Here is a 57,305-nt window from a genome sequence, read left to right on the forward strand (position 1 = left end):
CCGATCGTCGCCTTGGTAGGCCCTTACCCCACCAACTAGCTAATCGGACGCAGGCTAATCTTGAAGCGCCAGGCCTTACGGTCCCCAGCTTTCCTCCTAAGAGCTTATGCGGTATTAGCTTGAGTTTCCCCAAGTTATCCCCCACTTCAAGGCATATTCCTACGCGTTACTCACCCGTGCGCCACTCGCCACCCATCTAGCAAGCTAGACCGTGCTGCCGTTCGACTTGCATGTGTTAGGCATGCCGCCAGCGTTCAATCTGAGCCAGGATCAAACTCTTCAGTTCAATTCCTGTGCTAGCTCAAATACTAGCTTCTTTACTTCTTTGTCTCTATTTAGCACTCCAATTCCTCGAAGCGCCCACACAGTTTGTCTTCCACTTCTTAATGAACCCGCCCCGAAGGCGTGATGCGTATTCTACTCATCCGCTCTTCCTTGTCAAACACTTTTTTCATTTTTACTTAAATTTATTTCTAACATTTAGGATTTCTCCTCAGTCATCCCCTTTAGTTAGTCAGCCAGTAGGGAGCATTGCTTGCCAGGCAGTATCGTATAAGCTAATCTATTGAGTAAATTATTAACACGATAGCTTGGAATTGAATAATGCGTATAATTTATTCTCTCTTCTTGGCATTCTGCCTATCACCCTTAGCTTCTGCCAATGACAACCATTACCATCATTATCCGACTCACTCATTGGCAAACGCTTTAAGAACTGGAACCGATACCAATGGTAAACCTTTGTATCTATGTCTGGCTCGCTTATTTAATAGCACTCAGCCGGGTAAAACCTGGGAGGGTTATGGCCGTTGTAATGTCCCCTATGGTGGAAAAGAATACATCATCGACCAATTTGATATACCTCCCAGACAATTGTTTAACCACACCCAGTGGCAAGGAGATAATAGAGAGTCCCCTCTAAGAATTGGCCGTGATAGCAATGGTGCCCCACTATTCTTATGCCAGGCTTTTTTTAAGGGAAGCAGGCAACCGGGCAAAACCTGGCCCGGTTATCATCATTGTAATATTTCCTATGCTGGCCATGAAATTATTACTGATAATTACCTTATACTGATCGATGAACAGCAACGCACACATCAGCATGGCTCTTATAACAATCCATACCAAACCCAATATCCCAGCCGCTACCATGGCCACTCTCAGACTACTCAACAATGTATAAAAGGCCCGTTCGGCGAACAAGTCTGTGGATTCAATTGTTTGCGCTCAATTAATCGGGTTGCTTGTGCAAGAATGCCTGATCAACAATGTGTTGCTGATAGCTTTGGACATATTAGCTGCGGCTATGGTTGCGTGAAATCACACTTAAAAGTAGCCTGTGCTCAAAGACGTGATGAAAATTGTGTCATTAATAGCTTTAATGAGATTGCTTGTGGCCAACATTGTCGAATCGACAATTTTAACCACATTCAATGTGACAATAGTTAGGGCTCGCTTCCAACCCTAGATTCGCTCGTAGCGATAAAAAGTCATATCATACTTATTTTTTTCATCGTGCTGCTGAAAAACAGCTTCCTTACACTGCCAATCTGCTTTGGATATCGCAGGAAAGAAAACGTCAGCATCAAATTGATGGTGAATCACTGTAAGATAAACCTGTGAAGCCAGGCCGAGGGCTTGTTCATAAACAGTGGCCCCTCCAATAATCATCACCTCAGGCGCATTTTTTACCAAGGCTAAAGCCTTCGTAAGCGAGTCGACTATTTCTACGCCTTCGAGGGAAAGGTTTCGTCTACTTAAAATAATATTCAACCTTCCTGCTAAGGGTTTTCCGATGGAGTCATAAGTATTCCGTCCCATGATGATCGGCTTCCCCATAGTGAGGGTTTTAAAATGTTTAAGATCTGCTGGCAAATGACAAAGCAAATGATTATCTTTTCCCAAACCTCGATTTTCATCGACTGCAGCAACTAAACTAATGATAGTCATTTCTGCTTTCTCTTATTCTTGCCATTGATTCTGCCATACGGACTGCGGCCAGCAAACTACCAGTCTCAGCCAAACCGGTACCTGCCAAATCCAGCGCTGTCCCATGATCAACAGAGGTACGAATAATAGGTAACCCAAGGGTCACATTTACTGCCGAACCAAAGCCAGCGTATTTTAATACAGATAACCCCTGGTCATGATACATAGCAACAAAGGTATCGCAGTGCTGCAGATTACGCGGTGTAAACATGGTATCTGCAGGGAAAGGCCCCTGGACATTAATCCCTTTTGCCTTTAACTCGGTTAGGGCAGGAGTAATAACCTCAATTTCCTCTCGCCCTAAATACCCCCCCTCGCCGGCATGAGGATTTAAACCCGCTACATAAATACATGGATTGCTCAGGCCAAAATCAAATTTTAGCGCTGTATGTAAACACTCAACTACTGAAGTAATTAAGGGTTTAGTGACGGCATCAGCCACATCTCGCAAGGGAAGATGAGTAGTGACTAAAGCAACTTTCATGGATTCACAAGCCAATAGCATAACGACTGTCTCTGCATTACAGTGCTTTGCCAGAAATTCGGTATGGCCAGTAAAAGCAATACCGGCCTGGTTAATGATAGCCTTATGTACAGGGGCAGTAACCAGAGCAGCAAATTCACCTTGCAGGCATTTCTCCGTTGCCAAACTCAGCATATTAATTACGTAGCTTGCATTTAAAGGATTCAATTGCCCAGGAACAACCCTGGCAACGCAAGGGATAGATAAAACCGTCAAGTGATTTGGCTTAGTGATAACAGGAGCATCGGGTTGATAATTAGAAAAAGTAATTGGTAATTTCAATTCTGCTGCCCGCTGAGCAAGCAAATCCTTATCAGCTAAAATAACTAGAGGTAAATCATAAGCAGCAAGAGCAAGACATAAATCAGGCCCTACCCCTGCTGGCTCACCACTACTAACCAGTAGGGGTTTCATGCTAATTGCTTATCCAAAATATTAATGTAGGCTTCTGCACGCAAATGTTGCTGCCAATTTTGTACTGCTTCCGTAAATTTCCGCTGTTGCAAAAATTGCCTGACTTGTTGACGCTTGAAAGAGGCTGAATCGTCAATCTTTTTGCGCTCCAAAACCTCAATTAAATGCCAACCAAAAGGTGTTTTTACGGGCTTACTAACCTTATGCAGCGGCAATGCATCCATAACTTTCTCAAACTCTGGTACCAATTCGCCAGCAGTCACCCATCCTAAATCACCACCTTTAACAGCACTGGCAGCATCAAGTGAATATTGCTTGGCCATCAGCGCAAAATCTTTACCTGCCTTTAGCTGTTGATACAAATTATTGGCCTGTTTACTTGCTTCAGTTGAGGTCATACTGGCATCCTGCTTTAACAAAATATGACGCACATGCGTTTTAGTAACCTCATGGTGTTCATCATTGCCACCGATAGCTGTTAATTGGATCAACTGATAACCGTTTCCTGTACGTATTGGTCCAGCAATTTCACCCACCTTCATGTTCACTACCTGCTTGGCAAAAATCTCGGGAAGTTCGGCAAGGTGACGTTCACCCAAATCGCCACCTTCCAAAGCAAATTCCCCACTCGATTCGGCAATCGCCATCCGATTGAAATCATCACCATGTTTTAGTTTAACAAGCAAATCTTTCGCTTTTTGGTGGGCTTTGTTTAATTGCTCTGTTGTGGGCTCTTCCGGTACAGGAATCACAATATTTTGCAGATGATAAGTCTGTTTCGTTTTATCATCCTGTTGCGCCGTTTTCATGTACTCTTCTACCTGTTGAGCTGTCACAGCGACTACGTCTTTACCCACTGCTTTTTGTTGCAACCGGCTAATCAGCATTTCTTTACGGATATTTTCCCGATAGTTTTGCCAACTTAACCCTTGCTTGCTTACTTCTTCTCGCAGCTGAGTCAGGGTTAAATGGTTATTCGTTGCAATTTTATTGAGCGCTTCATTTAAATCGGCGGTATCCACTGTAATGTCATTTTGCTTCGCTACTTGCAGCTCCAAATCAACATCGATTAGATGTTGTAATACTTGTTTACGTAAGACAGTATCTGAAGGCAATTGCATTTGTTTAGCCTCCAATTGCTGTCGTAAAATTTCGACCTGAGAATTCAGTTCACTCTCTGTAATAACACCATCATTAACAACAGCGACCACTTTATCCAAAGGCTGCCCTGCAATAACCATGGCTGGTAAGAGTAACAACAAAAATGCAATCCGCTTTAGCATGCGATTATCCTCTATCTTTTTTCCGGCAATTTAGGCCATTCTTAATCAAAATACAAGCAACTTTAATTAATTTAAAACAAAATCAACCTCTAACTATGAAAACTATCCGTATAACCTGGAACATAAGTGTGTATTGTACTAGCTGGGTCGCTATTTCCAACAGAGCCTAGCCCCTTCAATAAAATCTGTAAATAGACATTATTATTATATCTTGGCTGCAATTGGGTATTTAAATTCTGGAAGGTGCGTCCTCCCAGCAACCTTACTGCCCAACAACAACTATCATATTGTAGCCCCAAAAAAGTCATCATTGCATACCGTTTACTTAAATTATAATTATAAGCACCTAAGGTGCTCCATCTTTCATTTAAAGGCCAGGCATAGGCGAAGGTTGCCTGGTGCAAAGAATTATCCTGCACTTGGCTATTAGCTACTTGCGTAATATCCCCATTAACCAAGTAGGTATATCCGACACTAACAATTTGATTTTTTGCTGGTTGGTAATGAAAATTGAGATGGCCATTATTGGTTGCACTTGTATAGGGATCCCAAACATAATCACCAGTTAACACCCAAGCTGGATGAAAACGATAGACTGCACGACTTGCTATAGGGGATGATTTCGCAAGAGGCGACAGATAACCCAACGTTAAAGGGTTATCGACACAAGTTCCCATGTTATTCTGACAGAGCTGTACCCGCCGATTAGCAAAATAACGAATTTGACCAATGGAAACTGTCGCTTTTTCTCCGCCTGTTTGATCTGAGAGCCAGCGTGAGCTAACGGCATAACTCAATTGGTTAGCATCGCCGATACGATCAAACCCTGAAAAACGGTTAGTACGAAAAAGTTGATCCGTATTAAATATCATATAACCAGAATCGTACACAGGAATAGGCGTTTGATCATGAAAAGGGACATGAAGATAGTAAAGACGGGGTTCTAAAGTCTGGGTAAACATTTTACCCATAACATTGACAGGGCGTTCAAAATACAACCCACCATCAACACTATAGCGAGGTATTGTACGATTAAATTGTCTGCTTAAAGGCGTACCATTGCTATTCAATGCATAAGAGCTGTAATAATTCAATCCATAAGGATAATAATTACTACCATAAGCATTTGTATTTAAGAAATAAGGGCTATTGTTTAATGGAAAGGCATCCCTGTCAAAAAAAGTACGGTTTTGTTTCACATCATAGTAATTTTCTACCAGTTCCACGGAAGGCGTAATAAATCCCCAGGGCTTCATTTGAGGAAAAGATAAAACCGGATTTAAGTGATAACGCGGTCCTTCTGGTTTTAATAAACGACTATCTGGCCATTGGAAGTAGTCAAATTGTCCCAACAAAGAGAAATTACCTCTAAGAGGTAAATCATCATAAACGCCCCGTGCCATTAATTGTGGTAACCGCTGGTAAACATCCTCAATAGGTGTTTGATTGACTGGGCGCAAGGTTTGATAACTTTGGAGCATGCCACGAAATAGCCAATTCTCTGTGGTGTAGGTCAAATCCCCTTGACGTAATAATTGTCGCTCAGTGAGTATGGCAAGATTCGAACTAAAATCCTGCAGATAATAGGGATCTGAAACCTGTTGGAAATTAATCCCCATATGCAAATGAGGATTGAATTGCGTGCTATCTTTCAACTGTACAGACCATCTGTCTGTTGAAGTACCCCGCAATTGTGGGTATTGCACTTCATTATCCAGTATAAAATTGCGAAAAGCGCGATCATTAGGTAAAAAACGACCGTTGAATACCCCATAAGAATGAGTGGTCAAATACCTAAACTGGCCTCCCATCATCAGGCCACGGCGTGAATAAACGTGTGGGATAAGAGTAGCATCATAATTGGGCGCTATATTCCAATAATAGGGTTGGGCGTAATCAAAACCACCAACATTCGACGTTCCAATAATTGGCATTAAGAAGCCTGATTTACGCTCTTTAGAGGTAGGAAAACTAAAATAGGGTGTATAAAACACTGGCCAACCACCTACACGTAATTTAGCATTTCGTGCTACCCCTGTTGCCTTGGCTTTATCGAGAGTAATCGTTTCTGCTTCAATTTGCCAAGCTTTGTCCTCCGGTGCACAATTACTATAAGTAGCCTGCTCTAATCGATAATCTTGATTAGCGAATCGTTGAATCAGGCTAGCACGTCCCCAAGCTGGCAAAATGGCGCCTTGACGTTGTGAATTAAACCGATAGAGAACATCTTCAACTTGCCCGGACTTATCTTGTGGATTAATAGTGGCCTTTCTTGCAATCATTAAACGCTCTGGCTCTAAATATTTTACCTCTCCAAATAATTCAATTTTGGTTACTTTATTCGATTTGGCATCGCGGTAAACATAAGCAGTTTGCGCATTGACAATCCGTTCAGTTTGTTGGACTTCAACATCGCCAGACAATTGGGAGCGGCCTTGATTATAAAAAGACACATTATTGGCCATGATTCGTATTTCATCATCCGCAAGCGGTATAACCGTAAGCGGTTTATAAGAGCCTCGGCAAACAGAAAAAGGGGCATTTTCCTGCCAACCCAGGCATTGAGCAATTCTAGAACGACCAACTGCATTTAACTCAACATCACGCGCGATTACGCAAGCTTGCACCGGCTCCATCATAATATCAGAAGCATAAGTCGCCACATGATACGTGCCTATAGCCAGCGTGCTGGTTGCAATAAAACCTGCAAACACGTAGCGATGACAAATCATTTTATGAATTACTTGCGGTATAGCATCAAGCCTAATGTTCAGCGTCACCAAAATACCTTATGATCCACATGCACAAGGTGCATGATAATTTAGGATCTATTGACATTTCTACTATCTTGGCCGAAAAGCATTGTTTTTCGGATCAAGCTAGCGAAATGCCAACAGATCCTGTCAATTGCAAAAAAACATGACACCTGCAAGCAAGAGTCTACGTGAAATTCTCTCAGTAAATTCTGTAGAATTTCATGGCCGGCTCTAAAAAACAAGGCTGAGGAGTATAACATGCATAATCGACAAAACGCACTTAACAACTGGCTTGAAAAAGTGCTTGCCCCGTCTAAATTTACCCTACATCCTCTAGCAGGTGATGCCAGTTTCAGGCGTTATTTCCGTCTTCACCATAATTCGATGACCCAAGTAGTTATGGATGCCCCCCCTGATAAAGAAGCGTTACAACCTTTTCTCACTGTAACTGGCTTGTTAACCACTGCTGGTGTACGTACCCCACAGATCCATGCCGTCGATAAAGAACAAGGCTTTGCTCTGCTGGATGATTTTGGTGACGCGTTGCTACTCAATCATCTCAACGTAGAAACGGCCAACAAATTATACCCTATGGCTATGAATACACTCATCAAAATGCAGCAATGTTCAACTCAAGCAACGGCACAACTGCCTATCTTTGATAGGCCCTTCATCATGTATGAGTTAAATGTCTTTCGGGAATGGTTTTTAGATGCTTATTTAAAAATAAAACTAACTGCAGCAGAAGAAAAACTATTAGATGAAACATTTGCTCAACTGTGCGACACAATCCTGGAACAGCCACAGTGCTTTATTCACCGCGATTACCATTCACGCAATATTATGTTGCTTGCTGAACATGAAGATCATGCTTTAGGAATTATCGATTTTCAGGATGCAATGCGTGGCCCCTTTACTTATGACCTGGTCTCTCTCCTGAAAGATTGCTACATCCAATGGCCTCGCGAACAGGTCATGAAATGGCTGACTACTTTCCATAGTCAAGCACCCAGTGCAACAGGTTGGTCTTTATCAGCATTTACACGTGCCTTCGACTGGTGTGGTCTACAACGCCATTTAAAAGTGCTCGGTGTTTTCTCCCGCTTGTATTTGCGTGATAATAAAGCCAATTATTTGCAGGACTTACCGCTAACCCATCATTATGTAATGGCGTGTCTCGAAACCTACGAAGAATTACATCCTTTTTATCAATTCATGCAAAATAGGATTCGTTTACCATGAAAACTGCCATGATTTTAGCTGCCGGCAGGGGAGTACGCCTTAAACCCCTTACTGACACAATACCCAAAGCCATGTGCCAGGTACACAACAAACCATTAATTGAATATCACGTGGAAAGACTTGCCCAATTGGGGTTTGAACGTATCGTTATTAATCATGCTTACCTGGGCGGGCAAATACGCCAACATTTTGGTAATGGTGCCCAGTGGGGAGTTGAAATCTGCTATTCTCCTGAGCCGCCGGGCGGACTTGAAACAGGCGGCGGCATTCACGCCGCTTTGCCTTTGTTAGGCAAAAAACCTTTTATAACTGTTAACGCCGATGTTTTTACTGATTATGACTTCACGCAATTACACCTGACGGAAGAAACTATGGTTCATCTGGTTCTGGTTCCTAATCCACAGCATAATCAGGGTGATTTTGGTTTGGGTAATCAACAACAGCTAACTAACGAAAGATTATATACTTTTGCGGGAATAACTTGTTATCGTCCAGAAGTTTTTGAACAATGCAAAACAGGCAGATACTCCGTTGTTCCTATACTTCGCGATTTGGCTGGCAAGAACCTGGCCAGCGGAGAGCTCTACCAGGGTTTATGGATTGATATTGGCTCCTCTGAACGACTCAAATTCGCCAATACCATTTCTCGTACTTAACTCTTTGGAGTTCGAACCCCCTCATAATCGGGAACCTCTTCGATGTCCACTTCTTGTACAGAGGTGGGCTGAGTGGCTTGCTGTTGCTTTTTGCTCACCGCAGCGGCAGGCTCTTCTCCCGGGAAGGACTGTTGCCGTGTAGTCACGTCAATCCCTTGATCCTGCATATAGCTTTCAAATCCGTTATCCCCTTTCATAAGATCGCTAAGCTCATCACCACTAGCTCTAACCTTATTGCCTTTCTTGTCTACAATAAAATCACCACTCTCATTGCTTTTATAGATGACACTATCATCACTACGATAGTGATTGCTCGCAAGCCAGGTATTAAATAAATTATCAACGACTTCAATTTTTTCACGATCTTCATCGTTCTCAGCATCCATTTCAACCCCATCTATGGTAATGCCTCGTCTATAGTCGCCTTTTTGGCTGAACGCATAATCCATTACAACACCCTTATCCTGAATTTTGTCATTCATAAGGTCTGCTTCTTGTTTCGCCAGATTCTGCTGCATATTTTCATAAGGATTGCTAGCACTAATCTCACCGTTCCAAGGCTGACCATTCGGTCCGCGCAGATAATGGACATTCTGGCGAGCATTATCCATCTTTTTCAACATTGTCTGAGCGGGTCCTTTGTTAATTACCCCAGTTTGCGTAAATTTAGCTTTTGCCTGTTCACAAGCATAATCAATTGCCTCAGTAGTAGTAGCCACTTCGATGATTTGCCCAAAAGCCTTAGCAGGTGGCAATAACTCGTGTTTACCTTTACGCGTTACTTTCGATCTAGCCATAATTCACTCTCATATAATTCATTACCAATAAAAATCTAATCCTTAATGGATGCGAAATCGTCATCCCAGGCCATCTTGCAATTTATCCTCATGAATTCGAAGACTTACCTCTTGGAATTCTAATGATTATAGCAAATTCACAGCCTTTAAAGAGCAGTAACCAACGTTTGCAACCGTTAAGAGACCGTAAAACCGTCTATTAATCCAACGGATTCGGAAAACCATCAATAACAGAAGAAAATTGTTTATTCTTCATCGACTCAAAAGAAAACTCATCGACTTGAATAGCATCCCAGCGCGCCCGCTCTACAGCAACAATTGCATCCATGTCTTCCTGAGATAGTTCACCTTTATTGACTTTGTCGATCAGTTTTTCTTTCAAAGCGTCAAATTTAAACCGTTTGAGACCACTAATTTTTTTGAACAGCTCCTCGTGTTTGATGATAAGCTGTAAAGCATTCTCCATCCTATCGACGGGCTGTTTCGAATCCCCACTGAGGTAGAGTGATTTAGTCATCTGCTCACGATAATGGTTATTTTGCATCATTAATTTTGCCAATTGATGATCCAGCTTATCACTTGGATAACGCATTGTTTGTCCAAAAGGAAAGGCCAACAAACGCACTAACAATCCCAGTGGCCGGGAAGGGAAGTTTTGGCAAAAGCCAATCATGGCTTTTTGCGCATGATAGAAACAATAGGAAACAGCCCATTCAGCATGCACTTTTTCATCAGCATGCGCTTCATTTTTTTGAAAATAAAGCAATGCTGCCATAGCAAGATAAAGATAAGACATGCCATCTGCTAATCTTGCCGATAAACGTTCCTTTCGCTTTAACTCACCACCCAAATAAATTAACGATAAATCGGCCAACCAGGCATAAGCGTGACTTAAGCGAGCAAGTCGCTGGTATTCTCGCTTTAAACTATTTGCCGGGGCAGAAATAAAAAGTCCTCCTGTCCATGCTGAACAGATTGTTTTGGCAAGATTACCCATAAAATACTGAATATGCTGCCAAATTAAAGAACGGAAAGTGGCTTTGTCTTCTTTCGAAATAGCATAAAATTCATCGCGTACAAAGGGATGGCAGGCCATTGACCCTTGTCCGAAAATCAACAAATTACGCGACATAATATTCGCACCCTCTACAGTAATAGAAACCGGCACCCCTAGATAATAACCAGTCAAATAATTACGCGGGCCAACTACAACAGCACGGCCTGCATGAACATCCATGGCATTATTTACCGTTATGCGAGCAAGTTCTGTATTAAAATATTTCGTGATGGCCGAAGCAACAGAAGGTTTTTTATGTTCATTAACAGCGGCAACTGTCATTAAGCGATTGGCATTGATTAAGTAATTTAAACCAGCAATTTCAGCGAGCTTTTCCTCTATCCCTTCAAATTGACCAATTTCGACATTAAACTGACGGCGGATTCTGGCAAAAGCACCCGTGGTTAAATAAGCGATTGACGAAGATGCCGCCCCTAATGCAGGCAGAGAAATTGAACGACCAATGGATAGACACTCAACGAGCATTTGCCACCCATGACCAGCATTTTTTTGGCCGCCAATAATCGTTGTTATCGGTACAAAAATATTTTCTCCACGGATAGTACCATTCATAAAGGGTTGATCGGCAGGCAAATGGCGATTTCCTATTTCAAGATTTTCGGTATTCCTGGGGATCAGTAAGCAGGTAATCCCTTCTGCCCCCTCACCTTTCAACAAACCATCCGGATCCTTTAAATTCACTGCCAAACCTATTAACGTCGCAATAGGTGCAAGCGTAATCCAGCGTTTATTCAAATTAATCTTCAGGCCCAAAATCATTTTGCCATCAATTTTCTTTTTAACCACCACCGCTTCGGACTGAATGGAGGTCGCATCACTACCTGCTCCAGGCTCGGTAAGTGCAAAACAGGGTATATCCACTCCTTTGGCAAGATTAGGCAAATATTGCTCTTTTTGCTCTGTAGTACCGTAATAATTAAGTAATTCGCCTGGTCCCAAAGAGTTAGGTACCATGACCGTCACTGCAGCAACCCCTGAGCGACTGGCAATTTTCATAACGATATCAGAATGAGCCCGTGCAGAAAAACCCTTGCCTCCATACTCCTTGGGAATTACTAACCCTAAAAAACCTTTTTCTTTAATATACTTCCAAACATTCTCCGGTAAATCACCGGCCTGACTTACCTTCCATTCATCAATCATGCCGCATAGAGTTTGTGTTTCATTATCAAGAAAAGATTGTTCTTCTTCACTCAGTGTTGAAGAAATATTGGCTAACCTGTCCCAATTAGGTGAACCCGTAAAAATATCTTGCTCCAACCAGGTATCACCAGCATTTAAAGCTTCTTCTTCTGTTTTAGTAAGCTTGGGAATTGATTTGCCTACTCGATCAAAAAGAAAATCACTGATAGCAAAACGGACATGTTCGACATGGATGATTGTGACAGCAACGATTATTGCCAACCAGACTAACAAACCAGCGAACCAAGGCATAGAAAATACAAAGGTGGTAAGTATCAAATAAACTGCAGTACCTATTTCCCAGGTTAAAGCCTTCATGCCGTGATAGAGCACCACCAAGGTGAATATCAAGTAAATAACAAACAGAAGTGTAGCCATATCAATCCCTTCCTTTACCTTAATGGTGAGTAATCACACGGACTAATTGAGTAAATCCTAGTATATACCTGTCTTGAATCATTTTGCGAGTCATCCCACACAAGAGAAAAAGCCGGGATAAAAGCAATTTATTTTTTAATTTTCAACTGGTTTGACGAAGCTCTGCCTGGTTTAATTGCCCTCTTCTATTGCACACACATAACTTGCTTATCTTGTTTTGCTGCCGTATCGTCTTGCGCTAGATCATTATTTTTTATTGAGAGCTATGAGCAAACGTTTGGTTTGGAATTTTGAAATTAGTAACAATAACTTACTCGCTTTAGACAAGCTTCCTCTGGCGGGAAGAGATGAACTTCGTTGGGAAGCACGTTTTTTCTGGCCAGATGATACGATTATTACTTTAAATGGCTTGGATGAGCGCTTTCTTCTTTTATCCAATTATCAGGTCAAGCATCGAGAAGATTGTTATTTACTCTTACCCAATTGCAATTACAACATTAAGAGACGGCGCTCTGAACCACTTTATAAACCCCTCTTAGAGAAAACAACCTTCTGCGGATATAGCAAGAAAATTAATCTCAACGAATACCCTACTGATGCACTTATACCAGGCAGCGATAATCTTCTTGCTGCTGACTTACTAAACAAACTGCAAACTCAGAGTCAGGAAATTGAGGTAATAAAAGAAGCTTTAGTGTACAAATTTAGCACTGTTCCGACCATCAAGCTCGAATTAGCGCGTCTGGAATTAAATGAAAGAATTTTTTTCAGTGCCTGTATTGAAGGGCATTCGCAATTATTGGTCACAACGATAGCAAACCACTTGCTGAAAGGTCAGATTTCTTGCGACTATGTCAATTTCCTACAACAAATTTTAGCGTCATGATAAAAGATCTGCTGGCTATCATTTACAGTTTTGGCAAGATTGGCTTTATTTCCCTGGGTGGCGGCAACTCCATGCTGAAATTACTGGAGTACGAAGCGGTCAATTACCGTCAATGGATTAGCCCGGAAGAATTTGTTGCCATGGTTGGCTCAAGTTTTCTTTTTCCTGGTTTAACTGCAGTTAAATTATCGGCTTTAATCGGTTATAAAGCAGCCGGAATGACCGGCTTAATCCTGGCTGTTGCCTGTTTAAATTTACCTGGCCTAATTATGGCTATCGTTGGCTACCAAGTCCTAAGTAGTCATAATAGCCCCATAACGCGTAAAATTATGATTGCGGTGCAATATGGTGCATTGGCCTTACTCGCTGCCGCTTCTTTTTCCGTTGCCCAAGGGGTTGTCGGCATCTATTTCTCCTGGCCTATAGTAGTTATCTCCATGTTGTTTTTTGCAGCACTAGTCTATTTCCCTTTATCACCCTTTTGGGGATTCCTTGCTTTTATTGGCATTTGTTTCTTTATCGTCCGTTAAAATTAACGCTATAAAGCTGCCCTAGAAACGCAACAAGCTGCCTATAAGAACGCTTGCCTTCGACAAGGCTGATCAACTACCCTAGCGTTATTACCATGTATGTTTTTGGGGAGCCTGGTTTGAGTATTGATTTAGAGAACCCGGAATACTATATCAACCGAGAATTTACCGCGCTTGCATTTAATGAGCGTGTACTGCAACTTGCAAAAGATGAACGCGTGCCATTACTTGAGCGCATGCGTTTTCTTTGCATTTGTAGCGGTAATCTTGACGAATTTTTTGAAATCCGCGTCGCCGGTTTAAAAGAAAAAATTGCCTTGTCATCAAGGAAACTCAACATAGATGGTTTACGTCCCGATGAAATTTTTACTCAATTGAGTAAAAAAGTTCATTTACTCACGGATGAACTTTATGACATCTTCAATAAAGAGTTACTTCCAGGGATGAAAAAGGAAAATATTCATTTTCTTAATACTGACGATTGGACGGAAGATATCCATCTCTGGGCAAAACATTATTTCAAAAATGAAATTTTACCTATCGTCAGTCCTATAGCGCTCGATTTAGCACATCCATTTCCGCGTTTGTTCAATAAAAGTTTGAACTTTATTATCTCATTACGAGGGAAAGACGCCTTTGACCGTAACATTGATTACGCTGTAGTGCATGCTCCACGCTCTTTACCTAGAATGATTCCGCTGCCCTCAGAACTTTGTACAACGGGCGGCAATTATTTTGTCTATTTAGCATCAATTATACAAACCCATATTCACAGCTTGTTCCCTGGAATGGAAATAAACGGTTGTTATCCCTTCCGTCTGACCCGTAATAGCGATCTGTTTTTGCGGGAAGAAGAAATAGAAGATTTGGCTGTTGCGGTACAACGCGAACTTTTTTCCCGGCACTATGGACATGTGGTTAGACTGGAAGTTGATAAGCAATGTCCAGCAAACATTGTTGATTTTCTATTACAGAAGCACCATTTACATCATGAAGACACTTATCACTGTGATGGACCTGTAAACCTGCAACGTTATTACAGCGCCATTAACAGAGTGGATCGACCCGATTTAAACTACCCGCCACTGACAGTGCAATATCCCGAATTTATTCACGAAAAACGCAATTTATTCAATGTATTAGATGAACAGGATATTTTACTTCATCATCCTTATCAGAGCTATGGTGTCGTGATTGATTTTATTCACCAGGCAGCTGCTGATCCCAATGTTTTGGCGATCAAGCAGACTCTTTACCGAACCCACTCTGAATCAGTAATGGTTAAAGCGTTGATAGAAGCCGCTCGCTCCGGTAAAGAAGTCACGGCAGTCGTTGAACTTCGCGCACGCTTTGATGAGGAATCAAACTTAAAACTTGCTAATCATTTGCATGAAGCAGGTGTACTGGTTCTTTATGGTGTCATGGGTTATAAAACTCACGCAAAAATGACCCTTGTCGTGCGTAGAACGCATGGAAAATTAAAGCGCTATGTCCATTTGGGTACTGGTAACTATCATGAGCAAACGGCGAAACGTTATACTGATCTTGGCTTATTAACCAGCGAACCAACCATTACAGCTGACACGCAAATTATCTTTCAGCAACTGACTGGCCTAGGAAAAACAGTAAAACTTAAAGCCTTATGTCATTCTCCTTTTACCTTACAAAAAAATCTTTTACAGTTAATAGAGGAATGTAGTCAAAGTGCTCGCGAAGGCCAGGAGACCGAGATCAACATTAAGGTCAATGGGTTAACTGACAAAACCATGATCCAGGCACTTTATCGCGCCTCTCAGGCAGGGGTGAAAATTAATCTTTTAGTACGGAGTGTTTGTTGCCTTAAACCCGGTATTCCGGGGGTCTCTGATAATATCCGCGTCATTTCAATTGTAGGTCGGTTCCTGGAACATCACCGCGTTTATCATTTCCGTACCCACCATGCAGAACATTACTATTGCTCCAGTGCTGATTTGATGGAACGGAATTTGTATAATCGCATTGAAATTATGTTCCCTATCCTTGATGAAAACTGCCAGAAACGCATCAAGCAAGAAATTTTTAAAAATTATTTGCGCGATAATTGTAATGCCTGGGAGATGCAGGCAGATGGTACTTATAAACCAATGACTAATGGTAATTACTGTGCTCAGGATAAGTTACTACAGCTCTATGCGAGCTCAACGCAATAGCCTCGGTTCGAATTAGATTAAAAGTGTTTTACTGGCTTTTCCTGGTTCTTCTCGCGCTAGACGGGGAACCAGATAGCCCGGTAATTGTTTTTGTAATTGTCTATAAATTGCTAAGGCAGCTGTTTGCGGTAGATCAAAATGCGCAGCTCCCGCTACTGTATCTAACAAATGTAAATAATAAGGTAGCACTCCGCAGGCAAAAAGACGCTCACTTAATTCGGCCAAAATAGTTGCTTCATCATTAATGCCTTTTAGAAGAACAGATTGATTAAGCAAGTGACATCCAACCTGGCGCAAAGCCGAGCATACCTCTGCAACCTGTTCATCAAGCTCTTGCGCATGATTGCTATGTAAAACAACAACCTTTTGTAATCTGGTTGTCCCGAGTAATTTTAATAAATCCTTATTAATCCGTTCCGGCAAAACAATCGGAATGCGCGTATGAAAACGCAGCGTTTGTAGATGGCGGATAGCCTCTAATTGCTGTATCAATTCAGCCAATACTGCATCAGCTGCCAATAGCGGATCGCCACCACTCAAAATAACTTCGCGGATGCTAGTATCAGCACGGACATAATCAAGCACCTGCTGCCAACCATCACGCCCCGGATTATTATTCTGATAAGGAAAATGCCGTCGGAAACAGTAGCGGCAATTCACAGCACAGGCTCCCGTTAAGGTCAGCAATACTCGCCCCTGATACTTGTGTAATAAGCCAGGAAGTGGATTACCTTTGCTTTCACGGAGTGGATCCGCAACGTAACCATCAGCAACAGATAATTCCTCTTCAACAGCAAGCACTTGCAAAAGAAGCGGATCACGGGGATTGCCGCGTTGCATACGTGCAGCAAAACTACGTGGAACCCTGGTTTTAAACTGTTTATCAGCAGCAGTACTACCTAAACCAGAAGGTAGTGCTAAAAATTCCAGCAATTCATTGACGGTGGCAAAGCCTTGCGCCAGAATCTTCTGCCAACTTATAGAGTAATCTCGCATTAATTGTACAAAATTGATAAACTGCGAACTCTAACGAAATTGCAACAAAATCTCAACAGTGGAGCACTGATGGCAATCTACAGTACCAATGAATTTAAGAATGGTTTAAAAGTTATGGTTGATAATGCACCTTGCAGCATTGTCGATTGTGAGTTTGTTAAACCGGGTAAAGGACAGGCATTTACACGTGTGAAAATCCGGAATCTGAAAACAGGGCGTGTCGTTGAACGTACTTACAAAACCGGTGAAACCCTACCTTCAGCAGATGTTGCTGATGTCGAAATGCAATATTTATATACGGATGGTGAACTATGGCACTTTATGGTTCCTGACAGCTTTGAACAATATGCGGTAACGTCTGAAGCCTTAGCTGATGCGGTACAGTGGTTAAAAGAACAGGACCTTTGTGTGGTTACCTTATGGAACAATGAACCTATCCAGGTCACTCCCCCTAATTTTGTTATTCTTGCAATCACAGAAACCGATCCTGGCCTTAAAGGCGATACTTCTGGCGGTGGCGGCAAACCGGCAAAACTGGAAACAGGCGCTGTGGTGAGGGTTCCTTTGTTCGTACAAACGGGCGAGTTGATTAAAGTTGATACCCGAAAAGGTGAATACGTATCTCGCGCAAAAGAATAGTGAATTTCTGGCTGCAGGAGATGAATACAATCCAAATCTTGCAGCTTACTTCCATGACAAAGGCAGGGGTCTTGTTTGATAGAGTGCTGTCAACTTTTTGCAGCCATCTTTGTTTCTTTAACAACATACTTTAATATTTGCTGAGCAATATCTTCGCCTGTTGCCAGCTCCATTCCTTTAAATCCTGGCGAAGAATTGGCTTCACAAATTTTAAAACCCTGGGTATCAAACAACAAATCGATTCCAGCGATTTGTAAATTAAACAAACCAGCACAGTCTATCGCCAATTTCTCTATTTCGGGGGTAATGGCAAAGGGAGCCACTTCACCACCTAGCGAATAATTCGCTTTAAAGCTATTCTTAGCCGTACGTTTCATACAACCAATTACCTTAGTACCCAATACAAAAACACGTAAATCACGTCCATAACTGCTGGCAACAAACTCTTGTAAAATCATCTGATGATCGCCACTATGAGTACCAATCAGTTCCATCAAATCCCTAAAACTCTCTGCCGTTTCGCATAAATGTATCCCAATACCGCGCGCACCGGAAATATTCTTAATCACTAAAGGAAAACCAATTTCATGTTCAACAAGAGCGATAGGAACTGGAAATTTAACCAGCATCGTTTTCGGAAAGGGTAAGTCACTTTGCGCAAATAGTTGGCTAAGGAGCATTTTATCTTTAACTATTTCAATAGCAGCAGAATTATTACAGGTATATACCCCCGATTTTTCCAATTGACGAATAATTGCTAAAGCAAAATAAGACGTTTCGGCACCTAAACGAGGCAAGAGAAAATCAGGCAATGCCACCCGTGCACCATCTAGCAAAATACTTTTCTTATCATGCTGAGTAATAACCAATTCAAATTGTTCAGGTCTATAAACATCAAGCTCTATCTGTAAACTAGTAGCAGCTGCTAATAGCCGATTAACACCATGATCGGTTGGCAGCAACTCTTGCTTATTACGTTTGTATAAGATCCAGCCTTTCATGTCACCTCGCGCCCTTGGTATATCAAATTATATACAACAAAATCTATCTTCCCAATGGGAAAAAAAACACAGGATAGACTTCGTCCATTTTTTTGTGAGCAGATCATGACATTCTATTTTCAACATCAATACCACTCGGCAACAAACTCATAAGTCTTTTGCTAGAACTGCAGCAATCGTGCCAGCATATAAATAATAAAGAGAAACTGGTACGAAAAAAATTAAGCAGGTTTATACCGTACTTGCCCAACCTTGTGAACCTATACGTGATGATCTAGTCGATGCTTGTGAGAACGAGTAGGAATTTATAGAAAAAGGAAGTTAGTGAGCAACTTAGAAGCGCGAAGCTGCTCACAATAGGGGCTTACCAACCACGATTATACCAGCCTCGATAACCATAAACGCCGCGGTAGCCAGGCCAACCAATGTTACGCCAACCATAAGAAGAGCCCCAGTAATAGGGTCTTCCCCAATAGAGAGGCCTATTCCAATAAGAAGGCCTGTAGCCATAATAACCAACGGAGTAAACATAATCGTTATTATAACCAGGAGAATAAACCGTTGTTGGCGCGCACCCCGTTAAAAACAGGGTTGGAAAAAATAGACCTAAGGCAATAATTAATTTTTTCATCGTGTGCTTCCTTGCCGATAAGTGCACTTTAATTATACCACAAGAATTATTTTTGAACAAAATAACAACCACTGCCTTCTTGCGTTTAAACGGCAATAACATTGCGATAAGTGCATCAAGGTGATTAGTTAAAACGACTATTCGCCAATGAAGCTCCCGTACCTACGCCACTTGTCTAGTCAGTATCTGGTTGATGGGGCTAAAACCATCGTTCAGCATTTGAGGTTGCGGAAAGAAGAAAGAATCTTGCAATATGACTAATCGATATTTAATACAGGCAACGACTTCCTGAGTATCTGAGCCTTCAATGACGCTCATGGTGGCGATCTATGAAGTACTTTAGGTTTCCTGCACCACAAGCAGGTATACACACCGCACCCCAAACCAATCTCCCTATACTGAAATTACATTTTGGTTCAGCCAGGGATAGTCATTACCCATATGGTTTATAATAGACCATTCAGCGCTTTTTTTGAAGCGCTCCAGTCCAATTCCAGTCCCGGTTTTAAAACTAACTCCTCGTTAAAATCGGAGGTTCTGCCTGTTCTAAAGGCGAAGGATTTCTAATTTATTGAAATAAAATTGCTTTTTTTAGGCATTTTTTCGCCGAAAAATTTATTTGCAATCATTGTTACGCTTGTAAATAAATATTCCTTCGCAGTCATCATTAAAAACAAAACTGTCCAGCTAATCGCGAAAATTTTCAAACTGTAAAGGTAACTCAATATCTGATTTCTTTAGCAAAGCAATGGCTTCTTGCAAATCATCACGTTTCTTGCCAGTTACCCGGACTTTATCCCCTTGAATAGAAGTTTGTACCTTTGCCTTACTGTCTTTGATTAATTTTACAATATCTTTTGCTGTTGGTTGATCAATACCCTGTTTAAAGGTCATTGACAGAGAGTAAGTTTTACCAATATGAACAGGTTTATCTTCCATATCAACACCGGCAGCACTTACACCCCGTTTAGTACAATGGTTACGAAATAAATCTTCTAGTTGTCTAACCTGAAAATCAGACTCCGATTTAAGTGTCACTGTTAAGTCCTTCAGTTCTATACTGGATTCTACACCACGGAAATCAAAACGTGTGCCCATTTCCCGCAGCGCATTTTCTACTGCATGCCTTAATTCAACTTCATTGATTTCTGAAACAATATCAAAAGATGGCATAATTGACCTATTTAAATACAAGACGCACCCTACTAATTTTTTAGCATGCTGCATCGGTTTATAAAAAAGTTATTGTAACTAAAAAAACTGGTTAAGGTATACCCCGTTATCTTTCCGTGAATAAAGAATATCCGCTACTATAGAGAAGAAACTATACAACACTTGAAGAAGGATTTTTTTAATTAAATCAGGGAGTAAGATATGCCTTTTTGTGAACAGGGTGTGATTAAACTTAGTCATTGCTTTCACTCGACTGCCAGGGAAAAAAAGAGCATGGCGGAATTCCTTTCTATCCTGAAGCACGACTCATTATCTTGCATGGCGAAGATATTACTTTAATGCGTTCCACCATTTTTTACTGGATTCAGTGGCTATTAAATTTTAGCCCTTTTCGTCTTGATGAGAAAGAAATGGCCAAAGGCAATTAACGTGATTTATATCAATAGCAGGATACATCATGCCGGTATTATTAGTTAAGGGACATAAGGAAGTGCTTGAACCACTGTCTAAATCTCCAGCCATAAGCTTTGGGACTGCTCAAAAATTTTTTCTAAGGGGAGCTGGTGCCGCCAGTTATATAGTGAAAAAACCTCGGTATCGTACTCTCATCGGTATTTTTAAAGATTCTTTTCCAAGCGAGTTAACCCGCTATAAAGAATGGACTTATCTCGATTTTGAGAGCCAGCAGCCAAATCTGACAATCTTGGACAAAACAAAACTTGAACCCTATGTCCGTCACCTCAAGGACTTAGCTGTTGAAGCAGCTTTCGGTGAGGTTGTTTATATGAAAATTCTCCGAGCCTTGTTCCCAAACAGTATGGAAGTCCCCGATAATTATTTGCACATCGATCCGGTAACCGGTGAACCGTGGATAATTTCCCGTTTGATTCCTGATTTCAACGAGTTTATTGAGAAAAAATTAACCTTATTTCTGGGTGGCTCTATGAAATCTGCTGCGGAATGGGATGAGCGAGCAAAACCAAGTCGAGCTAATTTAAATTTCAGCAATAACGAACTTTACTTACTAGGCAAACTTTATTGCACTGCACTGATAACTCATGATTGGGATGTCGTAAATAATATCATGTTATCCAATTCGGGTTGCCTGGGTGATTCTTTAACAGCAAAAAAAGTTGTGGTAGTCGATGGAGGCAATAAATTTCACTTTGGTTTTGGTGGGCTTACCTGTGCTGAATCAGCTAGCGAAAACCCCCAATTTAATTTCGGTGCTAAAACTATTCCTGCGCACAGGGGCTTTAATTTTACCCTTCCCTTTGACATCGAAGTTTTTTTAACCTTACCCAGGCAACTTATTGGTGATCTGTTTGCTCTTGATAATGAATTTTTCATGCTAGGCGTAACCGACATGCTCAGGGAAGCAAAAGCCTCACTGGAAGCTAATTCTTCTTGCATCCAGGAAGCCGTGAATCTGGCTTATGAGCAGATTAGCGAAGATTCTGATAAGACGACCAAAGAGCGTTTAACTAATAGAGAGTCGACCCTTTTAAACCATAGTTATTATCGCGGCGGCAGGCGATCTGGCTATATCTTGGAAAAAATTCTTATTGGGCGTATAAACTCTTTGGATAATTTGCTAAAGCACTTATCAGAAGGATATTCTGTAGAATCACTTAATCAGGAAACGTTGGAGTGCTATCAATCAGCACAGCGCTTTTCTTAACTATCATTCATTATAAAAATACATATTATATAAACTTAGAAAAGTACCATCCTGTTCCATTTGCTGTAATTGTTGATTGATTCTTTGAATCAGAATCATATTTTTTGGAAGAGCAACCATCGCAACACCCGCACCTAAAAGAAACGTTTCTCCGAGAGTTTGAAATTGATTATCCCCATTCACTACCCAGTAATTTGCTGCGGATCGGTGCAGGAAAGCTGCTGCAATAGAACCATCTGTCAATGCATTGATGAGGTAGTCCATATCGCGATATTCTTTAATATCAAACTGCTCTGTCCCGGTGCACAAATAATCATAAAAAACATTATTTTGAGCCTTATCAACTAATATAACACCAACCGATTTACCATTTAGATCATTTATCGAGTGAATACCACTTCCTTTTAGTATTAAAAATTGAGCTTTACTAATCATGTAAGGCAAACTGTAAACATAAGGCCCCTGCCGGTTTTTAGGAATAGGTACTCCAGCAATAGCAATATCAATGTCGCCCCGGTCTAACGCAGGATAAAGCTCATCAAAACTCATAGGTACTAATTGACAATCCTCCTGCAAGTCTCTGCATAGTATGTGTATCAGATCAATATCAAACCCTTCCTCGGTGGATATTACGTAGGGTGGGTAGAAATACACTGTACCCACTTTAACATTGGCATAAATAACAATGGGTACCACTGCAAGGCAAAGAAATAGTATCACTCTTAGGAGCCGCATTTTCATCACCATCCGTTGTGCGTTTTCTGGATAAGCCATTTTTTGCGCTTAGTTATACTATAGCCCAAATAAGCGACTTCCCGGTTCTAGCGAGTAATCTAAATGAACTCATTTATATTAAGCACAGACTTCTTTGTTGAGTGATCTTTTTTCTTGTAGAAAATGATTAATTGATAATTGCAGTTCTTCTTGTAATGAGTAAGGGGGAACCCAATTAAGTAAGGTTTTTGCCTTGGTAAAATCTATTTCAATGTTATATAGCAGTTGGTCTGCCAATCGAGATAACCCTATTATTTTAAGCATTAGTTCTAACAGTTTGTGTGGAATCGGAATTAAATAATTTTTTTTATCCATGGCCCGACCAATTTGATTAATTAAGGCCGTTGTTGATATAGCTTCACTATCTGCGACAAGAAAAATCTCATTTTTTGCCTTTTCTGCCCAAACACACAAAATAATAAAATCAACGAGGTTATTGATACCTATAAAATGACGTTTATTTTTTATAGCCCCTAACGGTAAGGGTAATTTCTTATACACTAATGAAAATAGCTTTTTAAAATTACCTTTCACTCCCGGACCATACACCAAAGGTGGTCTTATTATGACTAATTCTATCTTATCGGAAAGTTCCTTTAATGCTTCTTCAGCCCTTAATTTCGAAAGCCCATAAGGTGTGATTGGCAATAATGCTGTTTTTTCAGTAAAGGGAATATATTGTTTCATATTACCGAAAACACTCATGCTGCTTAGAAATATAAAACGACGAACTCCGTATATAGCCGCCTTATTAGCCAAATTCATGGTTGTATCATAATTGGCTTTCATGAACTGCTGCTGAGAGTTCTCAATGTTTTTTTGAGGGTGGGTTTGCGCGCCACAATGGATAACTGCATCAATCCCATCAAATAATTTACCCCACAGATCATTATCTATGACTGTCTGTATACAATAAACATCCAGATCAGCAGACACTTCCGTTTTTAAAATTGCTGCGGACTTTGTTGAATGAGTTAGAATGCGAATTGGCTGATTTTTTTTTAAAAATGAGCAAACCAAGGCTCGACCAACAAAACCATTAGCCCCAGTAACTAGTATTGTATCTTTGCTCATAATGATAATCCCTTTTTAACACTTTGATTTCATTAGCATTAATTTATCTCGCAGACTCAGCCAGCCTTGCGTCTAAAAAAATCCCTACAGGGGAAAATAGAACTCATTCCAATTATTGCTGATCTCTCATAATAGTATTGTCATTATGAAACGGGCTTGATTATACCGTAGAGCGATAAAAAGGATAGAGATCTGAAAATTAAAATTTTTCTGTCCCAGATGCTGATCAGGCCGCACACTGGTTGCTCATATCAGGGCGATTAATAGACTGCCCATAATTGATAGGAAGACGAATTTTGCTCCATATTAAAAATAAAACAAACCAAAGATAAATAGCAAAAGAATTAGAAAAACCAAATGGCGGAGATACGAAGCTGATAAATATCGAATAACTCCAAAACACGTAACTCAGCGCTGTTAACAAATTAGGATTGCGGTAAAAATTTCGCCATGACCTTCCGGCCACAACGCCCCATATCAAGGCAGCTAAAAAGCTAAAATAGCCAAGATCAATGAACAATGCCCCCCAGGCGCCAACAAAAAAGCCATAAATATTGGCATTCAGGAGAATTTGGTAACCAGGCTTTAAAAAATCATCTCCCCCTGGTGCAGCACGTAATGCAGCAGCAAGAATGTCAATATGGTAGCCCCCATATAAAAACTTGATATCATGCATTGAATCTAATAGCCGCTCTATCATAGAGAGATTCTGAATGAAATAAAAAACAGAGCTCACAACGGCTTGTGGAAGTTCTGGTTTATTTAAAGATTTGCTTATTTCTATAAGACCTTCTGTTGGCTCTACACCCCAAACCCTTGCTGCGTGGGACATAAAAGCGGCTGTGTCCAAACCTGTTTTTTGTGAGCGTACTGTCCATAGAATGCTGCTATAGGCGACAAACGCTACGAACAACACAGCAATACCATAACGAATCGATAACGATTTAGGCAAGAAACTTTTACCTAAATACTTTCTTGTATAAAATGCAATCCCTGTAAATAGAAGTAAAACAAGAATAGGGCTTCTACCACCGGCTAAAATGGCAACACCCAAGATGGTAAAAACAAAGCCAATCATCAGCAATTTAGTGATGCGCGACATATTTTCATAATAAAGTATGCCGCTCACTAAACCTACGAAACCTGCTGGATAACATAAAAACGCTCCAGCTGAAGCAAGACTGCTATGAACCTCTTCTACACCAAGTAAGCTTTGAGCACGCAAAAGTCGCAAACTGTATATAGAAGCAAGACTAAACTCGGTCAGCTCGGCAAATTTACTATAAATACTAACTAAACCACCTAGCATACCAATTAGTAAAACGGTATTTATTCGCCGTTGTAACCGCCTGGAAATCGAGCTGTCCACTGTAGAAAGGTGAGGAGAGTTGCTTTTACCCGGCAAAAGATGTGTGTAAAACAGGGAGCCAAGAACAAACAGTAAAATATGAGCGGTCAAAAACATAACCCCTCCCAGAGTGGGGGCTGGCGTTAGAATGACAGGCGCTAAAAAATAAGTAAGAAAAATTAACAACCAAAAGGAAATCATCAATACAGCTGGATGAATAAATCGTCTCATACTGACTCGGCTCTCACATTGGCATCCATGATAATTCTCCCCTTAGATGTTCTGACTATAAAATTCATCAGCGATTTAACCTACCACACAAGTCAGCACTATCCTTTCTTTCTCCAATACCATACCGCCACGATGAATTCCCTTAGAATCAAAAATTACAGCATGACCTTTACTTGCCATTATCTTCCACTCCGCAGCCAAAATTTGTTGTGCCGCTTCAGACTCTGTTTGCAGATCATTTCCAAAAGCACATTTTTTTCGCAGGGAAGCAGGTAGGGCAGAAAACAACTGACGCGCTTTAGGATCCGTGGAAGAAAAACCAGAGGTATCGTTGATTTCCTGTATCATATTGGCGAATCTGCCAGGCCGATTGCGATGGGAGCCCAACGTAAAAGAGAACGGTCCATTCTCCGAATCCACATCACTTAGATAGAGTATTACTTTCACATCTCCTCCTGACGCATCGCGATGGCAATAAGCTGTTGAGGGTTTGTCAATCACTAAATCAGGAAAGAAACGCTGCCAAAAATCATCGCTGCTATCATTAATTTGTGGATTGATATCCACTACACTCACTGGGCGTCCGAGGTATTTTTCAATACCCGGCAGAATACCGCTTGCAGTCAATGCAGCGTCAACTGCGTGAAATAAATCTTTATTGACCGAACGCAGCGCCGTACTACGTGACTCAATGAACTCACGGCTCCCTTCTTTCCTTTGGCCACGAATCTGGCGTAATTTTTCCAGTAAAGGCAAGGCTAAAACATCAATTTTGTCGAACTGGTAGGAATTAATATCAACGACACAGATACCTTGTTTATCGAGACTAGCGGCAATCTGCTCACCTGCCTTGCTAACCGGTTTAGTCTGTCTAGGCAAAAATTTATACCCAATATTCAAGGCGATCTTTTTTAACGTCACAATAAAATCAGAGAGCGTTTTTGGATTACGTAGGTCAGCAGGGATCAATTCGTATGAGATCACTCGTTTTATTGCAACAATTAAAAAATACTTCCCAAAAATAAGCAACGAATGAAGTTTACTGCGAAAATCAGCTGTCTTAATGAAATCAGCATAGGCCAAATGAGTTTCATAATTTATTCTATCAGGTATTTTTTTACTCGTATTGCTAGTAAAATTAGCCTTGCCGTGTGGTGGGGAAACGAGATTTTGAGCATCGTTTTCTATAATTCCCTCTAGATTCTGATTCATATAAATCCCCATGATATCAATTGTAACGAAGGCGTGGTTTCGCTTGTCTGTTGCATTGAAACAGCGCGATTTTACCGAGATCTTGAATAAAAATACACCTTTATAAAGAAAAAATTAAACATTTAAACCAATAAGCAAGCGTATAATTGACTCACTTTATCTGAAAAAAAAGCATTCTAAAAAAACTGGTTGTGCTTATTTTTAGCTTAGATAACACAAGATTTCTTATCTTTCACATTCAAAAAAACAAGAGAATTATCCCCCTAAAAGCTTGATGAAAACGCCCCCAAATTCAACCTATCATCACGCAACGCTCATTCCTGCAATTGTTTTTTCTGTAATTGCTGCGGAATCAAATTAAATATACTGATAATTAGCGCAGAAAAAGCAGCAATAATATGCATTCCAAGTGCACAAGATAAACCAACAGCGACAGTCCCCCACATTGTAATCGCAGTAATCATCCCCATAAGACGCTGCTCATTGCGAAAAATAATGCTGCCACCAATAAAACCAATTCCCGTTACTAAACCTGTTATACCGGACATGAAATAGGGATTATTCAAGGAAAGAGAACCGTGAAGCATGGCTGCACCAAAGACAGCAGAACTGCTCGCAATGGCCGCATACATTAAAGGGCCAATCCCTTGTTCACGATGATGAAATAAACCAATCATAGCGCCTAATACAGTAGCGATAACAAGGCGGAAAACGTAGACTAATTCTGTACGAGTATCACCACCACTCATAAGCATAGAATATTCATTTAAATTTGGCTTGGCTTGCAGGGCAAAAAGCAACGAGGGTAAAGAAACTAACAGTAAGATACCCAGCACTTTTTTTATAGTCATATCGGTATTCCTTTACTTTTTACTAAAATCCTAAAATCCTAAAATCCGGGTAATATTTTTAATTAACCTATCTCATTTTCATCGCAATTATCGAATTATTATTTTTATAAGTCTATACAATTAATTCCTCTTACCATTACCCTATTGGTTAACTAACCAAGCAAAGGGGTCTCTATGCGAACTTTCAAAATTAGTCCATTGATCTTAGCTTTTTTATTCATGATAACCGCAACTCTCAGCGCATGTAACGCAACAATATCTAATAGTAGCCCTGATACAACAACAGAAGAAGGTTATGGCGGTGGGGGGCGTTGATACCCCACCCTGCCGGCTATTTTTATGTTAAGTTTTCCTTAATAAACCTGCACTACAATCAGCCACTTTGTTTTTTTAAGAATTCCATATGTTTTTATCAACAATTCTTGTTTTTGGTCATAGCGGTTCTGGAAAGACACAATTGCTCACTCAGATGTTGAATGCCGAAGGCTTCCAGGCAAATCACAAGCCGACAGAGGATATTCGCTACCACGTTGGTAATCGAGGACAAACAAAACTACAGTTCTGGGATTGTTCTGGAAACCCTAGATATACCGATGCAATTGCCGCTATATACTACCCTCAAACCCAGATTGCTCTCTATTGTGTCGACTTATCAAGTGCGATTAGCGAAGCACAAATCAGACAAGATATTGAACGATTTCGGGAAGCGAATCCCCTTGCAACTATCATTCTCGTGGGGACTAAAGTTGAGCAAGCCCAAGCAGAATCTCAAGGCCACTTTGATCGCCTTGAGATAGCTGGTGTGAAAGCTCGCCTTAAAACCTCTGCCGCCACAGGTCTAGGCTTAAATACACTTGAAAAGCTGCTTCTCTTCCTCTCTTTAAACTCACTCCTGGCTTTCACCCATATTTATAAGATCGGCTCAGTGTGGCAAGAAGCAACCCATAATTTATTGCTATCTATCTATGGGTTACCTGATTATCAGCGCGAGGCAATACGAGATGAATTAAATATCCTTACTGACGCTATCCATCATCAAGCTGCTGAACATCACGCAGAAGCAATTACAAGATTCACCCGGAATTGCTGCACAATATTGGAAGGTAATCATCCCTACATTATGCATGCTGTTTTTAGTGTTGGCGCAGCCGCTATAGTCACTATCCTGGCTATTACAGTTGGTTTCGGTGTTGGTTTTACGGCTGGCCTATGGACAGGACCCGGTGCTTTTATTACGGCAGTTATGGCAAGTGAAACAGCAGCAGGGGCTGTTCTGGCAACAAGCAGCTCTCTCGGTTTAATTCGAGGTGGCCTAACTGCCCATGGTTTATTTAAAGAATTTAAACAAATCAGAGAATCACAGGAAATGGGCGCCTTAAATAATTTTGTGACTACATCAAGGGATTACACACCCGCTCTAAAAGACTAAATAAAATTGCTTCACAAAACTCCTTATCAAATTCCTTTTAATGCTATTATCTCGCTAGCAATGCTAGGGGGATAATTGTAATTCCATGGCTGACAGGGAGATAGCATGTTCAGTATTTATGATATAAAACCAACGTTTCAAGCTCTGCTGCGGCCCTTAGTTAATCAAATTCATATCAAGGGATTTACTGCGAATCAAGTTACTGTTTTTACTTTTATTTTTTCAATTCTTTATGCCTTGCTTTTAGCAATTTTTATTGAATCTTCCTGGCTGTTAATCCTTTTCCCTATCGTTTTATTTTTGCGTATGGCACTTAATGCCATTGATGGCTTACTTGCCAAAGAACATCATCAAAAAACCCCTTTGGGAGCAATTTTAAATGAGTTGACCGATATGGCTGCTGATGCAGCACTCTATCTTCCCTTCGCACTTTATCCCGGGATAAACCATTTTCTAATTATTGCTATTGTTATATTGGCCCTGCTTAGCGAAGCAGCTGGTTTAAGTGGTTTACTGGTTGGTGGTTCAAGACGCTATGATGGTCCAATGGGCAAAAGTGATCGCGCTTTTATTTTTAGTTTACTGGCAATTTGGCTGGCCTTATTTGATTTCTCGACATGGCTTAACTGGTTCTTATTGATAATCTGTTTCCTAATCCTATTAACCATTGTGAATCGTGTACGCCAAATCTTGCAGGAAGTAGAGGCCACACATGGCACTTAATTGGACAAATCTCATTGCATTCGCCGCGCTGATTTTCATCTTGTGCATAGCCAATACCATTATTTATTGTGTTAAAACCCGTATTGATGAAAAAAATTATGTTGAACTAACCAGCCGTATGCAATCCTGGTGGGTCATGGTCTTACTACTAATTGCCGCACTTAGTATCAATGCCATGTCAATGATTGTATTTTTTATGTTAGTCAGCTATCTCGCGTTGAAAGAGTATTTTACAATCATTCCCACTCGTCGTGTGGATAGGCGAGTGATCTTTATCGCCTATTTATCTATCCCTTGCCAATATTTATGGGTCGCTATTCAATGGTATGGCATGTTTGTCATTTTTGTTCCTATTTATATGTTTCTAATAATCCCTATGCGCATGGTGATGCTGCAAAAGACAGAGGGCTTTTTAAAAGCCTCGGGTACCTTACATTGGGGGCTCATGCTTACCGTCTATTGTATTAGTCATATTGCTTACCTTGGAGTACTTCCTGCCGGTAATGATTGGCATAATGAGGGGATCAGCCTAATTATTTTTTTAATTTTTTTAACGCAGTTTAATGATGTCAGCCAATATGTTTGGGGTAAGTTGTTCGGCCACAAGAAAATTATTCCTGAAATAAGCCCCAATAAAACGACAGCAGGTTTTTTGGGCGGAGTAATAACGACTTCTTTGCTAGCAATTCTGTTAAGCCCCCTTTTAACACCGTTTACCTGGGTAAGCGGCTTATTTTCCGGCTTATTAATTGCCATTAGCGGTTTTATTGGGGATCTTACCATGTCTGCAGTCAAACGAGATTTAGGCATCAAGGATACTGGAAAATTATTACCCGGGCATGGGGGCATTTTAGATCGCTTAGACAGTATTATTTTTACTGCCCCCCTCTTTTTTCATTTTGCGAGGTATTTTTATTACTGATGAATAATTTACTACGTTTCCTTTTCTTTCAATTTTTTGTCAGACCAATCATTGGTATTTTGCTTGGCTTAAATGTTCGCCATCGTGAGCGTTTGCCCATTAAAGGCCCTGCCATTCTGGTAGCCAACCACAATAGTCATTTAGATACCATGGTCTTGATGACCTTATTTTCATGGAGATTACAAAAAAATATCTACCCTGTGGCTGCTGCTGATTATTTTTTGAAAAATAAGCTCCTCGCCTGGTTTTCACAACATATCATCGGTATTATTCCTATTCAAAGGAAAACTAAAGCTGGTAAAAATCCCTTTGCCTTGATTCAAACTGCGCTGGACAATGATAAAATTATTATTTTTTATCCCGAAGGCTCACGAGGCGAGCCGGAAAAAATGAGCGAAATCAAAAGAGGCATCGCCCATCTGGCTAAAAATAATCCTACTGTCCCTATTTACCCCATCTTCATGTATGGCTTGGGCAAAGCGCTCCCTAAAGATGAATCATTGCTTGTTCCCTTTGTGATTGATGTGGTCATTGGCACCCCAGTACTATGGCCCGGGGATGCAACAGAACTATTAGGTACAATTAAATCCCACTTTGAAAAACAAAAGCAGGAATTAGTCATTAATGAATGGAATTAAATAGATACTACTCTTACCAGCAGTCACACCGTAATTTTATACAACATAACTTAAAATTCTTTGGTTTTTTGAGGTTCATCTAAAGCCTCGACTAGTGCTTGATAACGGGGATAAACGTGACTAAAAGAAGCCATCTTGCCAGGAGCAAAAAAGGAGTTACGACTTGGCTGTCCTTTTTTTAACACTAAACTTACCTCTTCTTCCAAACTAACTTCCGTTTTCAACCAGCCAGATGCATCGTGTACCAGTACAGGAAAAGCAGTAGGCTGAGATGACAACGCTTGATTTAGCTGACGAGTATATACTCGTAATTGAAATTTCATTGGATCCGCTTCACAAGTTTGTACATTATAACGTAGTTTATGCAATGCGTTCGTTTGACTAGGGTGAGCTCCAGGTGTTGCAATTTCTTTAAACTCGTTAAACAAAAAAAACTGCGGAACCCCCTTTACGTAATTGTACATCACGGTTCCTTCATCCGTTTCAAGAACTCTGCTTTTGCCCGAGAATTTAGTCTTGGAAAGCCCTTCCTCATCAAGCAAGCCCAGGATCTTTAAATCAAGCTCCCCCATTCCTCGTTGTTTGACCAAATCGATGGTAAATTCGCCATCCATAAATTCTACTTCCCTACTAATGAAGGATAAATCGGTATCGGCGTCAGCGTGGGTTAAGCTTACATTTCCTTTTTTATCAGCGATGATGACAGCAACACAACCTTGTAGACCCACTGTTGCTGGAAAACCGCTTTGTGCCACAGTTTTTCTGACCGTTTCATTTTGACCAGCAATCAACATTGTTCTTGGTGGGCGCTCTGATGTTTTACTACTATACATTTTTAACCCTTACTCAGTGAATTAATAATATAATAGCATTTTGATTATCAAATAAGCACGTTGGGCGAAAAAGAATACTCGCCTTTGAGGGTGGGCAGAGGAATATCAGCATAAATTCGTAAATCATCAACCGAGCAAGGACTCATTTCTACGGCTTTTAACGTACCATCGGCATCTCGAATCCAGACACCGGTTGCTTTAGCCGCATGGATATCGCTTTGAAAACTCCCTGCGCAATTTATTACAATGGCGGTGTCCTTAGCTACTTTATTAGGGATAGTATAAATCGTGTTTGCCACAATAAGATGTACATCCACCGTTTGACCTGTTCTTCTTTGCTCCGACACTAAAACCCCCTCCTTGTGATCAGCGCAAATTTCAAGGCCAAAGCGAATGTCGTTTTGGGTAAAAAACGGCTCTCCATGCCCAGGGTAAAACATACCTACAAATGGCTCCAAAAGCTCATTTGCCTCTATTCGCTTGCTATAACGTTTGGGTTTATGCGTTCCATCTCCTGAATGGAAGAAAGCAGTACTGGTATTTTTTACCAAGGTCATCCCTGCAATTTCTTGCTGAAAATCCTGCGCTGGTTTGAAATTTCTAAGTTGCCACTTTTTTATTGTGTCAGCATATTTTATCTTTTTCTTCGCATCGGCCAGATCCAGGTTTTTCTCCATATAAGTGGTACCTGGAATAATAATGGCCTTAGGAAAATCATCCACTAACTTTTGTAACCGCTCCCCAGCCTTTTGAAACGCCTGTTTTGAATAAGAAAAATTTTTCTCCGAAGCATCCATATTAAGCAAGGCAAATTCAGGACATAAAAAAACAAGTGTATTGTCTTTTTCAGGATCTCCAGCCATAGCTAATTGGTAAGCCTGCTTAAATTTGGCTTCAATCAATGTCATCTTTTCATCCAGGCTCTTATTAATTAAGTTATCACCTGGGTCCCACATAACAGCAGTGATTGTTTTCATAAATTAAACTCAAGAGCTAGTCTAAGTATAGCCAAACCGAATAATCGGTTGTGTAAAGTACAATTCAACCCAATTAAAAACGACCTATAGAATTGTTATCGTGAACAACTGTATAGCCTTTTTCACCTGTAAAGACTGCTTCAAAAAATTGCCATTCAAACTCTGCCGATTGCGTGAAAGATGAAACAACTCGTTCTTGTTGTAGGGGACACATTATAGGCTCCGTTAATTCTTGCGTAATTTGGGTGATGGTTTTGGTAGCTGATATAAAATTCTCGCTGGAATAAGAGGCCATCCACCTTCGATAAGGATGATCTAAAGCACAGGTAGTAAGATCCATTCGCTTTCCTAGCTCCCTATAGATCATAAAGCAGGGGAGAAAGCTGGCCACTGCTACTTCTATAGGAGCATGTTTCGCGTTATCAAGAAGATAATCGGTATAACTAGCAATAACAGGAATTTTTTTACCAATTGCTTTATGGTTAAAAAAAGTTACTGTTGGTGACTCCGCAAGATACTTAAGATGAAATTTACGCTCTGTTTCCTTAATATAGGCTGACACCCCTCGCAATTGCTTTGCATACACTTGATTAGAACATCGCAGTGATGTTAATCCCAGGGCATAAGAGAGCTCACGTAAATAAAGTTCATCCTGTTCCAGGTAAAGCCTGAAGGTTGTCCTGGGTAGGGAGCCCTCATAGAGTTTTTGATTAAATGGATGGTGGTATATTTTTGGAAAAACAGTAGAGCATCTATGCATTATTCTTGAAAATACCATCGCTTACCTCCTCAAAATAAATCGGAAGAAGTAGCCAATGAGTTAATACAGAGCCCAAAAAACTCAGTTTTATCAATCTCACTCTCCCTCCGCAGGCATTACCCAGTGCAGGTTATAAGGGTCTTTCTCAGCTTTGGCAGGAACCAAAGCACCCCTGGTGAATCATTCATCACGAGTCTAACGAGCCAAGATCAGGCTGTCAATAAACATGCTGGATTAATGAATAGATGGTCATGATGTTAAAAAAATGAATCGAATATTCTTAATTATGGAGTGGCCGTGTAATCCGGCATTAGCCTCCTTTTCAGATCATTGCCCAGGCTAGTCTGCAGGTGGCGTACCGGCGTGTGCGCGCTCTTTTTTATTCAAACTACTCTAAAAATAAAGTAATTACGCTGAGATTTTATCGCTAATAATCATGCTGACAGGTTTTCCCAGCCAGACTTCTATTTTGGCTAGACAGGCTCGAAGATGGTTAGTTTGCATATGCCGATCAAGATGACTTCTACTTTCCCATTCTTCGAAGCAGACAAATTCGCAAGGATTATCTTGCCCCTGGTAGAAATGATATTCAATGCAGCCTGACTCTTGGCGCGTGGGGTTCACCAACGCTAATAATGCTTCTTTTACCTTTGATTCACTGCCATCTTTGGCCGTCACTGTAGCAAACACTGTAATCATCTTCTTAATCCTTTAAATTTAGAATTAATCTTTACTTAATTTCATTGTGATATCATGTTACACAAATGGTGTAAACCAACTTTTATTGAGGCAACGATTATGGCTTTATCACTTGCAGAACAAGGTAAATTGCGCGACGAATATGACTTTTTAAGCCAGTTGGTTATTGAGCAAGAAGAAGACCAGTGGGCAGCAAAAAAAGAAGCTATCATTGCCCTTTGCACCGAAAATGATATTCCGTTATACAATATGGCTGCATTAAATGTTATGAAAGCCAGTGGGCTTTTAAGCCGCTTACTAAAGCTTATGGCACAATACGAAAAGTTAGAAGAAGCCAATGTCGTATGGGATCAGGAATTCCTAACCTGGAAACAGACCTTTGACATAGAGGTAAAAAAAGCAACCTTGGTTTTAGTTACTCTACATGATCAGGCTTATCTAAGCATCGCTGATCAATACCAAAAAAGAGGGGAGGTTTCTGCGCAAACCTTACTCACTATAAAAGATATGACCGACCTCTTGGAAGATCCTGATTTTATTTCTGAGGACGTTTTAGTCTCAGCCCCCTTTTCACTCCTGGAAATGTCTACAGACCAGGAAGAGCAGGTAAAAGCCTTGATAGAGCGAGCTGCCAGAGAAGGAAAGAAAGTATTTTTACCGGTTAACTATGATGGACATTGGTTTTATTTACTAAAAGAAAAAGAAGGCGAGGAAGACGTCTGGTCGATACAAGACGAACAACCTTTTATAGACGATGAAGCAGCACTTTCAATCAGACAAAAAGGAATGCTGAAACACAGCACTGCTTTGCTCGATAAATTGATTGGCAAAGACAATTATAATGAATTATTGGTGTACTCTACTGAAGATCAATTCAATGATTTTGATTGCGGCACTCGGGTAATTAACGCGTACCGAACAATAGCAGATTCCGATTATCTGGAGCATAGCCACGCAGACATCCTGGTCGAACTGCTTGAAAAACAACTTTCGCAAGAACAGTATGAGGCACTTCCCGAATTGCTTTTTAGTGAAGACATAGAACTTAATGAAAAAGTCGATCAGGTTATCGAAGCGACTGTAGCGACTCAAAATTCAGAGCATGAGCAATTTGAGAACTATCAAACACTTGTAAAGAACACCGTTTATGACGTAATCAATAGACAAGGTTTCTTTGCCAACCTGCAAAATAGAATTCCTGTTCAGGATCTTGAAAAAGATCTGGACATCGATCTAACCGATCGAAGCGCAGAAGAGATAGAAGAAATTGACGAGGAATTTGCAGCAGCTCTTCAAGAAGCTGAATGCATAAAAGCAGGCCTTTGATTAAGGACTGACTATAATCTTACCAATTTGTTCATTTGACTCCATATAACGATGCGCTTCTGCAATCTGCTCTAGAGTAAAGGTTCGAGCAATTTGGGGCTCAAACGAGCCATCTTCTAAATGGTCAAAAATATATTTTTCAGCTTTGGCACGAACTTCGGGTAAGCTAACAATTTCAAAGAGGGTATAACCCCGCATTGAAATGCCTTTGTTTAATGCTGTCAAAAGTGGAAATGGAGTCATTGGCTCCATCGACAAATTCCCATAAACAAAAAGGATTCCGCCTGGAGCGATTGTCTCTGCCAGTAGTTCAACACCCTTACCAGCTATAGGATCGAAAACTATCTTCACGCCTTTCCCATTGGTGATTTCTTTGATACGGGCAGGTAGATTCTCGTCGTTTGTGACAATAACATGATCGGCGCCTAAGGCTAATAATTCTGCTTTTTTCTTAGTTGTTCGCGTCGTTACAATACTGATTGCCTTCTGGGCATGTGCAATTTGTATGGCAGCCAGGCCTACACTACTGCTTGCAGCCGTAATCAAAACGAAATCATTCTGGGCAAGTTTCCCATAATGAATTAAAGCCCCATATGCGGTCAGGTACTGCATCCAAATAGAAGCTCCTTCCTCATAGGACAGTTTCTTTGGGTACTTTGCAAGTGAAAAAGTGGGTACTATTGCTACCTCTCCATATACCCCATATTTACCAAGATTAAAACACGGTACCGTACTATATACCTGACCAATCCTCTTTTTATCCCCATGAGGACCAACCGCTTCGACTACACCCGATGCTTCATAACCGATCTTGGAAGGCAAATCGGGTTGTATCAAATAGTTTCCCGTACGAAACATGATCTCAGCGCGGTTTAAACCAATCGCGTGAACACGTAGGCGCACCTCTCCTTCGCCTGGTTCTGGTAGTGGGACCTCTTCTATCTTTAGTACTTCTGGCCCCCCAAGTGCGTGAAAACGGACTATCTTGGCAGATGAATTCGACATGAAATTTCCTTATATTCCTATTGCTTGTTCAGGCGTGTTGACCGGCCTCCAATGCCTAAATGCCTCGGCTAATCTCTTCACTATAATCCGACATAAAAACAACTCTAGTCAAACCCACCTGTTACTTCATGTGGGTATTCAAGCGGCAAACTCGTAAAAATTTTGTCTAAAATTGCTGCTTTGCTGTCAATTAGATGACTATGGTTGGCTACCACATAATTCATACCACTGGCGATAAATCCAAGGTCGGCGAGCTTGTGTGCAAATGCCGTACCCAAGCTGGCCAATGAGTTTAATTCAATACGGTCTACCTTGTTTTGCCAAGTATAATAGATCAGGGCTTTTAATAAAGAATCTGCTATTTCAATGGAATCAGCATAAAGAGGTGACACGCGGTAACATAATGAGTTTTCATCTTTCTTACGACTCTGTTTACAGACTGTTAAAACGCCATAGCCTTTAACAACTCCCTGTTCATAATAGGCAAGAATCATTGCATCAGGACGGGAAACCCAGTGGTGAATGAAATCAAAAAAACCCGCCCCACTTGCACCATTAAATAATGTTTCTGTATAACCATCAATCTCTTGAAATGAGACAATCCTTTTAAGTACTCCATTTTCAATAAGCGGAATAATTGTCGCTAATTGAGCCTTGTTAATTTGTTTGAGCTGAAGAGAATAAAAAATATTGACTAGCGATGTTCTTAGAAAACCTAAGCGCTCATAAAAATTAACTGCGCGAGGTACCGCATGAAAACAAACCAGCATCTCTCTAGAAATAGAAGCTGTAATGGCATTCTGCCATAATAGCGGACCGACAACTCTTTGACCACGGTACTTTTCTTTTACCAAAAAAAAGCCTGCTGAACGCAGCGGCCTTCCTTGTACCCGGCTCAAACTTTCATGTAAGAGTACACAGCCAGCCAACTCATCATCGACGTTAATCGCATAAATTCGATTAAGTGGATAATTAAAATAACAATCTACATCATATGAACTGTATAGCCATCCCTCTTTAGCAGCTTCTTCCAGCATTAAGACAGATAACTCGTCTTCTTTAATTGGGTTAATTGTTAAATTCATCGTTTTCTCTAGTTAACACATGACGACCAGGTCTGTTGACATTTCGCTGGCTTTTCGGCCTAGATAGTGAAAATATAAACAGGCCTAATAAAATTCAGCCAATAGTTTAACAACTAATTCTGTTCTATTCTTAGCATTAAATTTATATTTTAATGAATCAACTCTATCTTCAATAGTACGACAGGAGCGTTCCGTTAATTGTGCTATTTCTTTTACTGTTTTTCCCTGAATAAGCAAATCAGCACAGATTTTATCCTTTGCTGTTAATTTTTTATTATCTGATATCGCTAGGGCTTTTAAAAAGGCGTTTCTCTTTTTATGCTTATTTACAATGAAATTGCTAGGATCAACTGACACACAGGCTTTCTCTTTATCGGGATTAAACACAATTTTATAAGCCCTTGCCAGCTCTCTTTCTTGATTTACTTGCTTATCAAAAAAGGAAATGAAACGCGTAAGTAAATCAAGATTATTAATATAGATTTGATTAATGGATTGATTTAAAAGATGCGTTCCAAAATGATAAAAATCAGTGAATTCAGTTTGACTTTTTATAATAGTAAATATATGTTTGAAATCAAAATCAGCTGCATCTTGCATCATCGCCGCTGTTTTACCATAGCACTCAACCGCATCCCATACTAAATATTGGCCGAAATCAATCGTTTCCGGTTTAATGTTAATGCAGGGATCAGCATCATAATATTTTCTCTTGGCATAATTGATCATGAAATCGGGATGATTACATAATACTGTTAAGCGCTGATCATTATAAACTCTGACATGAGAAAAAGTAGTAATATCAATGGACTCAAGAGGCTTGCATAAATTTTTTAATTCTTCTGTATAAAGCAAGGTAGGATGGCGTTGTAATTCTGCTAATATTTTCCCCATAAAAATACCTTTATTTACTTCATTTTTGGCTAATAACTAAAGTGCTAATTATAATCAACAGCTGACTTACTGAATACCGTATTAATACGGTATTTACTCGGCTAATAGCCTCTCAATAATAATTGGATTTTTACAAGGGGAAATTTCTATCAATCCTTATACCGGCCACTCTCCAAATGAATTTTACGAAAAAATTTGTGGATGACTGGTGAAAGCATAATAACGACGATAGCAATAAAAGCGAGACCGCTGAATAAGGCGTATAAACCAGCAAAGAGTTTGCCTGCGGACGTGGTGAGCGTTGCTGCTGGCCCCATTCCTGACAGAATCATTGAAGCATTGAGGAAGGAATCAATCCAAGACATTTGTTCAAAGACATGATAGCCCAGCATACCAGTAAAGAGGGCCGCGGCGATAAGCATAAGACCGATAGAAGTATTACGAAGCAGGTGCAAATAAATATTTAACGGTGTGTTGTATTCTTGCTGTCTTGCAGACATGACCACTCCTTTTTAATTATCGAGATATATTTCAGAATAGCCTACCCTTGTGCAATCACCTCAAAATCTCAAATCCCTGGCGATCCTCCCAGGGCAAATCTTCTCGCGTGCACTCACTGACGACAGCAAATCGCGGACCCTGCTGCAGCCAGGCGTAAAAGAGTTCTAGTTGGTTTTCATTACCACAAGCAAAAACCTCTACTCGCCCATCACTTAAATTACGTACCCATCCTTTAAGTCCCAACCGGTCAGCCTCATTTTTCGTAGAAGCTCGGAACCACACGCCCTGAACTTTACCAGAAACATAACAATGCATTGCGAACTGTTCCATCATCAATCCCACCTTGTTAATTGAGTGGTAAAAAATTTTATCTTATTTTGCTAATAACAAGAATGAAATCTTTTCAATGCTAACTCTTGTATGTTATTTGTAATTCGTGTGCATTCAAAATGGTATTAAATTTAATTTTTTTTACTTTAGCCGTTAACAGGGCAAATCTATTCAATGTGCTAGTAGGGATTATATGAAATGGATAACATCCACCAACTGACAGCATTAGAAATAATTCGGCATATACAGAAAAAAGCGCTTTCTGCCAAAGAAGTGATGCTAGCGCATTTAGAACAAATCGAAAAAATTAACCCTGTTGTTAATGCCTTAACCCAGCGTTTTACTCCCGAGGAGTGTTTGCAGCAGGCAGTCTATGTCGACAAGGCAATTGCTGCTAAAAAATCATTAAAAAAATTGACAGGTCTCCCCGTTGCAATCAAAGATGCCTTAAAGGTGGACGGCTTAATTTGCTCTTCTGGCAGCCCTGGTTTTTATAAAGCAGGAAAGGCTCAGCAGGATGCAACGCTTGTCGCGCGATTAAAGGCAGAAGGCGCCATTGTTATTGGATTAACCAATGTTCCAGAAATGTGTCGCGGTGGGGATTCAGACAATTTAATCTACGGGCGGACTAATAATCCCTATGATCTGGATAAAACTTGTGGTGGAAGTAGTGGTGGTTCTGCCGCGTTAATTGCTGCAGGCGGTGTACCTTTTGCAATAGGCTCAGATGGTGGAGGCAGTCTTGTCCAACCGGCGCATTGTTGTGGGATTGTTGCCTTAAAACCCACTCATGGACATCTCCCATCCACAGGTACTGTCGGAGGAGATTCGCCAGGCCTCATTGGTTCTATGCTCACATATGGTCCAATGGCTCGTTCCGTCAATGATCTCCGCTTGGGTTTGTCAGTGCTTGCAGGTCCTGATCAGTTTGACCCTTATACAGTACCTGTCCCGATTGAACCAGCACCCCCACTAAAAAAACTGCGGGTTGCCTATTTCACCGAAAATGGTTTTACTCCCGTCGAACAGGAAATACAACAGGTTGTTAAAGCGGCCGCTTTAGCCTTGCAGGATGAGGTTGCTATCGTTGTTGAAGAACGCCCGGACTGTGTCAGTCAATCATTTGCGCTGCATTGGAATCTTTTTCTTGGCGGGGATCAGGGAGCAGGATTTAAGCAAATGTTACATCAACTGGGTATTGAAACCCTTTCCTGGGAACTAAGAGAATTTCTCCGCCAGGCAGAAAACTGTCAATTTTCAATGACTCAACTCTACCATCGCATGAGAGAAATTGACTTATTTCGTAGCGAACTTTTTTCTTTCATGAACAAGTATGATGTATTAATCAGTCCAGTGTTTCCGAAAGTAGCCAAACCACATGGTATCGGGATCAAAGAAATCAGCGATTTCTCCTATGCGATGACCCATAATCTGAGCCGATGCCCAACGGTCAGCCTACGATGCGGCACATCAGCTACGGGATTACCCATTGGAATCCAAATCGCTGCAAATCGGTGGAAAGATACGACTGCTCTGGCAGTTGCCGAGCGACTTGAAGAATTATTGGGTGGCTATAAACCGCCTATTATTCTTAATACGCAATTTTGAAAATTAGCAGGATGATTGATTTCCGGATTTATTAGAAGGCAGAATTGCCAATTAAATTTGAAAGCCGTGACCTGCATGCTGTGCGTAAGCACGGCATGCAGGTGAGCCAAGGTAGATCAGCAACAATGACAAACTGCGCCCCGTCAGACTCAACCAGGCAATTTAGCTATTTGCACCTCTCGATGCAAAACTCATAACAGCCTTTGCCTCATCCAAATCATCTACATTAAGTTCTGCAGGTTGGGGAAGATCTTCATTAGACCATATTGCCTGCGAGATTTTGTTGATAATGTGTTGTAACAATTCTCTTATAGTCCTGGGGTCAATTATTTTGGCAGCCTGACTATTTGGACAATCGATCGTTAAATCCTGCACATGAATGCCTTTGGTGGTAAAGCTCATTTCACAATGAATGTGTGCATGATAGGAAGTAGACGTCGTATTTTTTTTGCTCCCTACCATTACTGTTGGATAAGTATGATCGGCGATAATAGAAACACCACCGTTAATTGGTACAATGTTTACCTTAGATACTTCATTAGGGAATTTAATCTGTGTATTTTTCTTTAATTGCGCATTCACCAAACAATGGTGACTAGCAAAAAGAAGTCCGCCTTGATGAAAATGGGACAAAGCATGATTAGACAACATCTCTCTTTCTGCTGGCATTGCTTTTGAGAACAATTCCGTCTCAAAAAAAGCACGCAATTCTTCCAGAGTCTGAAACTCCCCCTTTCCCTGTCTTAAATCAGCTAAGGTCCTTCCATTGATTAAAATTTGAGTACCGTCGCCAGCTCGAAGTTCTCGGTTCCAGTCACTCAGAGTAGATTCTAATGATGCGTAACCGCCGCCCTGTTCCTTATTGCCATAAAAGAATCGTTGGGTAGCGCGATATTGCCAAAAATTTGCCATTGTAAACCTCTTAAAAATCAAATTGCATTATATAAGATCTAATGCGCCATTAACAACCTTTTTGAATAATATTTATTCTAAACTGTACCCATTAAGTGTTGGCTATTTCTATCAGCCTTAATAGTGGCAAGTAATTCACCACCTATATTGGAAGCAATAGAAGTCCCCGGAGTATCCAACAGATTTCTGTCGCCAATAGACTCTTGCCCAGTAAGAAGCGCCGTTATTTGCTGATTATTGATAACTTCGGCTACGTCGAGAGGTGTTCCCATTTCTGGCGCCAGTACATTCTTATCTGCCCCCAATTCAAGAAGCAACTTACAAAGTTCTGTTTGCTCATTAATAATTAACAGGTGTAGCGCGGTTAGGCCGTCCTTATTTGCCCAATTAACATTAATCCCCTCGTAGGAAAGTAAATAATGAACGATGTGCCAATGCTTATTGTAACAAGCAAGTAGTAATAAGGTGGTTCCATCGTTGGTTTGCTGATTAATATCCCGTTGACCAGTGCTCAATAACGCCTTAACAATGTCAATATGGCCATTTTCACAGGCAACATAGGCCGGATCAAAACCCTTCGATACGGAGGTTTGACCAGGGTTGGCCCCCAAGGAAAGTAAGTGTTTTACCTTGTCGAGATTCCCATAAAAGGCTTCCATATAGAGTAACCCAACCCCATCTGCATTAATCATTTGGGCCCTCACTTCATCCATATCGCCTAAATTACCCAGACAACACTTAAAACTAGAAAGAAAAGTCGTAGTAAAAATCGCAGATGGGCCAATTAGCTTAATCTTCATTAAACTGGTTTCCTCATCATTAAAGCAAGCAAACACTGCTTCAGTAAGCTCTTCCCGAGTATACTCTAGATAATAGTCGTTAGTTTCTTCTTCAAAATCATTGATATCTGTTAACTGCCAAAGTCCTGTAGACGTGTTATAACAAAGAAAAATGTCATGATCATGCGATTCTATGCAAAAACAAATTTGCGGAGAGTCTTTAGCGAACTGTTGCAAATTGGAGAATAGTCTTTCTGCTTCCCTTTTCTGCATAACAAGATTTTCCTCCTGACTTCTTAAACCGCCTTTTTCTTGTGTTTGATGCGTAAATACCAACTTCTCTTGGTGATATTCCTGATACCTAAACGAAGATTGGAAAACCTGAAACTGCAGTGAGTTGATTTTCGCAATAGACACTAAAAAATTATAAATTGAAAGCAATTTCTTATCGCCATCTTTACCTTTGCCCAGACCGACTCGTAACCGAGCTTCATTAATATGGGCGGCAAGACTTGTCATCGCCTCATAACGGCCAATCCTGTCTAACAGGCTACTCCATGCATCGTGTTGATCACTCAGGTAAGCCATTGCTAAAACAGCATCAAAGCCCAGACAGGGGCCGACACCAAAATCTATTTCTAATTCAGCAGCCAAGGAAACTAATTTTGTGATCGAAAACGCCATTACACGATTGCCAGTTAAAAAAAATTCTGATTATACTTAGCAAACATTAACCAAATATTAACCATGAAGAGTTATTCCTTTGCATCAGGCTACTTTATTTTCGGCGTTGACTTACTTTAGACGAGGGAGCTGTGTTCCAATTACAACACTAAAAATCAAGCAATTGAGCTAGCACTCTATTGGAGCATTGATTACCATGGTTCGGATCCACCGACTGCAGGTTGTACCCCAGCAGCCTGAAATGATGATTCAATGAGCCATTTACTTTGGAAAAACCACTTATTCGCTAAGATTAGATTAAAGGACTCTTATTATGCGTGGGAATAAAACAGATAAAGCAGTGGATAATACCCCCCATAGTGAAAAGAGGAAGCAAAAAGATGCTTTCTTTACTCCAGAAGCGGAGAGCTCACCTGGCAAAATAAATATCTTCGTTTTGCTGGCTGAAATTAATCTATTATTTGCTCAATTCCTTGCTGAAAAAGATAACCCTGTTTATCAAGAAGGGGTTACTAAATTGAACCTTTTTCTTAAAACACTTGAGCCTATCCTGAAAGCTAATGCCATGGCAATTCACTATGTATTGGGGGCTCAAGGATATTATCTTAAAGCAATCTGCTGCCTGATTGAAGCAAGCGAAAAAAAAGATAAGCAAAGGTATTGTGATAAAGGGAAACAATATCTTGAAAAAGCCATTGGCTATGGCCTCGAAAAAGACAAGGAAGTAGCGATTTTCAGTGAGTTTTCCAAGACACTTAAAAAATATCAGACTGACTTAGATAAAACGGTTGTTTGTTATAATAATAAAGTCGCAGAACAAGAAGAAAAACGAAAAAACAAACAACCTGTGCTGCGAGATAAATCATTGCGGGTCGCAGTATGTGAAGATCGCTTTTTTGTTAGCTTAACAAAACATTGTACAGTAGGCTCTGTCACACTCAATAACGAGATTCACAGAACAGCAATAGAAATGATGAGAGAAGCGCTCACTGCCTGTAAACCACTAACGCCAGAGATAATCCCAACATCGAAACTGACAATAACAACCCGCTGACACCTTGATAGCAACGGGTGCAATCATACTCAAGCTTCAGACCATTGGCCTTGGGGGTTAACTCCTTTTTTGCTTTTCCAACCAACTCTCAATTTGCGTTCTCAATAAAGGTAAACTGACGACACCATTTTTTAACACTTGATTGTGAAATTGGCGTATATCAAAACGACTTCCCAATTGTTCTTTGGCTAATTGACGCAAACTTTCTATTTCATATTTCCCCAGCATATAAGCAGTAGCCTGCCCTGGCATCATAATATAGCGATCAACCTCGCCCTCAATAATGTTTTCGCTGAGTGCTGTATGCTGTTTTAAATAAGCCACTGCTTTTGCTCGACTCCAATGAAAGGCATGTATGCCTGTATCAACCACGAGGCGTGCTGCTCTTAGGGTTTCATTCGACAACATTCCCAAACGAGAAATATCATCCTGATATAACTGCATTTCATCAGCCAGGCGTTCGACATACAACGCCCAACCCTCACCAAAACCAGCATTAAACAAATACCGGTTTAGCGTAGGTATCGTTTTGTTTTCATAAAGCAGGGCTATTTGAAAATGATGACCTGGTATTAATTCATGAAACAGAGTTGCCTCTTGATCGATACGACTACGTTTTTCAGGCTCATAGGTATTAATATAAAAAACACCGGGCTCCGTACCTTCTTCATTAGGCGGATGGTATTCACCAGAAGCACCTGTTTTTGCTCGATGTGCAGGATAAGGTCGCAGAATACCTTCCGTTTTTGGCCTAAGGTCAAACCAATTAGACACTTTCGCTTTGGCCCGTTCCAACGCGGCAACGTTATAATCCAAGATATCTTGTTCCGTAGAAAAATAATTCTCCGACTCTTCTTTTGCACGCTGAAAAATTACGGTCATATTGTCAGTACCATATTTTTTCATACCAATTTCACCAACCTCTCCGGATAGTTTTTGTATTGCTTGCAAACCCAATGCATGAATTTCATCAGGCGACAGCCCCAGGGTAGTTTCTTGTTTGATTTTAGCTGGGTAGCATGCCGAGCCTGCTGGTAATGCCATAACACCTATTTCATGTCTGGCTTTAGGCAGATAGTCCTTCTCCAGATAATCCACATATTTTTTAATAGCAGGATTTATAACTGTTTGAATTAAAAGGGTAACTTGCGTTTTAAACGCTTCATCACCATCCCGCCGAGCAAAATCAAAATAAGGGGATGCGTCAATGGGACTATTCAGTACTATTTTAAGTTGTGCTAGTACTCTCGTTACAGCAGGCTTTGGCGCAGTGTAGCCAAGACTCAATCCCAATTTTAAATTGTCGATTTGATTATCGACCACTTTATCAAAAGTCTGCCAGCGGGTAAGAGCAAATTGGCGATATTCCGGGGTTCCAACGGGTTGTTTCTCAGCTACAATAGCCATTTTATTATGCCAACCAAAACTTGGATTAATATCCCAAAGCTCTTCTCTACAAATTCGACTTGCTTTTCTCGCTTCCAGTGTCTCTTTTAGAAGGAGATAAGTTAGGTATTGCGATGACCCCTGCAATGCCTTTTCATCTATTCTATAAAGAGCTAATAAGAAATCGTCTTCTTTTTGCATCCATTGGTTGTAAGCCTCTATAGACGCATCCATAAAACGATCTTGTGCTACATTGGTTTTTCCCCAGAAGAGGCCTAATTCCGGTGAATAATCGAATAAGCTCTTTTCATAATCGTCTGCTAGATCGACAAATTGCTGCGACATCTTTTTCCTCTCGGTGGGTGAATTGGAGTAACCCATTGATTTTAAAAACAATAACGAAACAAGTAGACAGAATGACACACGTAGAAAGTTTCTTTTTAGAGACATCTAAACTAATCTCCGTTAATCAGAAATAGATCGATCCTACCGGTTCCCAATTCTTAAGCCAAATAAATTTTTATGACTCGCCCTTATTGATGTAAATTGGGACGAAACAAACGATTTGTTCTTTTGCAATTTAAATTGTTTTCCAAATATACTAATTCAACCTTTATCTTCTATAACGACGACCACTATGAGCCATGCACAAGATTATGTTGATGCCTTAAGAGCTGGTTGTTATTTCAAAGCTCTGGAGTTGGCTGCCTTTGTTAGCCAAAAATATCAGTCAATGAAAAAAGAGCTCATCGGTGCCGATGAACTGGTACCATTGGGAATTTATGAATTAAGCCAAACAGATATTAATAAGAATGACATTCCAGCCATTAATTTTATATACAATTACCTGCAATACCACCGCTATCTTGTAAATGGTGAAAAGGGCTACACCCTAATGACCTTTCTATCTTTAGCCAGTCTTGTTTTGGCGGTTAAAGAAGATGAGGAACTGGAAGAAGTTACTGCAGCAACGACCATTGATAATGCCGAACAACTGAAATTTTTTCTTCAAGATGACTCTGTTTTTTCCAGATTAATAACAAGAAATGCTGATCACTCCAGAAAATGGATAGACATTATAAGCCAATCTTTGGCTGAAGTAGACTTGGCTAAAGAGATAGAAACAATGAGTAACCAGCGTTTTGCTAATTTAGAAAAAGAGCTTGAGCAACTAGGCCAACAACTTGCGAAAGAAAAAGTTCATTTTTTCTGCCCCTTGATACAACGAAGAAAACAAGCCCAAATGGTCAAAGAAGCTCTTGCCGCTTTTAGAGATCATTTACAAGACAAACTTGAAAAAGAAGGAGTCCTCTTCTCCTCCGCGGGGGAAATGGTATTACTCATCGAACCAACCACCAAACAGCAAAAATTAATGAATCGCTACCAAATTATTGCCGTTCTGGAGGAGCAAATGAAAGATAAGACTGTTTTTAGCTATGGTGACAAGCAGGTGATCGTTAAAGCCATGGAAATTTGCTATTACAATTCACCCTGCTGGCAGGAAAGAGTTTTTTTTCAAAAAGCTACCGATGTTTTCAGTGGTGGTCTAAAACCACTTTACCGCAGCCTATTTTCCCAGGAAAAACTCTATAAACAGAGCATAGAGGCATTAATAGCGCTCGATGAAGAAGGCGCAGGCATGTTAACACCAAATTAATAGAGTGCTAAGTGACTAAAGAAAAGGGGCTTAGAAGGTGTAAGAGCCAGGTTATTAAGATAATTATCAAAAGATTTACTAACAAGGGTGGTGTGTTTTTCTTGCTAAAGAAGCGATAAATACCAAACAGCAAAGCGGTGAGTAATAATAAAAGCAATCCGCTAAGGAAAATAGTAAAGACGGCTAAATACAAACAACTTGCGTTAAAATAAAAAGGCACAAAGGTTGTGGATAGCCCAGCGCCTTTACGATAACACAGACTAAAAAAATAATGCCGGTCATAAAGAATTAAAAAAACCATAGCATAAACTCTAAACGCATTGACATGACTTAATTTTTTTCGGTAATTCATCGTTTCTACCCTGCTGATGAAATCTTAGTACGAAATCCTACTGCCACATTCCTCCATTATTGGAGAATACTCCGCTTCCATTGCATTTTTTATTGCCTGCTCTGTTTTTTCCTGACCGCTAATACATTGCTCAAGAACGGATTGCCCAGAAAATTCGTGACTAAAAGCCACTAACATTTCTCTAAACTCTTGCTGTTCATTACTATCTAGCTTTTGATTGATAAAAATATCTGACAAGGGTAAGTGTTTTCTTTTAGCAATTTCTTTGGCAAAAGAGAGCAGGTCAGCATAAGTTGCCGAAGAGTCATCACCAATAAAAGTCGACCAAGCTGGTGGATTACCTTTTATATATTGAATTAAAACTTGTTTGCCTCCCTTAAGGCGCTCGACTGTACTTTTACACTGAGTAGAATAAGCGCCTTGTATCATTAAAGGGCGACCGTAATGATCAGTGAGCGAGTTTCTTAAAGCCTTTGTATCTCGTGCAGGCTCTATATCAACAATTTTTAAAGTAGAGCAAATCGTTTTTTCTGTACAGTACAAATAATCGATGGGAGACAAACCATCCTTATCGCGAATTTGGGTAGATGCACCAAGTTCTATAAGACGGCTAGCCACGTCTGCACGGCCAAGGATGACAGCATAGTGAAGTGCGGTTCTGCCTTTGTCATCCTGATAATTAACGCGTAGATCCTCTTTATAGACATCAATAAATTTATGTATTAATAACCCGCTTGATGGCAATAGCGTCAACAGGATGAGGAGGGATTTTTTACCGTATCGGGAACCATCACAAAGATTAGGGTCAATACGTTTAGGCATTAAGCTAAACAACCGTGCTACATCAATAAATCGTTCATTAGCGAGCAGGAAATGTAAAACTGGATTGTCCGGTGCCCAATCGGCATTAGGATTAAAATGATTTAAACGGATAAAAGACTGTAGCTTCTCATCAGAAAGACGCATAAAACTCAGTGAATTAAATTGTTTATTTGAGTAATAAAATGAATGCATGTGTATTTTTTGTTCGAAATGGTTTTTCCATATTCTATGCGATTTAAATACGCCATAGCAAATGCGAGGGTGTATTAAGAAGCAACTTATTGGGGAGCGGCTTCCATACTCGTCAGCTCAATCAACATCTCAGTATGATGATGTCCAGTATGAGCAATAAACATTTTCCCTGTGACAATTACTTTCTTGGTTAATAGATCTTTTTTCTCTTTATATTGCTCCGCCGTGAGTACCAATTGAAATTTTGTAGTACGCCGATCAAGGCGATATAACTTATCATTGTCGAGGCTTCGGCCTATTCCACAGTAAGATTTTTCAGTCGTCAAAATCCAGTAGGTTTCAGGCTCATCACCTTTTTGGATACTTTCATAATTAGGAAGACCAGGAAAAGTTTGCACCCCAAGCTTACCTTCCAACTTGATTTCTTTTCCTTCCATCAGACAGTTTTCAGCGCTGACTAAGGGGCTAAAAATAAGGAGGAGTAAACAAGCTACTATCTTCATTGATTTCTCCCTTTTACAAAACCTCAGTCAACAACATTTCTATGCTCCTCAAAAGCAAACAGAGGATCCTGATTTCTATGAATGAGACGTGTTTTTGCGCCTCTAAAATTGCTGCGGACTTTACTCAAGAACATAGTCCACCCTATCCTGTGGCAAGTTGTTCGCGATCAACAACAATGACTTTAATATCGGTTAACTCTTGTAAATGATTAATTTGATATTGCCATAAATCGCTATCACCACCTACGCCAGGAATTAGAACCAGTGTTTGTTTCATGGTAAGCCTCCTTGCGAAACTCAGACCCCTTATGGCAACACCGCTCAAAATTAGTATAGGGTATAGTAACTTCGGTAACTAACTTTGCTTATTGGTAGAAGGAATTGATGGAATATTTTCTTCTATTCTCTTAATCATATAAGGGAAGAATGGATTCGATGAAAGACGCAGAATCGAATCCAGGCTAACAATAAGTACATTGCGCTCCCCGCGAGTAGCTGTTGCTCCCAACTGAATTCCATAGTTTTCAGTTGGATCAGGTTTTAAGCCATAAAGCCCATCCGTGATTGGGAAAGGTATAGCAACATGCGACAAAGAATAAACCTCTTTGGGATAAGATAACCCTAAAGGACGGCGTTGTTCATTAACAGCCCCCGCTTCCGTGATAGATTCGACCACCGCTTCGCTATCTACGTTAACATTAGTGATAATTGTTGTCCGAAATTTCCTGGGTGGTGGATTTAAAAGGCGCGTCAACGCAGCATCTGCAGCAGGGCGCAATAAAATACCGAATTTTGCAGCTCTATTGAGATCAAACAATACCAATTCACTGCCATTAGCGGGAAGTTGAGCATAAAAAGCAGAAACTATAGCACGAGTGCTGACCGTAAAATCCATGACGGATTGGAAAGTAAGTATGGGAGGAAGTTGACTGAGTTGACCACGGCGAATCAAGCGCAAAATTTGTTGCTGTAACTCTGTTGTTAGACAGTAAGATTGCCGCGCACCATTGACAGGAAAAGAATTATATTTAAACGGATTGAATTCAGGAAGGATGCTAAGCCATGCTGCTTTTGCAAAGGCAGGTAATAGAGCAGGCAAACCAGCAAGTCCGGCAAAACGCGCGAAACGGGTAATACCAATCATCGGTGAAATCAATATAATTTTATCGGGGCGTGTGAGTTTTTCATCTTCAAGTGCATCGAGAGTGTACTTTAATGCCAGTGCTCCCCCATTAGAAAACCCGACAAGATGTAAAGGCCGAGACGGACCCACACGTTTCCGCGCCTCCCTGATTGCTAATCGTGTTGCCGCTAACCAATCCTCCCATTTAACATCGGTCAAAGCAGCAGGAACGGTACCGTGTGCCGGTAATCTAATCGCAATAGCCACATAACCATGCTCACGATAACGCCGAGCAATATGGCGAAGACTATAAGGGGAGTCCGTTAGTCCATGTAAAAATACAACAGCCCCAACCGGCACCCCCTGCGGTTCAAGTAGATAAGAATGATTCCAATCATGAGGAAGTTTTCCAGGGTAAACTGGACTACCATCAAAATATCGATTTACTGGAACACGCTCTTCCTTGTTTAATTTGAGAGTAACTTCTCTACGGACAGCTTCAAATAGCGTATTCTCAGCCTTGATATATTGTGACCAATCCAATTGTTCAAGTTCTTCCGCCTTTAAGTCTTTAGGAACATAAGTATGCCAAATTTCCAGAGGAGGGCCACGTAGCGAATCATAGATCCTTATGGCTAGCAACGTTACTATGACGATGCAGAGTAATTTTAATACTGATTTTAATATCGTGAAAAGTTTAGTGCGCACTCGTTCAACTCACTTTGACCATCAGGAATTACAGGCACTACCGGTTCGTTTAACTGCAACTCCACACATCCTGTTTTTAAAGATACTACCATACTTCCACTTTAAAAGACTTGCAAAATCGAGCAATGTTAAGCCATGAAATTGGAAATTGGATTCAACAACTTTAGGCGATGAATGGCGGAGGAGAGAGACAATAAGCAGTATACCAATCTCAGCAAGGTCCTGGCTGAACAGCCTCGTTTATTGTACAACTCACAAATGCCTTTTCAGCAAACCAACGAGCATAAGCGTGCCTATCAGGTGTCAGAAAAAGCTTTAAAATCCCAACCAATTTTTTCATTTTGGTTGAATGCACCTAATTCAATCTGTTTCGCTTGCGCAAGTCCCCTGATCATCCATTCTACAATTGCTGAGTTTCCTCGGCCTACTGGTTGTAACCTGGCTAAACTGCTCTAAACCCTGAGACGGTTCCCAGGTTAAACACACTTGAAAATAAGGTTCAATCAACTCAAATTGCACTTCGGTCATCATTGGTACCGTAAGATAGTAAGTACATTCTCATCTTCGATAAAAGGCACTTCTGCGCCTACATTTTTACTATGTAAATGCTACTTCTCCTCCGAATTCATTTTAATTCTTATCCTATAAATAAAACCATTATAACTGTCCTTATTAGGTTGTTTATCGATCGCGACAAGAGGATTTTCCTGACTAAGTAAAGCGAAAACCTGTTCATAACTTTTATCTTTTTGAGTGGGCAGATCTTTATTGACGTTAAAGTCATCAGCGGCAGAAAACCCCGCTTTATTAAATAGACTGAATTGATGTCGAAGAGGGCCTTGTTTTAAGTCTTTACCTGCTTGTCGTCTTTTACTGGCTAGAAAAGCATAAGCACAAAACCTACTCCTGTCCTCAATACTTCTTCTGGACAAGGAATATCGTCACGTACTTGTGGTTTTTGTTGTGGGAAATGGGGTATCAAGGAGCGATAATTCAGTAAACTCATATTGATCTATATTTTAGCATCATGACAAAGTAATTTCCCTTCACCCGTATTTAGGATTGTTTTTAAAATAGTGATAACGTATCTTTTTAAAAACATTAGGTGCAATAAAAATCGCTCAGGAGCTCCCTTGTTTACACAGTTTTTCACTATCGGGTTACTGATGTTGCTGGCCGTGATGTCACCCGGACCGGATTTTGCCCTTGTTACTAAAAATACAGTATTACATTCTCGTGAATCCGGATTCTTCACCGCCCTTGGTGTAGCCTTGTCCAATTTAATTCACATCAGCTATTGTTCTTTAGGGCTTGCTTTTGTTATCTCAAATTCCATCTTACTATTCAGCCTTATTAAATACCTTGGTGCAGCTTATATACTGTATCTTGGAGTCACCTCCCTACTATCCAAACCTGCAATTCATTTTGTAGACAAAAAAGGAATGCAAATTAAAAAAACATCACTGCCCAAAGTCACCGCTTTTCGCCAAGGTTTCTTATGTAATCTGCTAAATCCCAAAGCCACTTTATTTTTCCTTGCGTTGTTTACTACTATCATTAAAGCGGAAACGCCGACTGTGTGGGTTTTGATTTTTATTGTTGAAATGTTTGTTATCATCACGTTGTGGTTTTTTACCTTAACGATGATTTTGTCCCATCCTAAAGTAATAAAATTACTGGAAAAGAGCGAAAAGTACATTGCCAAGATTTTAGGCCTATTCTTAGTGAGTTTTGGAGTTGCCCTAGCATTAGTAAAACGATGAGAGATGACGCGATGATAACCGTTACCGTTATTGGTTCTGGGGCAATAGGCAAATTTTATGGAGCCCTGTTTACTCTTGCAGAACTTCATGTCTGTCATCTTGAGCGTTCTGACTTCTCAATTTTACAGCAACAAAAATATTATGAACTTGAACTGCCAGATGGCACTGTCATAGAAATTACACCGAAACAAATTGTGAAAGATTATAAACAACTACCTAAATCTGACATCATTCTTATTGCACTCAAAACCACTGCAAATGAAGTCTTAAAAGAAATCCTGCCTTATGTTCTTAAACCTGAAAGCAAAATTCTTGTTTTGCAAAATGGGATTGGTAACGAAGAATATCTCGTCTCTTTCATCCCCAAAAGCTGTTCTATTCTGTGCGGCGTAACGACAACAGGCGCTACTCGCATTAAGCCAGGATATATCAAGATAAAATACCTGGGTGAGCTAAAGTTAGCCCCTTTTCTCACAGGGCAATCAGGTGGAGAGGAGATTAAGCAATTACTTAAGTCTTCAGTCCACCATGCAATGTATCCGAAAATTCAACTCGCTGAAAACCATCGCATTCTTCGTTGGACAAAATTATTATGGAATACTCCATTTAGCAGCTTAGCGGTACTATTTAATACCTCCGTTGATGCCCTCGCTACACAAAGCCATTATCAAAAAATTGTACGTGCACTCATGTATGAAGTTTGTCTAGTCGCTAAACGGGATGATGCCGAAATTGCGAATAACATTGAGAAATTGCTGGCAGCGACTGCAAAATTGCACGGCTTTTATCCCAGCATGTACGTTGACTTTCAAGAAGGCCGGCGGCTTGAGTCTCAATATATTGTGGCTAATGTTATCGATTATGCAAAAACACATGGACTGGATACTCCTGTATTGTCCTTTATTTATGAAAAATTATTAATGCTGGAAAAAAGTGCCCGAGCATTCACATCCAGTGAGCAACAAGAAATTTTTCGGTTAATCACTCGGTTAATAGAATAATCCAACGCCTAACTGGTATTGGCATCTTTACTTGGGGTTTTCTTAATCACCTATTCCTATTATCCTTCGCCAATTTGCAGATGCGAGAATAATACACATTAGAATTAATGCATGTTATCAGTTAAAGAAATTATCGATTTTTAAAAAGAAGAATCATCCGGGCGCTCTCTTTTTCCTCCTGAACGAAAACAGGAAAGGGCTAGAGAGCCAGGAAGCTTAACGTGAAGCAATACTGTCTTTAACAAAATAAACCAACAAAATAGCTAGCAAGAGGAAAAATGGCAGTACCCATAGATAGGTAAAAAAATCCGTAGAGAAGACTGTTAAAAATAAAAAAGGAATAAAGAGTAACAAGGTATTAAATAAGAAAACGGCTGTATTCAATACACTAACAGCAACTCCTCGCGTTAACGCTGTTGAAATCTCACTAACGATTGTAAAAAACAGCATTGAGCCAGATAGAAAAAACCCTATAAAAAACGAGACAACTTTACTGATGACGAGTGTATTAATATTGAAATGCGGCAGATAAAGGCCTAGTAATAATAGCATCGTCCCTACACAGAGAGTAACGTGGATGATCATAACTCTGGATTTTATTTTATTAGAGAGATAACCCCATAGCGGAGTCCCTATTCCAGTACCCCAAAAGATCATACCGCCAATAATAACTGCTTGAAGATTGTCTACAGCATAATAGCTCTGCACCCGCAAGTACCAAAGACCCGCATAGGCTAAAAGCACCCCAAACGAAGTTGCAGCTGCAATAGCGCTGAGTAAAATTTGTCGGTTGTTAAGAACAACTGCTAACGATTGCTTGAGGGAAAGCGTAGTTTCCTGCTTATAACCTGAAGGGGATTTAAGCAGGAGTAACGTGAGGAGTAATAAAATAAAGCCAAATCCTGCTAAACCATAATACAAGTCATTCCAGCTATGGGTAATTAAGGCCAACGTGAAATAATAATGAATAATAGCTGCGCAAATACAAGACAATGTTTGCGTAAAACCAAACAAAATAGGAAATTTTTCTGCCGCAAACCATCGAGCGATCAACACTGCCGCAGCTACAAAGGCAAAGGCAGCGCCTAGTCCTTGTAAGAAATTGGCCAGGGCATAAACAGTGAGTGTCCCTGCCAATGAAATAATAATATTGCCTATAGCCAACAAACACACCCCGCTACTTACCACCAGGCGCGCATTCCATTTATCAAGTAAATAACCTGCGGGGATTTGCATGCATGCGAAACCTAAAATAAATGCGCCACTGGCAATTGACACACCTAAATTGCTGGTATGCAGAGAGGCTTTAATCGATTCAGCAAAAACTGCAGATGCCGTGTTTAAACAAAACGAATAAACAACAAATAGGGTGACAACAAACCACACGATGTATCCATAATATTTTTGCATACCTTCCCTTACAAAATTAGCGGACTATTCTCTTTCTCACCCTTTTCCCACACTTCCCTGACTTACGGTTAAATTAAGGCAAAATCGGAAGTATTGATTTCGTACAATCCACCTCATTCAAAATGGGAATGCAGGTAATTGATTAGCCTCTGTCAACCAAAATTGATGATGCCACTTGTCATAGATTGAGACCGGCATTTTACTTTGTTTAAACTCAGCAAAAGATAGATCACATAAAAGCCATTTCAGGAACGTAGCACAAACGGTTGGATTAATGAGTTGGCCTTTTTGATAAATTTCTTCAAATTTTTGATGCAAGTGAAAAGAGGTTGTTTCTCTTAATATTTTTTGAATATGGGTATCAACCTCTCCCGGAATTACCGTAGAAACCCCGATATTTCTTTCCTCTAACTCTTTTCTCACGATTGCTGCTACTTCATCCAAAGCAGCCTTGCTTGCACAATAAGTGGAGCCCTCCTTAAGCTTCAAGGTGGCAGCCCTTGATGTAAGGTACAAGATGCGGGATTCTGCCGGCATTTGGGTACTAAGCAGCGCCGTTAATTTCATTGGCGCCAGCAAATTAACCATGAGCTCTTCATCAATACTCCCACAAGTATATTGTTCTAAAGGCCGGGGAGGACTTTTCATTCCCGCATTTTGCACAGAAAGAGACAGGGGCAAACCAGTCTTCTTAATCGTTGATGCTACATTCTGTATATCATCATTTTTGGTAAAATCGGCCTGAATAGGGATGAAATTGTGAAAAAGAGCCTGTGTAGTTTCCAAACTCGCAAGATCACGCCCTGTCCCAAAAACAAGCCACCCATTGCTTAATAAATTCTTACTAAGCGCCAGTCCAATTCCATGGGTAGCCCCTGTTACTAACGCTGTTTTTTTCATGATTAGTTTTCTACTCAAAAGATACAATCTACGAAGTTTAAAATAGAAAATCAAATTTTAACCATCACTCATACCGTTACCCAAACTCACTAAAAAAAGGAAGCCTGCCTTTTTTTGCCAAAACAGAAAAATCATTTATATATTTGGCGAATGAACCCGAGAATCATGTCGGAGATATTCTATTATGGAAGGAGAAAACGTAAATTTAAAATAAGTTTCACTCTAACCCCAGAAAAACCTGGCATCTGAATTGAATACACGCGTTAGTATATAAAATTCGGTTCCTTCAGGGTAATGGGTTAATACGCACTCCATAAGATGCCTACCCTTTCCCTTCCCTCGCACTTCAACGCCAGCCTGGGCAATATAGACAACCGGTTTGCCATTAACCGTTTTCGCATTAAAGTGAACAAAACCTATTCGATGTTTTTTACCGTCTCTTTCTTCATAAGCAACATAAGCATGCATTTTTTCAGAGGGATCATTCCACTCCTGCATTGCACCTAATGAAGCCGCAACAGAGTAATGATATAGAGGTTCTTTATATAAACCCTCTCTTAATATAGAGTCCTCTTTTTCAATAAATTCCTTTTTTCTTGCTTTAATATCCGGAGCTAAATCAGGCTTTTATTTATAAGAATCATAAATAGCATTTCGATAAAAACTATACATACTTAACGCAGAAAGGTTCACTCTATTTCTAGCTACTTTATTCAATATTAACCTTCAATTTAACCTTTTTTCGAATTCTAATTAGGCGGTACATTTCTGTCAATTTACATAGACTTTAATCTTTTTCTAATCATAAAATATAC

Annotated in this window: 56 protein-coding genes, 1 rRNA gene and 1 riboswitch; of the genes, 19 read left to right on the top strand and 38 right to left on the bottom strand. The window is 40.3% G+C overall.

All coding sequences use genetic code 11. The annotated features are described in order from the left end of the window. Positions 1 to 286 (bottom strand): 16S ribosomal RNA (locus ACN4Z1_RS00005); the annotation flags it as partial. Positions 287 to 603: 317 nt separating this feature from the next. On the opposite strand from ACN4Z1_RS00005, the gene ACN4Z1_RS00010 reads away from it, so the two are divergent. After that, positions 604 to 1,449: a DUF3421 domain-containing protein gene (locus ACN4Z1_RS00010; protein WP_228363737.1), complete on the top strand. Its 846-nt coding sequence runs from the start codon at positions 604 to 606 to the stop codon at positions 1,447 to 1,449. Positions 1,450 to 1,464: 15 nt separating this feature from the next. On the opposite strand, the gene ACN4Z1_RS00015 is transcribed toward ACN4Z1_RS00010, so the two are convergent. The 4 genes from ACN4Z1_RS00015 to ACN4Z1_RS00030 form a co-directional block, all read right to left on the bottom strand. Beyond that, positions 1,465 to 1,950 (bottom strand): dihydrofolate reductase, encoded by a 486-nt coding sequence (locus ACN4Z1_RS00015; RefSeq protein ID WP_228363736.1) that lies wholly within the window; start codon positions 1,948 to 1,950, stop codon positions 1,465 to 1,467. Continuing rightward, positions 1,937 to 2,926 carry a 4-hydroxythreonine-4-phosphate dehydrogenase PdxA gene (pdxA, locus tag ACN4Z1_RS00020; protein ID WP_228363735.1) on the bottom strand — a complete coding sequence of 330 codons (990 nt, stop codon included), beginning with the start codon at positions 2,924 to 2,926 and terminating at the stop codon, positions 1,937 to 1,939. Before pdxA ends, ACN4Z1_RS00015 begins: the two co-directional genes overlap by 14 nt. Further along, positions 2,923 to 4,209: a peptidylprolyl isomerase gene (locus ACN4Z1_RS00025; protein WP_228363734.1), complete on the bottom strand. Its 1,287-nt coding sequence runs from the start codon at positions 4,207 to 4,209 to the stop codon at positions 2,923 to 2,925. Before ACN4Z1_RS00025 ends, pdxA begins: the two co-directional genes overlap by 4 nt. An 89-nt stretch (positions 4,210 to 4,298) precedes the next feature. Continuing rightward, positions 4,299 to 6,941, bottom strand: a complete 2,643-nt coding sequence (locus ACN4Z1_RS00030; RefSeq protein WP_370634580.1) for an LPS-assembly protein LptD — start codon at positions 6,939 to 6,941, stop codon at positions 4,299 to 4,301. Positions 6,942 to 7,223: 282 nt separating this feature from the next. Here ACN4Z1_RS00030 and ACN4Z1_RS00035 point away from each other — a divergent pair, with 282 nt between their 5' ends. After that, a complete protein-coding gene (locus ACN4Z1_RS00035; RefSeq protein ID WP_228363733.1) occupies positions 7,224 to 8,207 on the top strand; it encodes an aminoglycoside phosphotransferase family protein in 984 nt (327 codons plus the stop codon). Then, a complete protein-coding gene (gene murU / locus ACN4Z1_RS00040; RefSeq protein WP_228363732.1) occupies positions 8,204 to 8,863 on the top strand; it encodes an N-acetylmuramate alpha-1-phosphate uridylyltransferase MurU in 660 nt (219 codons plus the stop codon). Before ACN4Z1_RS00035 ends, murU begins: the two co-directional genes overlap by 4 nt. Here the strand turns inward: murU and ACN4Z1_RS00045 are convergent. Both ACN4Z1_RS00045 and ACN4Z1_RS00050 read right to left on the bottom strand, forming a co-directional pair. Further along, a complete protein-coding gene (locus ACN4Z1_RS00045; RefSeq protein WP_115220217.1) occupies positions 8,860 to 9,660 on the bottom strand; it encodes a hypothetical protein in 801 nt (266 codons plus the stop codon). The two genes, murU and ACN4Z1_RS00045, sit on opposite strands and share 4 nt — an antisense overlap. A 199-nt stretch (positions 9,661 to 9,859) precedes the next feature. Then, entirely contained in the window at positions 9,860 to 12,298 is a 2,439-nt protein-coding gene (locus ACN4Z1_RS00050) for an acyl-CoA dehydrogenase (protein ID WP_228363731.1), read from the bottom strand. Between the two features lie 265 nt (positions 12,299 to 12,563). On the opposite strand from ACN4Z1_RS00050, the gene ACN4Z1_RS00055 reads away from it, so the two are divergent. From ACN4Z1_RS00055 to ppk1, 3 genes are all read left to right on the top strand, one after another. Beyond that, the gene (locus ACN4Z1_RS00055) at positions 12,564 to 13,184 is read left to right on the top strand and encodes a hypothetical protein (protein ID WP_228363730.1); all 621 of its coding nucleotides are present in this window, start codon (positions 12,564 to 12,566) and stop codon (positions 13,182 to 13,184) included. Then, positions 13,181 to 13,714 carry a chromate transporter gene (locus tag ACN4Z1_RS00060; protein ID WP_228363729.1) on the top strand — a complete coding sequence of 178 codons (534 nt, stop codon included), beginning with the start codon at positions 13,181 to 13,183 and terminating at the stop codon, positions 13,712 to 13,714. The genes ACN4Z1_RS00055 and ACN4Z1_RS00060 overlap by 4 nt, the downstream gene beginning before the upstream one ends. Before the next feature lie 119 nt (positions 13,715 to 13,833). Further along, on the top strand, positions 13,834 to 15,903 hold the full coding sequence (gene ppk1 / locus ACN4Z1_RS00065) for a polyphosphate kinase 1 (RefSeq protein WP_181879299.1): 2,070 nt from the start codon (positions 13,834 to 13,836) through the stop codon (positions 15,901 to 15,903). 12 nt (positions 15,904 to 15,915) lie between these two features. On the opposite strand, the gene epmB is transcribed toward ppk1, so the two are convergent. Beyond that, positions 15,916 to 16,899 (bottom strand): EF-P beta-lysylation protein EpmB, encoded by a 984-nt coding sequence (gene epmB / locus ACN4Z1_RS00070; protein WP_228363728.1) that lies wholly within the window; start codon positions 16,897 to 16,899, stop codon positions 15,916 to 15,918. Positions 16,900 to 16,968: 69 nt separating this feature from the next. On the opposite strand from epmB, the gene efp reads away from it, so the two are divergent. Further along, positions 16,969 to 17,538, top strand: a complete 570-nt coding sequence (gene efp / locus ACN4Z1_RS00075) for an elongation factor P (RefSeq protein ID WP_058446250.1) — start codon at positions 16,969 to 16,971, stop codon at positions 17,536 to 17,538. 89 nt (positions 17,539 to 17,627) lie between these two features. On the opposite strand, the gene ACN4Z1_RS00080 is transcribed toward efp, so the two are convergent. From ACN4Z1_RS00080 to ACN4Z1_RS00095, 4 genes are all read right to left on the bottom strand, one after another. Further along, positions 17,628 to 18,539, bottom strand: coding sequence for an ATP-grasp domain-containing protein (locus ACN4Z1_RS00080; RefSeq protein WP_228363727.1), 912 nt, complete (start codon positions 18,537 to 18,539; stop codon positions 17,628 to 17,630). Positions 18,540 to 18,903: 364 nt separating this feature from the next. Beyond that, positions 18,904 to 19,170, bottom strand: coding sequence for a hypothetical protein (locus ACN4Z1_RS00085; protein WP_228363726.1), 267 nt, complete (start codon positions 19,168 to 19,170; stop codon positions 18,904 to 18,906). 162 nt (positions 19,171 to 19,332) lie between these two features. Next, positions 19,333 to 19,488, bottom strand: coding sequence for a hypothetical protein (locus ACN4Z1_RS00090; protein WP_228363725.1), 156 nt, complete (start codon positions 19,486 to 19,488; stop codon positions 19,333 to 19,335). Positions 19,489 to 19,857: 369 nt separating this feature from the next. Next, positions 19,858 to 20,343 (bottom strand): YajQ family cyclic di-GMP-binding protein, encoded by a 486-nt coding sequence (locus ACN4Z1_RS00095; RefSeq protein ID WP_228363724.1) that lies wholly within the window; start codon positions 20,341 to 20,343, stop codon positions 19,858 to 19,860. A 239-nt stretch (positions 20,344 to 20,582) separates the two neighbouring features. Here ACN4Z1_RS00095 and ACN4Z1_RS00100 point away from each other — a divergent pair, with 239 nt between their 5' ends. Next, a complete protein-coding gene (locus ACN4Z1_RS00100; protein WP_228363723.1) occupies positions 20,583 to 20,771 on the top strand; it encodes a hypothetical protein in 189 nt (62 codons plus the stop codon). Positions 20,772 to 20,800: 29 nt separating this feature from the next. Then, complete coding sequence (locus ACN4Z1_RS00105; RefSeq protein ID WP_228363722.1) at positions 20,801 to 22,024, top strand: hypothetical protein; 1,224 nt, start codon at positions 20,801 to 20,803, stop codon at positions 22,022 to 22,024. Positions 22,025 to 22,027: 3 nt separating this feature from the next. On the opposite strand, the gene ACN4Z1_RS00110 is transcribed toward ACN4Z1_RS00105, so the two are convergent. The 5 genes from ACN4Z1_RS00110 to ACN4Z1_RS00130 all read right to left on the bottom strand — a co-directional run bounded on the left by ACN4Z1_RS00110 (position 22,028) and on the right by ACN4Z1_RS00130 (position 27,514). After that, entirely contained in the window at positions 22,028 to 22,798 is a 771-nt protein-coding gene (locus ACN4Z1_RS00110) for a transporter substrate-binding domain-containing protein (protein WP_228363721.1), read from the bottom strand. A 78-nt stretch (positions 22,799 to 22,876) separates the two neighbouring features. After that, complete coding sequence (locus ACN4Z1_RS00115; RefSeq protein ID WP_228363720.1) at positions 22,877 to 23,872, bottom strand: NAD-dependent epimerase/dehydratase family protein; 996 nt, start codon at positions 23,870 to 23,872, stop codon at positions 22,877 to 22,879. A 226-nt stretch (positions 23,873 to 24,098) separates the two neighbouring features. Then, on the bottom strand, positions 24,099 to 25,451 hold the full coding sequence (locus tag ACN4Z1_RS00120) for an oligosaccharide repeat unit polymerase (RefSeq protein ID WP_228363719.1): 1,353 nt from the start codon (positions 25,449 to 25,451) through the stop codon (positions 24,099 to 24,101). 75 nt (positions 25,452 to 25,526) lie between these two features. Beyond that, on the bottom strand, positions 25,527 to 26,663 hold the full coding sequence (locus ACN4Z1_RS00125; protein WP_419387031.1) for a hypothetical protein: 1,137 nt from the start codon (positions 26,661 to 26,663) through the stop codon (positions 25,527 to 25,529). A gap of 314 nt (positions 26,664 to 26,977) precedes the next feature. Continuing rightward, positions 26,978 to 27,514 carry an MgtC/SapB family protein gene (locus tag ACN4Z1_RS00130; protein WP_228363717.1) on the bottom strand — a complete coding sequence of 179 codons (537 nt, stop codon included), beginning with the start codon at positions 27,512 to 27,514 and terminating at the stop codon, positions 26,978 to 26,980. A 403-nt stretch (positions 27,515 to 27,917) separates the two neighbouring features. Here ACN4Z1_RS00130 and ACN4Z1_RS00135 point away from each other — a divergent pair, with 403 nt between their 5' ends. The 4 genes from ACN4Z1_RS00135 (at position 27,918) to ACN4Z1_RS00150 (ending at position 31,226) form a co-directional block, all read left to right on the top strand. Beyond that, positions 27,918 to 28,943 (top strand): GTPase domain-containing protein, encoded by a 1,026-nt coding sequence (locus tag ACN4Z1_RS00135; protein WP_228363715.1) that lies wholly within the window; start codon positions 27,918 to 27,920, stop codon positions 28,941 to 28,943. Between the two features lie 105 nt (positions 28,944 to 29,048). Next, positions 29,049 to 29,666, top strand: a complete 618-nt coding sequence (locus ACN4Z1_RS00140; RefSeq protein WP_228363714.1) for a CDP-alcohol phosphatidyltransferase family protein — start codon at positions 29,049 to 29,051, stop codon at positions 29,664 to 29,666. Further along, positions 29,656 to 30,588: a phosphatidate cytidylyltransferase gene (locus ACN4Z1_RS00145; protein ID WP_228363713.1), complete on the top strand. Its 933-nt coding sequence runs from the start codon at positions 29,656 to 29,658 to the stop codon at positions 30,586 to 30,588. Before ACN4Z1_RS00140 ends, ACN4Z1_RS00145 begins: the two co-directional genes overlap by 11 nt. Then, positions 30,588 to 31,226: a lysophospholipid acyltransferase family protein gene (locus tag ACN4Z1_RS00150; protein ID WP_228363712.1), complete on the top strand. Its 639-nt coding sequence runs from the start codon at positions 30,588 to 30,590 to the stop codon at positions 31,224 to 31,226. Before ACN4Z1_RS00145 ends, ACN4Z1_RS00150 begins: the two co-directional genes overlap by 1 nt. Before the next feature lie 50 nt (positions 31,227 to 31,276). Here ACN4Z1_RS00150 and ACN4Z1_RS00155 read toward each other — a convergent pair whose 3' ends face one another. From ACN4Z1_RS00155 to ACN4Z1_RS00170, 4 genes are all read right to left on the bottom strand, one after another. Continuing rightward, a complete protein-coding gene (locus tag ACN4Z1_RS00155) occupies positions 31,277 to 32,059 on the bottom strand; it encodes a hypothetical protein (RefSeq protein ID WP_228363711.1) in 783 nt (260 codons plus the stop codon). 47 nt (positions 32,060 to 32,106) lie between these two features. Beyond that, positions 32,107 to 33,036, bottom strand: coding sequence for a hypothetical protein (locus tag ACN4Z1_RS00160; protein WP_228363710.1), 930 nt, complete (start codon positions 33,034 to 33,036; stop codon positions 32,107 to 32,109). Positions 33,037 to 33,109: 73 nt separating this feature from the next. After that, the gene (locus ACN4Z1_RS00165; RefSeq protein ID WP_419388337.1) at positions 33,110 to 33,814 is read right to left on the bottom strand and encodes a TenA family protein; all 705 of its coding nucleotides are present in this window, start codon (positions 33,812 to 33,814) and stop codon (positions 33,110 to 33,112) included. A gap of 66 nt (positions 33,815 to 33,880) precedes the next feature. After that, a riboswitch (TPP riboswitch) is annotated at positions 33,881 to 33,980 on the bottom strand. A gap of 224 nt (positions 33,981 to 34,204) precedes the next feature. Continuing rightward, a complete protein-coding gene (locus ACN4Z1_RS00170) occupies positions 34,205 to 34,495 on the bottom strand; it encodes a putative quinol monooxygenase (RefSeq protein WP_228363708.1) in 291 nt (96 codons plus the stop codon). Positions 34,496 to 34,549: 54 nt separating this feature from the next. Here ACN4Z1_RS00170 and ACN4Z1_RS00175 point away from each other — a divergent pair, with 54 nt between their 5' ends. Then, entirely contained in the window at positions 34,550 to 35,821 is a 1,272-nt protein-coding gene (locus ACN4Z1_RS00175; protein ID WP_228363707.1) for a hypothetical protein, read from the top strand. Here ACN4Z1_RS00175 and ACN4Z1_RS00180 read toward each other — a convergent pair whose 3' ends face one another. The 5 genes from ACN4Z1_RS00180 to ACN4Z1_RS00200 all read right to left on the bottom strand — a co-directional run bounded on the left by ACN4Z1_RS00180 (position 35,822) and on the right by ACN4Z1_RS00200 (position 39,639). Next, the gene (locus ACN4Z1_RS00180; protein ID WP_228363706.1) at positions 35,822 to 36,826 is read right to left on the bottom strand and encodes a zinc-dependent alcohol dehydrogenase family protein; all 1,005 of its coding nucleotides are present in this window, start codon (positions 36,824 to 36,826) and stop codon (positions 35,822 to 35,824) included. A 104-nt stretch (positions 36,827 to 36,930) separates the two neighbouring features. Next, positions 36,931 to 37,911 carry a GNAT family N-acetyltransferase gene (locus tag ACN4Z1_RS00185; RefSeq protein ID WP_228363705.1) on the bottom strand — a complete coding sequence of 327 codons (981 nt, stop codon included), beginning with the start codon at positions 37,909 to 37,911 and terminating at the stop codon, positions 36,931 to 36,933. 84 nt (positions 37,912 to 37,995) lie between these two features. Beyond that, entirely contained in the window at positions 37,996 to 38,805 is an 810-nt protein-coding gene (locus ACN4Z1_RS00190) for a helix-turn-helix transcriptional regulator (RefSeq protein WP_228363704.1), read from the bottom strand. Between the two features lie 149 nt (positions 38,806 to 38,954). Next, entirely contained in the window at positions 38,955 to 39,305 is a 351-nt protein-coding gene (locus ACN4Z1_RS00195; RefSeq protein WP_115220188.1) for a hypothetical protein, read from the bottom strand. Between the two features lie 55 nt (positions 39,306 to 39,360). After that, positions 39,361 to 39,639, bottom strand: a complete 279-nt coding sequence (locus ACN4Z1_RS00200) for an acylphosphatase (RefSeq protein ID WP_181879297.1) — start codon at positions 39,637 to 39,639, stop codon at positions 39,361 to 39,363. A gap of 195 nt (positions 39,640 to 39,834) precedes the next feature. Between ACN4Z1_RS00200 and ACN4Z1_RS00205 the strand changes: the two genes are divergently transcribed. Continuing rightward, positions 39,835 to 41,244, top strand: a complete 1,410-nt coding sequence (locus tag ACN4Z1_RS00205; RefSeq protein ID WP_228363703.1) for an amidase — start codon at positions 39,835 to 39,837, stop codon at positions 41,242 to 41,244. Between the two features lie 162 nt (positions 41,245 to 41,406). On the opposite strand, the gene ACN4Z1_RS00210 is transcribed toward ACN4Z1_RS00205, so the two are convergent. Then, a complete protein-coding gene (locus ACN4Z1_RS00210) occupies positions 41,407 to 42,156 on the bottom strand; it encodes a hypothetical protein (RefSeq protein ID WP_228363702.1) in 750 nt (249 codons plus the stop codon). A gap of 77 nt (positions 42,157 to 42,233) precedes the next feature. Further along, positions 42,234 to 43,619, bottom strand: coding sequence for an ankyrin repeat domain-containing protein (locus ACN4Z1_RS00215; protein ID WP_228363701.1), 1,386 nt, complete (start codon positions 43,617 to 43,619; stop codon positions 42,234 to 42,236). A 313-nt stretch (positions 43,620 to 43,932) separates the two neighbouring features. On the opposite strand from ACN4Z1_RS00215, the gene ACN4Z1_RS00220 reads away from it, so the two are divergent. Next, positions 43,933 to 44,673, top strand: coding sequence for a hypothetical protein (locus ACN4Z1_RS00220; protein ID WP_228363700.1), 741 nt, complete (start codon positions 43,933 to 43,935; stop codon positions 44,671 to 44,673). 57 nt (positions 44,674 to 44,730) lie between these two features. Here the strand turns inward: ACN4Z1_RS00220 and ACN4Z1_RS00225 are convergent, their stop codons facing one another. After that, the gene (locus tag ACN4Z1_RS00225) at positions 44,731 to 46,404 is read right to left on the bottom strand and encodes a DUF885 domain-containing protein (RefSeq protein WP_228363699.1); all 1,674 of its coding nucleotides are present in this window, start codon (positions 46,402 to 46,404) and stop codon (positions 44,731 to 44,733) included. 292 nt (positions 46,405 to 46,696) lie between these two features. Between ACN4Z1_RS00225 and ACN4Z1_RS00230 the strand changes: the two genes are divergently transcribed. Next, positions 46,697 to 47,716: a hypothetical protein gene (locus tag ACN4Z1_RS00230; RefSeq protein WP_228363698.1), complete on the top strand. Its 1,020-nt coding sequence runs from the start codon at positions 46,697 to 46,699 to the stop codon at positions 47,714 to 47,716. 7 nt (positions 47,717 to 47,723) lie between these two features. On the opposite strand, the gene ACN4Z1_RS00235 is transcribed toward ACN4Z1_RS00230, so the two are convergent. From ACN4Z1_RS00235 to ACN4Z1_RS00260, 6 genes are all read right to left on the bottom strand, one after another. Beyond that, positions 47,724 to 48,068, bottom strand: a complete 345-nt coding sequence (locus ACN4Z1_RS00235; RefSeq protein ID WP_228363697.1) for a hypothetical protein — start codon at positions 48,066 to 48,068, stop codon at positions 47,724 to 47,726. A gap of 24 nt (positions 48,069 to 48,092) precedes the next feature. Next, positions 48,093 to 49,034, bottom strand: coding sequence for an ankyrin repeat domain-containing protein (locus ACN4Z1_RS00240; protein ID WP_419387971.1), 942 nt, complete (start codon positions 49,032 to 49,034; stop codon positions 48,093 to 48,095). A gap of 134 nt (positions 49,035 to 49,168) precedes the next feature. Beyond that, positions 49,169 to 49,585 carry a DUF4431 domain-containing protein gene (locus ACN4Z1_RS00245; protein WP_228363695.1) on the bottom strand — a complete coding sequence of 139 codons (417 nt, stop codon included), beginning with the start codon at positions 49,583 to 49,585 and terminating at the stop codon, positions 49,169 to 49,171. A 142-nt stretch (positions 49,586 to 49,727) separates the two neighbouring features. Continuing rightward, a complete protein-coding gene (locus tag ACN4Z1_RS00250) occupies positions 49,728 to 49,862 on the bottom strand; it encodes an alpha/beta fold hydrolase (RefSeq protein WP_255673136.1) in 135 nt (44 codons plus the stop codon). Positions 49,863 to 49,940: 78 nt separating this feature from the next. Further along, positions 49,941 to 51,416: an alpha/beta hydrolase gene (locus ACN4Z1_RS00255; protein ID WP_228363694.1), complete on the bottom strand. Its 1,476-nt coding sequence runs from the start codon at positions 51,414 to 51,416 to the stop codon at positions 49,941 to 49,943. Positions 51,417 to 52,024: 608 nt separating this feature from the next. Next, positions 52,025 to 52,348 (bottom strand): hypothetical protein, encoded by a 324-nt coding sequence (locus ACN4Z1_RS00260; RefSeq protein ID WP_419387972.1) that lies wholly within the window; start codon positions 52,346 to 52,348, stop codon positions 52,025 to 52,027. Positions 52,349 to 52,549: 201 nt separating this feature from the next. Here ACN4Z1_RS00260 and ACN4Z1_RS00265 point away from each other — a divergent pair, with 201 nt between their 5' ends. Together ACN4Z1_RS00265 and ACN4Z1_RS00270 are read left to right on the top strand one after the other, a co-directional pair. Continuing rightward, the gene (locus ACN4Z1_RS00265; protein WP_228363693.1) at positions 52,550 to 53,179 is read left to right on the top strand and encodes a LysE family translocator; all 630 of its coding nucleotides are present in this window, start codon (positions 52,550 to 52,552) and stop codon (positions 53,177 to 53,179) included. A gap of 11 nt (positions 53,180 to 53,190) precedes the next feature. Continuing rightward, on the top strand, positions 53,191 to 54,180 hold the full coding sequence (locus ACN4Z1_RS00270; protein ID WP_419387973.1) for a ketopantoate reductase family protein: 990 nt from the start codon (positions 53,191 to 53,193) through the stop codon (positions 54,178 to 54,180). A gap of 216 nt (positions 54,181 to 54,396) precedes the next feature. Here ACN4Z1_RS00270 and ACN4Z1_RS00275 read toward each other — a convergent pair whose 3' ends face one another. The 3 genes from ACN4Z1_RS00275 to ACN4Z1_RS00285 form a co-directional block, all read right to left on the bottom strand. Further along, on the bottom strand, positions 54,397 to 55,590 hold the full coding sequence (locus tag ACN4Z1_RS00275; RefSeq protein WP_228363691.1) for an MFS transporter: 1,194 nt from the start codon (positions 55,588 to 55,590) through the stop codon (positions 54,397 to 54,399). A 117-nt stretch (positions 55,591 to 55,707) separates the two neighbouring features. After that, complete coding sequence (locus ACN4Z1_RS00280; protein ID WP_228363690.1) at positions 55,708 to 56,490, bottom strand: SDR family oxidoreductase; 783 nt, start codon at positions 56,488 to 56,490, stop codon at positions 55,708 to 55,710. A gap of 222 nt (positions 56,491 to 56,712) precedes the next feature. After that, a complete protein-coding gene (locus ACN4Z1_RS00285; RefSeq protein WP_228363689.1) occupies positions 56,713 to 56,988 on the bottom strand; it encodes a hypothetical protein in 276 nt (91 codons plus the stop codon). Positions 56,989 to 57,305 lie beyond the last annotated feature (317 nt).

The sequence above is a fragment of the Legionella sp. ST3F1 genome (assembly GCF_048553315.1).
In the GTDB taxonomy this organism is placed as follows: domain Bacteria; phylum Pseudomonadota; class Gammaproteobacteria; order Legionellales; family Legionellaceae; genus Tatlockia; species Tatlockia donaldsonii.

Coding starts and splice junctions, on each gene's coding strand:
- ACN4Z1_RS00140 (WP_228363714.1), top strand. CDS start 29,049: ATGTTCAGTATTTATGATATAAAACCAACGTTTCAAGCTCTGCTGCGG.
- ACN4Z1_RS00230 (WP_228363698.1), top strand. CDS start 46,697: ATGAGCCATGCACAAGATTATGTTGATGCCTTAAGAGCTGGTTGTTAT.
- ACN4Z1_RS00145 (WP_228363713.1), top strand. CDS start 29,656: ATGGCACTTAATTGGACAAATCTCATTGCATTCGCCGCGCTGATTTTC.
- ACN4Z1_RS00095 (WP_228363724.1), bottom strand. CDS start 20,343: ATGCCATCTTTTGATATTGTTTCAGAAATCAATGAAGTTGAATTAAGG.
- ACN4Z1_RS00080 (WP_228363727.1), bottom strand. CDS start 18,539: ATGAAAGGCTGGATCTTATACAAACGTAATAAGCAAGAGTTGCTGCCA.
- pdxA (WP_228363735.1), bottom strand. CDS start 2,926: ATGAAACCCCTACTGGTTAGTAGTGGTGAGCCAGCAGGGGTAGGGCCT.
- ACN4Z1_RS00050 (WP_228363731.1), bottom strand. CDS start 12,298: ATGGCTACACTTCTGTTTGTTATTTACTTGATATTCACCTTGGTGGTG.
- ACN4Z1_RS00170 (WP_228363708.1), bottom strand. CDS start 34,495: ATGATTACAGTGTTTGCTACAGTGACGGCCAAAGATGGCAGTGAATCA.
- ACN4Z1_RS00165 (WP_419388337.1), bottom strand. CDS start 33,814: ATGGTATTTTCAAGAATAATGCATAGATGCTCTACTGTTTTTCCAAAA.
- ACN4Z1_RS00285 (WP_228363689.1), bottom strand. CDS start 56,988: ATGCAGGAGTGGAATGATCCCTCTGAAAAAATGCATGCTTATGTTGCT.
- ACN4Z1_RS00225 (WP_228363699.1), bottom strand. CDS start 46,404: ATGTCGCAGCAATTTGTCGATCTAGCAGACGATTATGAAAAGAGCTTA.
- ACN4Z1_RS00200 (WP_181879297.1), bottom strand. CDS start 39,639: ATGATGGAACAGTTCGCAATGCATTGTTATGTTTCTGGTAAAGTTCAG.
- ACN4Z1_RS00235 (WP_228363697.1), bottom strand. CDS start 48,068: ATGAATTACCGAAAAAAATTAAGTCATGTCAATGCGTTTAGAGTTTAT.
- ACN4Z1_RS00270 (WP_419387973.1), top strand. CDS start 53,191: ATGATAACCGTTACCGTTATTGGTTCTGGGGCAATAGGCAAATTTTAT.
- ACN4Z1_RS00195 (WP_115220188.1), bottom strand. CDS start 39,305: ATGTCTGCAAGACAGCAAGAATACAACACACCGTTAAATATTTATTTG.
- ACN4Z1_RS00130 (WP_228363717.1), bottom strand. CDS start 27,514: ATGACTATAAAAAAAGTGCTGGGTATCTTACTGTTAGTTTCTTTACCC.
- ACN4Z1_RS00025 (WP_228363734.1), bottom strand. CDS start 4,209: ATGCTAAAGCGGATTGCATTTTTGTTGTTACTCTTACCAGCCATGGTT.
- ACN4Z1_RS00035 (WP_228363733.1), top strand. CDS start 7,224: ATGCATAATCGACAAAACGCACTTAACAACTGGCTTGAAAAAGTGCTT.
- ACN4Z1_RS00210 (WP_228363702.1), bottom strand. CDS start 42,156: ATGGCAAATTTTTGGCAATATCGCGCTACCCAACGATTCTTTTATGGC.
- ACN4Z1_RS00220 (WP_228363700.1), top strand. CDS start 43,933: ATGCGTGGGAATAAAACAGATAAAGCAGTGGATAATACCCCCCATAGT.
- ACN4Z1_RS00045 (WP_115220217.1), bottom strand. CDS start 9,660: ATGGCTAGATCGAAAGTAACGCGTAAAGGTAAACACGAGTTATTGCCA.
- ACN4Z1_RS00215 (WP_228363701.1), bottom strand. CDS start 43,619: ATGGCGTTTTCGATCACAAAATTAGTTTCCTTGGCTGCTGAATTAGAA.
- ACN4Z1_RS00240 (WP_419387971.1), bottom strand. CDS start 49,034: ATGCGTCTTTCTGATGAGAAGCTACAGTCTTTTATCCGTTTAAATCAT.
- ACN4Z1_RS00280 (WP_228363690.1), bottom strand. CDS start 56,490: ATGAAAAAAACAGCGTTAGTAACAGGGGCTACCCATGGAATTGGACTG.
- ACN4Z1_RS00275 (WP_228363691.1), bottom strand. CDS start 55,590: ATGCAAAAATATTATGGATACATCGTGTGGTTTGTTGTCACCCTATTT.
- ACN4Z1_RS00150 (WP_228363712.1), top strand. CDS start 30,588: ATGAATAATTTACTACGTTTCCTTTTCTTTCAATTTTTTGTCAGACCA.
- ACN4Z1_RS00030 (WP_370634580.1), bottom strand. CDS start 6,941: ATGATTTGTCATCGCTACGTGTTTGCAGGTTTTATTGCAACCAGCACG.
- ACN4Z1_RS00190 (WP_228363704.1), bottom strand. CDS start 38,805: ATGGGGAAAATATTAGCAGAATTACAACGCCATCCTACCTTGCTTTAT.
- murU (WP_228363732.1), top strand. CDS start 8,204: ATGAAAACTGCCATGATTTTAGCTGCCGGCAGGGGAGTACGCCTTAAA.
- epmB (WP_228363728.1), bottom strand. CDS start 16,899: ATGCGAGATTACTCTATAAGTTGGCAGAAGATTCTGGCGCAAGGCTTT.
- ACN4Z1_RS00160 (WP_228363710.1), bottom strand. CDS start 33,036: ATGAAAACAATCACTGCTGTTATGTGGGACCCAGGTGATAACTTAATT.
- ACN4Z1_RS00120 (WP_228363719.1), bottom strand. CDS start 25,451: ATGAGACGATTTATTCATCCAGCTGTATTGATGATTTCCTTTTGGTTG.
- ACN4Z1_RS00055 (WP_228363730.1), top strand. CDS start 12,564: ATGAGCAAACGTTTGGTTTGGAATTTTGAAATTAGTAACAATAACTTA.
- ACN4Z1_RS00135 (WP_228363715.1), top strand. CDS start 27,918: ATGTTTTTATCAACAATTCTTGTTTTTGGTCATAGCGGTTCTGGAAAG.
- ACN4Z1_RS00060 (WP_228363729.1), top strand. CDS start 13,181: ATGATAAAAGATCTGCTGGCTATCATTTACAGTTTTGGCAAGATTGGC.
- ACN4Z1_RS00090 (WP_228363725.1), bottom strand. CDS start 19,488: ATGAGCGTCATTGAAGGCTCAGATACTCAGGAAGTCGTTGCCTGTATT.
- ACN4Z1_RS00205 (WP_228363703.1), top strand. CDS start 39,835: ATGGATAACATCCACCAACTGACAGCATTAGAAATAATTCGGCATATA.
- efp (WP_058446250.1), top strand. CDS start 16,969: ATGGCAATCTACAGTACCAATGAATTTAAGAATGGTTTAAAAGTTATG.
- ACN4Z1_RS00180 (WP_228363706.1), bottom strand. CDS start 36,826: ATGTCGAATTCATCTGCCAAGATAGTCCGTTTTCACGCACTTGGGGGG.
- ACN4Z1_RS00245 (WP_228363695.1), bottom strand. CDS start 49,585: ATGAAGATAGTAGCTTGTTTACTCCTCCTTATTTTTAGCCCCTTAGTC.
- ACN4Z1_RS00105 (WP_228363722.1), top strand. CDS start 20,801: ATGCCGGTATTATTAGTTAAGGGACATAAGGAAGTGCTTGAACCACTG.
- ACN4Z1_RS00175 (WP_228363707.1), top strand. CDS start 34,550: ATGTTACACAAATGGTGTAAACCAACTTTTATTGAGGCAACGATTATG.
- ACN4Z1_RS00110 (WP_228363721.1), bottom strand. CDS start 22,798: ATGGCTTATCCAGAAAACGCACAACGGATGGTGATGAAAATGCGGCTC.
- ACN4Z1_RS00155 (WP_228363711.1), bottom strand. CDS start 32,059: ATGTATAGTAGTAAAACATCAGAGCGCCCACCAAGAACAATGTTGATT.
- ACN4Z1_RS00015 (WP_228363736.1), bottom strand. CDS start 1,950: ATGACTATCATTAGTTTAGTTGCTGCAGTCGATGAAAATCGAGGTTTG.
- ACN4Z1_RS00085 (WP_228363726.1), bottom strand. CDS start 19,170: ATGAAAAAATTAATTATTGCCTTAGGTCTATTTTTTCCAACCCTGTTT.
- ACN4Z1_RS00115 (WP_228363720.1), bottom strand. CDS start 23,872: ATGAGCAAAGATACAATACTAGTTACTGGGGCTAATGGTTTTGTTGGT.
- ACN4Z1_RS00125 (WP_419387031.1), bottom strand. CDS start 26,663: ATGAATCAGAATCTAGAGGGAATTATAGAAAACGATGCTCAAAATCTC.
- ACN4Z1_RS00185 (WP_228363705.1), bottom strand. CDS start 37,911: ATGAATTTAACAATTAACCCAATTAAAGAAGACGAGTTATCTGTCTTA.
- ACN4Z1_RS00010 (WP_228363737.1), top strand. CDS start 604: ATGCGTATAATTTATTCTCTCTTCTTGGCATTCTGCCTATCACCCTTA.
- ACN4Z1_RS00250 (WP_255673136.1), bottom strand. CDS start 49,862: ATGAAACAAACACTGGTTCTAATTCCTGGCGTAGGTGGTGATAGCGAT.